Here is a 55,705-nt window from a genome sequence, read left to right as displayed (position 1 = left end):
CCTCGTGGGGGAGTTATGGATTCGGTTACAGTCATTCAACGTCATTGTAGTGGGCCGGGTTGACCTCGCTTTCAAAGGGTTACCTCGGGTTTTTCAGGAGTCAGCCATGTTTTTTCTGTTGTTGGGCATCGTCGGCATTGCCTTGAAGTACCTCGAGGTCGCGCCGGTGGCGGGTTGGCCCTGGTGGGTGGTGCTGGCGCCGTTCGGCTTGGCCGTGCTCTGGTGGTGGTGGGCGGACAAGTCCGGCCTCACCGAAAAGAACGCCATGGAAAAAATGGAAAAACGCAAGAAAGAGCGGATTGACCGGCAACGCGATGCCATGGGGATGCTCAAAAGAAGGAAATGACCCCCACGGTCGCTCACTGCGTGTAGCTTCCTGCCCCCAGAGGGGCCGCTGCGCCTGCGGACTGGCGGAGCCAGATCCGCGGCCCCTGCTTGAAGGGGAAAGGCCTTCGCAGCTAAAGCATCCAGCAAATAAAAAAAAGCCCCTGCAGCTGTTCTGCAGGGGCTTTTTTGATGGTCGGCGTGTTGCCGCGACCTCAATAGTCGTCGAGCACGGCGCCCTTGCTGGCGCTGGAAGCGTTGAAGGCAAACTTGGCCTGCACGCCGCGCATGTAACGCGGCAGCGGTGCTTTCCAGCCCTCCTTGCGTTTGGCCAGTTCGGCGTCGCTGATGTTCAGTTGCAGCAGCAACTGTTTGGCGTCGATGGTGATCGAGTCGCCTTCGTTGATGAAGGCAATGTTGCCGCCTGCCGCAGCTTCCGGCGCGACGTGGCCCACCACCATGCCCCAGGTACCGCCCGAGAAACGGCCGTCGGTGATCAGGCCCACGCTTTCGCCCAGGCCGGCGCCGATCAGTGCGCCGGTCGGTGCCAGCATTTCCGGCATGCCGGGGCCGCCCTTGGGGCCGAGGTAACGCAACACCATCACGTCGCCCGCGACGATCTTGCCGGCCAGAATGGCCTCGAGGGCCGACTGTTCATCGTCAAACACGCGGGCCGGCCCGGTCATCACCGGGTTTTTCAGGCCGGTGATCTTGGCGACGCAGCCTTCGGGCGAGAGATTGCCCTTGAGGATGGCCAGGTGGCCCTGCGCATACATGGGTTTGTCGATGGGGCGGATCACGTCCTGGTCGGCACGCGGCGCGTCCGGTACGTCCTTGAGCACCTCGGCAATCGTCTTTCCTTCAATGGTCAGGCAGTCGCCATGCAGCAGGCCCGCCTTGAGCAGCATCTTCATGACCTGCGGGATGCCGCCGGCCTGGTGCAGGTCCACGGCCAGGTATTTGCCCGAGGGCTTGAGGTCGCACAGCACCGGCGTCTTGACGCGCACGCGCTCGAAGTCGTCAATCGTCCAGTCCACGCCGGCCGCATGCGCGATCGCCAGGAAGTGCAGCACCGCGTTGGTCGAGCCGCCGGTGGCCATGATGACGGCCACGGCGTTTTCAATCGACTTCTTGGTCACGATGTCGCGCGGCTTGATGTTCTTGCGGATGGCTTCGACCAGCACCTTGGCCGACTCTTTCGCCGAGTTGACCTTCTCGTCGTGCGGATTCGCCATGGTCGAGGAGTAGGGCAGGGAGATGCCCAGCGCCTCGAAGGCCGAGGACATGGTGTTGGCGGTGTACATGCCGCCGCAGCTGCCGGTGCCCGGAATGGCGCGGCGCTCGATCTGCAACAGGTCCTCGTCGCTCATGCGGCCGGCCGCGTGTTCGCCCACAGCTTCGAAGACGCTGACGATGTTCAGGTCCTTGCCCTTGTAGTGCCCCGGAAGAATGGTGCCGCCATACACATAAATGGCCGGCACGTTGGCGCGCAGCATGCCCATCAGGCCGCCGGGCATGTTCTTGTCGCAGCCGCCGACCACCAGCACGCCGTCCATCCACTGGCCCTGCACGCAGGTCTCGATACAGTCGGAGATGACTTCGCGGCTGACCAGCGAATACTTCATGCCTTCGGTGCCCATGGCCATGCCGTCGGAGATCGTCGGTGTGCCGAAGACCTGCGCATTGCCGCCGGCTTCCTCGATGCCGGCAATCGCGGCATCGGCGAGTTTTTGCAGGCCGCTGTTGCAGGGCGTGATGGTGCTGTGGCCGTTGGCCACGCCGACCATGGGTTTCTTGAAGTCATCGGCCTCGTAGCCCATGGCGTAATACATCGAGCGGTTCGGGGCGCGCGAGGTGCCTTCGGTGATGTTCCTGCTGCGGCGGTTGATGGCGTCGCCGACGCTGTCTTTGTCCTGTTGTGTCATGGGATGTCTCTGGGGTGGGGAAGGTGGAGCAAAAGCCAGAGTATGCGCCGCCTCATCAAGCGCCTCCAATATATTTTTAAGGCTGTATTAATATGCGTGGCATATGACTACTCCGACCGTTGAACTACGGCTCTGGCGCCAGTTTGTGGCTGTGGCCGAAGAGCTGCATTTCGGCCGTGCCGCGGCACGCCTGCACATGACGCAACCGCCGCTGACCCAGGCGATTGCCCATCTGGAAAAGCTGCTGGGCGTGCGGCTGTTCGAGCGCACCAAACGCAGCGTGCACATGACGGCGGTGGCCACGGCGCTGCTGCCGCAGGTGCTGGACCTGCTGGCGCGTGCGCAGGCCCTGCCCGGGCAGGCGAGGGCGGCGGCGGCCGGTGAAGTCGGCCGCCTGCGGCTGGCGTTTGTTTCCACCGCGGGGTTCTCGCTGCTGCCCGCCTGGGTGCGGACTTTCCGCGACCATGCGCCGCAGGTCCAGCTGGAACTGCTCGAGGCCACCGGCGACATGCAGTTGCAGGCGTTTGAACGCCATGACATCGACGCCGGGATCATGCTGCATTCCCCTGGTTTTGCGCCGCCGGGCCTGACGCGCCGGCTGATCGCCCGGGAGCCGCTGGTGCTGGCGCTGGCCGAACAGCACCCGCTGGCCGCCAGGGCGTCCCTGGCGCTCGACGAAGTGCTGGCACAGCCGCTGGTGATTTTTCCGCGCCGCATCCTGCCCTCGCTGTACGACGCGATCTTCGGCATGTACCATGCCGCCGCGCAGCCACCGCAGGTAGCGCAGGAGGCCATCCAGATGCAGACCATCGTGAACCTGGTGTCGGCCGGCTTGGGCGTGGCCTGGGTGCCCGACAGTGTGCGGCAGTTCCAGCGGCCTGGCGTGGTGTACCGCAGCGTGGCGGGCAAAAAAGGTCGACATGTTCCACCGCACAGGCCCGCGAGGCATGGATTGCGGGTCAAGCCCGCAATGACAACTTCAGGCGTCATCCACGTTTCCGTTTGTCATCCCGGCTCAACGCCGGGGACAGGTTTCTCGGTATTCGCGCCTTAAGTAAGTGCCATTCCGCCATAGCCCGAGCTATGGCTGTGCTTTGCGCCTCGATTGGGTACGTTTTGACGCGCTACGCGGACACGACCAAAAAACTCTCAGCCTCTGAGGGCCCGCGCATCCCTTACCGCGGGCGCACGCTGGCACAATAAGCCGCATGCTGATTCACCCCACCATCGATCCTGTCGCCCTGCAGCTGGGGCCGCTGGCCATCCACTGGTATGGCCTGACCTACCTGGCGGCCTTCGGCCTGTTCCTGTTTCTTGGGCTGCGCCGCCTGCGGCATGAACCCTATGCGTCGATGACCGGGGCGGCCGCCTGGGGCCGCAAGGACATCGAGGACATCCTCTTCCTGGGGGTGATGGGCGTGGTGGTGGGCGGGCGCATCGGCTACTGCCTGTTTTACAAACCCGGTTATTACCTGGCGCATCCGCTCGAAATTCTTTACGTCTGGCAGGGTGGCATGAGTTTTCATGGCGGTCTGATTGGCGTGTTGCTCTCGCAGGTCTGGTTCGCCCGCACGCGGCAAAAACCCTGGCTGCAGGTGATGGACCTGGTTGCACCTTGCGTGCCTACCGGGCTGGCGGCGGGGCGGGTTGGCAACTTCATCAACGGCGAGTTGTGGGGCCGTTTCAGCAGCCCCGATCTGCCCTGGGGCATGGTGTTCAAACACAGCGGCTCCATGCTGCCGCGCCATCCCTCGCAGGTTTACCAGTTCCTGCTGGAAGGGCTGCTGCTTTTCGTGCTGCTGTGGCTGTATGCACGCAAGCCGCGCAAGACCGGCCAGGTGTCGGCGGCGTTTCTCGTCGGTTACGGCGTGTTCCGTTTCATCGCCGAATTTTTCCGTGAGCCGGACGACTTCCTCGGCGTGCTGGCGCTGGGCATGAGCATGGGCCAGTGGCTGTGCCTGCCGATGATCGCGGCCGGTGTCTGGCTTTGGCTGTGGGCTGAAAAAAGAGCCTGAAAACGGCATCATCCCTTGCTGGTCGGGCGCCAGCAGCTATCTTTTCAGTAGCTGACTTCAGGTCCGACCCACCTGCAGTAGCGGTCGCCTCCCTTTTCTGAAGCCCGGAAGTGCGGGTTTTCACCTGTTGGTTTGTCGCTGAAGCAGCTTGCGCTCGCCAAGCTTGCTCATCATAATTATGTGTAATTACAGGAAATTACAGGAAATTACAGAACAGATTGCCCATACGCGGGGACGGAGGGCCGGCAGAAGCGGGGCTCCCGCCAACCGCCAGACCCGACCGGCCACTTTGCCGCCACACGACGACCAACGGATACCCACCATGCGACTCGTCCAAAACTCATTGCACCAGGAAGTGGCTGCCACCCTGCGTGAGCAGATTTTTGCCGGCACCTACGCCCCTGGCAGCTTTCTCGACGAGCTGGTCCTGTGCGAACGGCTGCAGATTTCCCGCACGCCGCTGCGCGAGGCGCTCAAGGTATTGACGGCGGAGGGGCTGCTCCGCCACGAGCCGCGGCGCGGCTGCTTCATCAGCGAAGTCACCGAGAAGGATCTGGACGATATTTTTCCGGTGATTGCCCTGCTGGAAGGGCGCTGCGCCTATGAGGCTGCGCGCAATGCGAGCGACGCCGACCTGGCGGCGCTGAGCACGCTGCACGAGCGGCTGGCCGGCCACGCCAGGGCCGGCCGCATCAATGAGTATTACGACACCAATTTTGCGATCCACGAGGCCATCATCGCGCTGGCCGACAACCGCTGGCTGGCCACGGCGATCGCCGATCTGCGCAAGATCCTCAAGCTGGCGCGTGCGCAGCAACTGCACGCCCCCGGGCGGCTGGTGCAAAGCCTGTCGGAGCACATGGCGGTGTTTGCCGCGCTCATGGCCCGCGACAGCGAGGGCGCCGACGCGGCCATGCGCACCCACCTGACGCGGCAACGCGAGGCCCTGCGCGAACTGGCCCGCCATCAGCGCACGCGGGTGGCCTCATGACCGCCGCCGACTGGCTCAACCGCAGCGTGTCGCGCTTTTCCGGCGACAAAAAGGCAGCCTCAAAACCGGCCGAAACTCCCGTGGTGGTGACGCCCGATGCTCCCAAAAAAGGAGCGTCCGGCGCTTCCGCGGAGGTGCCGACGCCGGCCCGCTCGACCCGTGAACGCCTGAAGGCCACCTTGCGGCAAAAGGAGGAGGCGCTGTCGCCGCGCGTGCTGCGGCGCACGCTGGAGGAGCTCAAGGCCATTGTGGACCCGCAGGTCAGCGAGGTCGAAGGCGGCCGCCGCGCCAAGGGCGTGGCCGGCTGGTATGCCGGCGCCGCACTGAATGAGCGGCGCGACATGTGGCTGTTGATGAGCGAGCAGTTTGTTGCCGATGCGCAGAAGGTCAAGCTGGCGCAAGCGCAGTTTGCCGCCGCGGTGGGCACGCCCGACGAGGCTGTGGCCGAGGTGCGGTACCGCCGCGCCACGGTGTCGCCGCGCAGGCGTTTGTTGCAGCGCTTCAGCGCGTTTCCGGAAGGCATCCGGTTTCTGGTCGACATGCGCGCGGACATGCTGCCTTACCTCAAGGCGGACAGGCGGCTGCAGGCGCTCGATGTCGAGATGGAGTACATGTTCTCGACCTGGTTTGACGTAGGTTTTCTCGACCTGCGCCGCATCAGCTGGGACTCACCGGCATCGCTGATCGAAAAACTGATCAAGTACGAAGCCGTGCACGACATCAAGAGCTGGGCCGATGTGAAAAACCGGCTCGACAGCGACCGGCGTTGTTATGGGTTTTTCCACCCACGCATGCCCGACGAGCCGCTGATTTTTGTCGAAGTGGCCCTGATGGACGAGATGGCCGCCGGCATCACGCCGTTGCTGGACGAGTCGGCCGCGCCGGCGGATCTGGCGAAGGCCACCACGGCGATTTTCTACTCCATCAGCAACACGCAGGCCGGCCTGCGCGGCGTGAGTTTCGGCGACTCGCTGATCAAGCGTGTGGTGGAAACACTGCATGCCGAATTTCCGCGGCTCAAACACTTTGCGACGCTCTCGCCGATTCCCGGTTTTCGCCAGTGGCTGGGAAAAAATGCCGGCGCGATGCTGGCGCTGCTCGACGACAAGGAACGCAGCGCTCTGGGCAGGGCGATCGGGTTTGAACCCCCCACCGCGCAGCATTTCCTCACCGCGGCCGACAATGCGCCGGCCCTGGACGACAAGTCGCCGGTGCGCCGCATGCTGCTGCGCTGCGCTGCGCATTACCTGGGGCGCGAGCTCGACGACGGCAAGCCGCTCGATGCCGTGGCGCGTTTTCACCTGGGCAACGGCGCGCGCATCGAGCGGCTCAACTGGATGGGCGATCCGTCGGCCAAGGGACTCAAGCAGTCCTGCGGCCTGATGGTCAACTACCTCTATGATCTCAAACGCCTGGACAAGCACCGGGCGCTGCTGTCGCAGGGGAAAATCCCCGTATCCGGTGACATCGAAGATTTGTATATTTCGTAAGCGTACCAACCAACCCCTATTTCAACAACGACAGGAGACAGACATGACATCGAGCTTTGACATCAACGCGTCCCGACGCGATGTGCTGCGTGCAGCGGCCGCCGGCGTTGCCGCGTTTTCACTGGGCAGCCATGCGCAATCGGGCTGGCCAGCCAAGCCGGTGACCATGATTGTTCCCTTTCCTGCGGGCGGTGGGACGGACGCCTTTGCGCGTCCCATGTCGGCGCAGTTTGCGCGCCTGACCGGCAAGCAGATGATCATTGACAACCGCGGCGGCGCCGGCGGTACCCTGGGTGCCAGTATTGCCGCCAAGGCCGCTCCGGATGGTTACACGCTGTTCATGGGCGCGGTCCACCACACCATCGCGCCCAGCATGTACCCCAAGCTCGACTACGACATCGAGAAAGACCTGGTGCCGCTGATCCTGGTGGCCAGCGTGCCGCAGGTCGTTGTGGTCAACCCGCAAAAACTTCCGGCGGCCAATTTCAAGGAGTTCCTCGAGTACGCCCGCAAAAATCCGGCCAAACTCAACTACGGCTCGGCCGGCGCCGGCACCTCCCATCACCTGGCCGGCGAGCTGTTCAAGCAGCAGACCAAAACCTTCATCACCCACATTCCCTACCGCGGTGCCGGGCCAGCCCTGCAGGGCCTGATCGCCGGCGACGTCGAAATGATGTTCGACGGTTTGGGCTCATCGGCCAGCCACATTGCCGGCGGCCGCATCAAGGCGCTGATGGTGTCGGGCAACAAACGCAACCCGGCGATACCGGACGTGCCGAGCGCCGCCGAGGTGGGTCTGCCCGACTACAACGTGACGACCTGGTACGGCGTCTGGGGCCCCAAGGGCATGCCGGCCGATGCCCAGGCCCGCGCGATCGAGGAAATTCGCAAGGCCTGCACCACCGACGAAGCCAAGGCCGTCTGGGCACGCCAGGGCGCCGAGTTCACCGGCCTGGCGGGACCGCAGTTCGGCAGCTTCATCAGCGCCGAGGTCAAGAAGTGGGCGCAGGTGGTGAAGGCGTCCGGCGCCAAGCTGGACTGACCTTTCCAAGGTGTACATGACAGGACAGGTGCTGCTGGCCACGGACGGCCCCATCGCCATGGTCACCCTGTCCCATCCGGGCAAGCTCAACGCCATGTCGCGGGCCATGTGGCAGCAGCTGCGCGAGGTGTTCACCGGCCTGCAGCAGCGCAGCGATGTGCGCTGCGTGCTGCTGCGCGGGGAGGGCGCCAGTTTCTGCGCGGGCGGCGACATCGCCGAGTACCCGGACTGCCGTTTTGACGAAACCGCGTTGCGCGGCTTCCACGAAAACGAGGTCTGGGGCGGCCTGCAGGCCATGCTGGACTGCGACCTGCCCATCGTGGCGCAGATCGAGGGCGCTTGCATGGGCGCGGGCATGGAGATCGCCAGTTGTTGCGACATGCGGCTGGCCGGCGTGTCGGCCACCTTCGGCGCACCGATTGGCAAGCTCGGTTTTCCGATGGCGCCGCGCGAGGCCGCGCTCGTGATGCGCGCCGCCGGCGAGTTGACGGCGCGCGAGATGCTGCTGGCAGCGGCGGTGCTCGACGCGGCCACCTTGCTGCAGCGCGGCTTTCTGAACCGCGTGCTGCCGGACGGCGAGGTGGGGGCGCAGGCCCTGGCGACGGCCGGCCGCGTGGCCCGGCTGGCACCCGCCGCGGCACGCCTGAACAAACAGACTTTTCGGGCTCTGGCCCAGGACGGGCGGATGCAGCCTGCTACTGAACTGATAGCAATAGCGTATGCCTACGCTGACTCCGCCGAACACCGCGAAGGTGTGTCGGCCTTTGTAGAAAAACGTCCGCCGCATTTCCCGGTGGGCGGCGACCTCTGACTTTTTCGATTTCCAGGTAACCACGCGATGAAAAACAACAACCTGTTTGCCGCCCTGCGCGCAGCCTTTCCGAAAGACCTTGATGCGGTGGCGGTGGAAACCGACACCGGCCTGAACTACTCCTGGCGCGACCTCGAGCGGGCGACCGCCATGATGGCCAACCTGCTGCAGTCGCTGGACCTGCCGCAAGGCGCACGCGTAGCCGTGCAGGTTGAAAAATCGGTCGAGGCGCTGATGCTCTACCTGGCCACGCTGCGGGCCGGCTATGTGTTCCTGCCGCTCAACACCGCCTACCAGAGCGCCGAGATCGAGTATTTCATCGGCAACGCCGAGCCCTCGGTGGTGGTGTGCAGCCGCAAGAACTTCGGCTGGGTCAGCAAGATCGCCTTCAAGGCCGGCACGCAAAACGTCTTCACGCTCGACGACGACCGCACCGGCTCGCTCTTGGACCGCGCCGCCCATTGCAGCGACCGGCACGAGGTGGTGCAGCGCAGCGCGGACGACCTGGCGGCCATTTTGTACACCAGCGGCACCACGGGCCGCAGCAAGGGCGCCATGCTCTCGCACGGCAACATGCTGAGCAATGCGCTGGTGCTCAAGGACTACTGGGCCTGGCAACCCGGCGACGTGCTGATCCATGCGCTGCCGATCTTCCACGTGCATGGCCTGTTCGTGGCCATCCACGGCGCGCTGATCAACGGCAGCAAAATGATCTGGCTGGCCAGGTTCGACCCCAAGCTGGTGGTGCAGAAGCTGCCGGAAGCCACGGTGTTCATGGGTGTGCCCACGCTGTATGTGCGCCTGCTGGCCGAGCCGGGGCTCACGCGCGAAGCCTGCCGCCACATGCGCCTGTTCGTCGCCGGCTCGGCGCCGCTCCTGATTGAAACCTTCACCGAATGGCAGGAGCGCACCGGCCACACCATCCTTGAGCGTTACGGCATGAGTGAGACCGCCATGCTGACCTCCAACCCCTACGACGGCGAGCGGCGCGGCGGCACCGTCGGTTTTGCCCTGCCCGGCGTTAGCCTGCGTGTGCAGGACGATGCCGGCCAGCCGGTGCCCACGGGCGAGATCGGCAGCATCCAGGTCAAGGGGCCGAACGTCTTCAGGGGCTACTGGCGCATGCCCGAGAAAACGAAGGAAGAGTTCACCGCTGATGGCTACTTCAAGACCGGCGATGTCGGCAAGATCGACGAACGCGGCTACATCACCATCGTCGGGCGCAGCAAGGACCTGATCATCAGCGGCGGCTACAACGTCTACCCGGCCGAGATCGAGGGTTACATCAACGACATGCCCGGCGTGGCCGAAAGCGCGGTGGTCGGCGTGCCGCATCCGGACTTCGGCGAGGTCGGCGTCGCCATCATGATCGCCAAGCCCGGCGCGAAGCTGGACGGCGAGCAGATCATTGCCCGGCTCAAGGCGCAGCTTGCCAACTTCAAGATTCCCAAGCGTTGCTTCATCGTTGGTGAGCTGCCGCGCAACACCATGGGCAAGGTCCAGAAAAACGTGCTGCGCGAGCAGCACAAGGCCCTGTTTGCCTGACGCCTGAGGCCTGACGCTTCTCCGGGTTGCGCTCAGGGGCGCGTTTTCTCCGGCAGCGTGGCCAGTGCCACGCCTGCCAGCGCCAGGGCAAAAGCGGCCAGTTGCGCCGCGCCCACGGACTCCCCGAGCACACCCACGCCGACCAGCGCTGCACTGACCGGCAGCATCACGGTGAAGACACCGGCCTGGCTGGCGGGCACACCTTTGAGGCCCGTCATCCACAGCCACACGGTCCAGACGCTGGCGGCCAGCGCATAAAACAGCAGCAGCAGCCAGTTGCCGGGCGCCACGGCGGCAAAGTCAAAACCCCAGGCCATCCACAGGCCCAGCGGTGTCACCAGCGCAAACCCCCAGAGGTTGATCAGCGCGGTGATGCGTTTGGGGCCGAGCGCGCCGGTGAGTTTCTTGCCGATCACCGCATAAGCGGCTTCGCAGAGCACGGCGCCGACCAGCAGCAGGTTGCCCAGCCAGGCGCGGCTGGATGCCAAATCGGCCTCCAGCCCTTTACTTGCATACGCAGGCAGCTCTGTTTTTGATAGCGACACCAGCATGATGCCGAAGACGGCGCAGGCGATGGCCAGCGCGACCCGGGGGCGGATGCGCTCGCCGAGAAAGAGCCGGCTCAGCACCGCCACCGCGGCCGGGATGGCGGCCATGATGACGCCGGCGGCCACCGCGCTGCTCAGGCTCACGCCGAACAGCATGCAGATCGAAAACAGGAAATTGCCGAGAAAGGACTCCAGGAACACCAGTTGCCGGGTCTGCCGCGTCATCGGTGCCTCCCCGGCCGGTTTCCTGAGCCAGTGCAGCATGGCCGCCCCGCCTATGCCAAAACGCAGCCAGGCCAGCAGAAAGACCGGGAAAACCGCAACCAGCGGTTTGGACAGCGCGACATAACTGCCGACCAGGGACATGCTGAGCGCCAGGCAGGCGTAGGCCACAATGCGGTTCATTCCAGTGGGTTTTCCGTTGAGGGTTGCGTGGCCCCGCGGCTGCCAGCAGCGCTTGTGGCGGCTGTGCGCTGCAGAGTCCGGGATGCTTTTTCTTCTTGCCCGAAATCATGCCTTACTTTCATGCCTGAACCGATGCCGCCTTCCGCCAGCCGCCATGTCTTTGTCTACGGCACGCTGCGCCGCGGCGATGTGCGTGACATCACGCGGCTGCGTCCGGCGCCGCAGTTTGTCGGCATGGCCAGCGTCGCCGGCGTGCTCTACGACCTGGGGCCTTATCCGGGCGTGGTGCTGGGTGGCCCGGCGCGCGTGACCGGCGAGGTCTACACCATCAGCGCCGAGCTCGAGCGCCAGCTCGACGTCATCGAGGAGGTCTGGCCGCAGCAGACGGGCGAGTACCGCAAGCAGGTGGTGAGGGTGCGGCTGGGCCAGGCGCCGGCGTCATCGGGCGCGGTGGCGCTGGACTGCCTTGTCTATGAAATCAACCCGGCCCGCACGGCGGGCCAACCGGTGATCGGCGGTGGCGACTGGCTCGAACACCTTCAGCAGCGTCCCTGAGGCCGTGGGTGACGGGCGAGGGGAAGGCGCGAGACGGAGGCCGTCTGCGGGTGGTTCTGCTGACCTGACCGGAGATTTCGCCACAGCGAAAAATGGCTGGCATGCCCGAATCCACAATTTCATAATCCGGTAAAAACCTTCCGTATTGTGAAATTCTAAAATGCTGCAGCGCAGTAATATTTCTCAATACAAGAAAATACTTTTCTTATTGTGAAATTTCAAAAAAAAGCCATTGATTTCAATGGAAATAAATTTTATCTTATATAAGACATAAGAGCTTCACAAAGTCTTGTAGAAGACTTAAAGTTGATCCCAGCGCAAACGGCAAAGGCATGGGTAGTGCAGTGCTGTTTGCCCCCCCCATTTTTCAACCTCCGGAGTGACCTCATGCCACAGACCCTCACCGAACAACTGAGCCGCGAACAGCAGATTGCCGCCCTCGAAAAAGACTGGGCGACCAACCCCCGCTGGAAGGGCATCAAGCGCGGTTACAGCGCTGCCGACGTGATCCGCCTGCGCGGCTCCTTCCCGATCGAGTACACACTGGCCCGCCGCGGTGCCGAAAAGCTCTGGGACCTGGTCAACAACGAGCCCTATGTCAACTGCCTGGGCGCGCTGACGGGTGGCCAGGCCATGCAGCAGGTGAAAGCCGGCGTGAAAGCGATTTACCTGTCGGGCTGGCAAGTCGCCGCCGACAACAACAGCTACTCGTCTATGTACCCCGACCAGTCGCTGTACCCGGTCGACTCCGTGCCGCAGGTGGTTGAGCGCATCAACAACACCTTCCGCCGTGCCGACGAAATCCAGCACGCCAAGGGCATTGATGCCGGCGACAAGGGCTACATCGACAACTTCGCGCCCATCGTGGCCGATGCAGAAGCCGGTTTCGGCGGTGTGCTCAACGCCTTCGAGCTGATGAAGGCCATGATCAAGTCCGGTGCGGCAGGCGTGCACTGGGAAGACCAGCTGGCTTCCGTCAAGAAATGCGGCCACATGGGCGGCAAGGTGCTGGTGCCGACGGTGGAAGCCAACCAAAAGCTGATCGCTGCGCGCATGGCCGCCGACGTCTGCGGCGTGCCCACCCTGGTGATTGCCCGCACCGATGCGGAAGCCGCCGACCTGCTGACCAGCGACTACGACGAGAACGACAAGCCTTTCCTGACCGGCGAGCGCACGTCCGAAGGTTTCTACAAGACCAAAAAAGGCATCGACCAGGCGATCAGCCGCGCGATTGCCTACGCTCACTACGCCGACCTGGTGTGGTGCGAAACCGGCACGCCTGACCTGGCGTTTGCCAAGAAGTTTGCCGATGCCGTGCACAAGGTGCACCCCGGCAAGATGTTGGCCTACAACTGCTCGCCGTCGTTCAACTGGAAGAAAAACCTCGACGATGCGACCATCGCCAAGTTCCAGAAAGAGCTGGGCGCCATGGGTTACAAGTACCAGTTCATCACGCTCGCCGGCATCCACTCCATGTGGTACAACATGTTCGATCTGGCCCAGGACTACGTCAAGCGCGGCATGTCGGCCTATGTCGAGAAGGTGCAGGAGCCCGAGTTCGCCGCACGCGAGCGTGGCTACACCTTTGTGTCGCACCAGCAGGAAGTGGGCACCGGTTACTTCGACGAAGTCACCACGGTGATCCAGGGCGGCAAGTCCAGCGTGACCGCGCTGACCGGCTCCACCGAAGAAGAGCAGTTTCACTGAGCTGATCGTTGAAATAACGGGTGCCTCCTGAGGCGGCCCGCGGCCCGGCCGAAGCGATGCGCTTTGTCCGGGCTTTTTCTTTTGGCCGGTGCCGGTTTTTCGCGTAGAGTGCGGCTGATTCAGGCCAACTCTGCGGGAGCTCCTCATGTCCGACGCCACCCTGGGATTCAAACGTACGCCTTGCCCCGACTGCAACGGAACGGGCGAACTCCGCATTGACAGTGAAAACATCACCGAGGATTTCGAGGTCGAAAAACAGACGGTCATCACCGAGTGCCCGCGCTGCCTGGGGCTGGCTTTTTTCCCGCCGGGCGTGCCGGGCGGGGCCTGAGCCCGAAGCTGCCGTAAAATAGCGCAATGCAATCAATCAAACTGGAAACAGGAAGGATCGCGCGGGTTATGACACCGCGAACTACGATCACGCCTCCAGTTTGGAGTCACCCCGGGCGCTAGCCGCATCCCCTGGTGATTTATAGCTACTCAATAGATAGCAACCCTCCATCCCCATCCTTTACCAAGCGCGGCAGTTTCCGCGCTTTTTTGTTTTCCAGAGCCTGCCCACCATGATCAAAATTACGCTGCCAGACGCTTCGATCCGCGAATTTCCCCAGCCCGTGACGGTGGCCGAGGTCGCCGCCTCCATTGGCGCCGGCCTGGCCAAGGCCGCGCTGGGCGGCAAGGTGGGCGGCAAGGTGGTGGACACCAGCCACCTGATTTCTGCCGACAGCGCGCTGTCCATCATCACCGCCAAGGACCCGGAAGGCCTGGAGGTGATTCGCCACTCCACCGCCCACCTGCTGGCCTACGCGGTCAAGGAACTGTTTCCTGATGCCCAGGTCACCATCGGCCCGGTGATCGAGAACGGGTTTTTCTACGACTTCTCCTACAAGCGGCCTTTCACGCCGGAAGACCTGACGGCCATCGAAAAGAAGATGACCGAGCTGGCGGCCAAAGACGAGCCGGTGACCCGCCGCGTGCTGCCGCGCGACGAGGCCGTGGCCTATTTCAAGGAGCAGGGCGAGCACTACAAGGCCGAGATCATTGCGAGCATCCCGGCCAACGAAGACGTGTCGCTCTACCGCGAAGGCAAGTTTGAGGACCTGTGCCGCGGCCCGCACGTGCCCAGCACTGGCAAGCTGAAGTTCTTCAAGCTCATGAAGCTGGCCGGCGCCTACTGGCGCGGCGACCACCACAACGAGATGCTGCAGCGCGTCTACGGCACGGCCTGGGCGACCAAGGACGAGCTGCAGCAGTACCTGCTGATGCTGGAGGAAGCGGAAAAACGCGACCACCGCAAGCTGGGCCGTGAGCTCGACCTGTTCCACATCGACGACCATGCGCCTGGCCTGGTGTTCTGGCATCCCAAGGGCTGGACGGTGTGGCAGGGCGTCGAGCAGTACATGCGCAAGGTCTACCAGGACAACGGCTACCAGGAGGTCAAGGGGCCGCAGGTCATCGACAAGACGCTCTGGGAAAAAACCGGCCACTGGGACAAGTACCGCGACAACATGTTCACGACGGAGAGCGAAAAGCGCGAGTACGCACTCAAGCCCATGAACTGTCCCGGCCACATCCTGATCTTCAAGCAGGGCATCAAAAGCTACCGCGACCTGCCGCTGCGGTACGGCGAGTTCGGCCAGTGCCACCGCAACGAACCCTCGGGCGGCCTGCACGGCATCATGCGCGTGCGCGGCTTCACGCAGGACGACGGCCACATTTTCTGCACCGAAGAGCAGATCCTCAAGGAATGTGTCGACTACACGACCCTGCTGCAGAAGGTCTACACCGATTTCGGTTTCAAGAACATCATCTACAAGGTGGCCACCCGGCCAGAAGCGCGCATTGGCTCCGACGAAAGCTGGGACAAGGCCGAACAGGCGCTGATGGAAAGCCTGCGCGCCTCCGGTTGCGAGTTCGAAATCGCGCCCGGCGACGGGGCGTTTTACGGCCCCAAGATCGAATACACGCTGAAAGACGCGATTGGCCGGCAATGGCAGTGCGGCACCATGCAGGTCGATTTCTCGATGCCGGAGCGCCTCGATGCTGAATACGTGGGCGAAGACGGCGCCCGGCACCGGCCCGTGATGCTGCACCGGGCCATCGTCGGCAGCCTGGAGCGATTCATCGGGATTCTGATCGAGGAACATGCCGGCGCACTGCCCACCTGGCTGGCGCCGGTGCAGGTTTCTGTGCTCAATATCACCGACGCCCAGGCTGATTACTGTCGCGAAATAGCTAAAACGCTTCAAAATCAAGGGCTTAGGGTCAATCTTGACCTGCGCAACGAGAAAATTACGTATAAAATACGGGAGCACTCGATGCAAAAGCTGCCTTTCATCCTTGTTGTAGGTGACAAGGAGAAGGAAGCCGGCGCAGTTGCCGTGCGCGCCCGGGGTAACAAAGACCTTGGCGTCATGTCACTCGAAGCCTTTGCCCAAACAATTGCTTCTGACATTACCCAAAAAGCCTGATTTTTGACTTGTTTGTTGATGATTTTGGCTATTCGTCCTTGCTGGACGGGCGCGAGCAGCTATAGCTTTTATAGCTAACGTTAAAGGATTTGAACCATCGCTACTGAATTTCGTGACCGCCGTCACCGTGAAGAACGCAAGCATCGCTTGAACCGTGAAATCATGGCCCCTGAAGTACGCCTGACAGGGCCGGACAATGAGCCTTTGGGCGTTGTCAGCATCATGGAGGCTTTGCGCCTCGCTGGTGAGGCGGACGTTGACCTTGTCGAGATCTCTCCCACGGCGGTGCCGCCGGTGTGCAGACTCATGGACTATGGCAAGTTCAAATATGCCGAGCAGAAGAAGGCGGCGGAAGCGAAGTCCAAGCAAAAAGTGATCGAGGTCAAGGAAATCAAGTTCCGACCCGGCACTGACGATGGGGACTACAACATCAAATTGCGCAATATCAAGCGCTTTTTGGAAGAGGGCGACAAGTGCAAGATTACCCTGCGCTTTCGCGGTCGCGAGATCACGCACCAGGAACTGGGCTTGGCCCTGCTGGCGCGCATCCGTGACGAGTTGGCCGATTTGATTTTGGTGGAGCAGTTTCCCAAGCTCGAAGGCCGGCAGATGGTCATGATGATCGCGCCGGGCAAGAAGAAGGTTGCTGCCAAGCCCGCAGCGGCGCCCGTAGAAGCGACACCGGCTGCACCGACAGGCGCCTGAGGGCGGCTGTCGCCGACAAGGATTTCAACCTGCGGGTGTTTTCACCAGCAGGTTTTTCGGGGATGCGAAAGCATGTCCGGTAAAGGCAGGGAAATCCTGCCTTTGCAAAGGTGGCAGGTATCAAAGCCCGCCACCAAGCAGTGGTGAACTTAAAACTCGCCATTGACAAGTGGTGAATTAAACACTCGCCACTACAAGTGGCTCGGGGCCATCAAGTCTGCGTCAGGTTCGCAGCGCCTCACGAGCACAAATGAAAAGGAGCATTTTTATGCCCAAAATGAAGACCAAGAGCAGTGCGAAGAAACGTTTTCGCGTTCGTCCAGGTGGTACCGTCAAGCGCGGCCAAGCCTTCAAACGTCACATCCTGACCAAGAAGACCACCAAGAACAAACGCCACCTGCGTGGTGCAGTTGCTGTCCATGAGACCAATATGGGTCACATGGCACAGATGCTGCCCGGCATGGGCATTTAATTAACGACGAACAAGGAGTACTCACATGCCTCGCGTCAAACGTGGTGTAACGGCTCGCGCCCGCCACAAAAAAGTTCTCGCCCTTGCAAAAGGTTTCCGCGGCCGCCGCGGCAATGTCTATCGCATCGCCAAAGAAGCGGTGATGAAGGCCGGGCAATATGCCTACCGTGACCGCCGCAACAAAAAGCGTGTGTTCCGCCAGTTGTGGATTGCGCGTATCAACGCTGCCAGCCGTTCATTCGGCATGACCTACAGCCAGTTCGCCAACGGCCTGAAAAAAGCCGGCATCGAGATCGACCGCAAGGTTCTTTCCGACATGGCGATTCACGACAGCGCTGCTTTTGGCGCCATCGTGGAGCAGGTCAAGGCCAAGCTTGCTGCTTGATTTTTGAGGGGCACTCAGCTATTGAATTGATAGCTGGTTGCGCACAAAAGACGGGGGCCAGAGCTTGAAAAGGCTCTGGCCCTTTTTCTTTGTCCGGGCGGCAGACGAAGGCGGCGTCCGGACTGGTTTGTTAATGACAAGAAATATATGAACGAACTCGATGTTCTGGTGGATTCGGCCAAAACCAGCTTTGCGCAGGCCCTCACGCCTGCCGACCTGGAAAATGCCAAGGCGCAGTTCCTCGGCAAGTCCGGCCGCGTCACGGAGCTGATGAAGGGCCTGGCCGCGCTGCCCGTGGAAGAGAAAAAATCCCGCGGCGCCGCCATCAACCTGGCCAAACAAGCCATCGAAGCCGCGCTGACCGCGCGCCGCCAGGCGCTGGCGGACGCCGAACTGCAGGTGCAGCTCAAGGCCGAGGCGCTGGACGTCTCACTGCCGGGCCGCCAGCGGCCGGCCGGCGGCGTGCATCCGGTGTCGCTCACGCTGGAGCGCATCGAGGCCATTTTCGGCTCCATGGGTTTCGATGTGGCCGAGGGCCCCGAGATCGAGACCGACTGGTTCAACTTCACCGCGCTGAACACGCCCGAAGACCATCCGGCGCGCTCCATGCACGACACGTTTTATGTGGAAGGCGGTACCGAAGCCGCGCCCAACCTGCTGCGCACGCACACCAGCCCGATGCAGATCCGTTATGCGGTACAGCATGTCAAGAAGCACCGCGCGCTGATCGACGCCGGCGGCGTGATGCCCGAGATCCGCGTGATCGCGCCGGGCCGCACCTACCGGGTGGACAGCGATGCCACGCACTCGCCGATGTTTCACCAGTGCGAGGGCCTGTGGATAGGCCAGAACGTCAGCTTCAAGGATTTGAAGGTCGTTTTCACCGACTTCTGTCGCACCTACTTTGAGTCCAACGATCTGGTGCTGCGCTTTCGCCCCAGCTTCTTCCCCTTCACCGAGCCGAGCGCCGAGATTGACATCCAGTTCCAGACCGGTCCGCTGGCGGGCCGCTGGCTGGAAGTGGCCGGTTCCGGCCAGGTGCATCCGAACGTGGTGCGCAACATGGGGCTGGACCCCGAGCACTACATCGGTTTTGCTTTCGGCATGGGGCCGGACCGGCTGACCATGCTGCGTTACGGCGTCAACGACTTGCGGCTGTTTTTCGACGGTGACCTGCGTTTTCTGTCGCAGTTCCAGTAACCCATCAGGTTTTATAAAAAATGCAATTTCCCGAATCCTGGTTGCGCGAATTCTGCAATCCGCCCCTGAGCACCGAACAGCTGGCCGAGACCCTGACCATGGCCGGTCTGGAAGTGGAAGACCTCAAGCCGGTCGCACCGCCTTTCAGCAAGATCGTCGTCGGCGAAATCAGGGAAGCGGTGCAGCATCCCGACGCCGACCGCCTGCGTGTCTGCCAGGTCGATGTGGGGCAGGGCTCCCTGCTCAACATCGTCTGCGGCGCGCCCAATGCCCGTGTCGGCATCAAGGTGCCGTGTGCGCTGGTCGGTGCCGAGCTGCCGCCTGGCGACGACGGCAAGCCGTTTTTGATCAAGGTCGGCAAGCTGCGCGGCGTGGAGAGCCAGGGCATGTTGTGCTCGGCCCGCGAACTCAAGCTGTCCGACGACCATGGCGGACTGCTCGAGCTGGCGCCGGACGCGGCCGTGGGCCAGGACATCCGCGAACACCTGAAACTCGATGACACCCTGTTCACCCTCAAGCTGACGCCCAATCTCGCGCATTGCCTGAGCGTGTACGGCATTGCCCGTGAAGTGGCAGCGCTGACCGGCGCGCCCCTGGTGACCCCATCCTTTCCGGTGGCCGCTGTGGCCGGCGCGGACAAGCTGCCGGTCAGGATCAGCGCGCCTGACCTGTGCGGCCGTTTTTCCGGCCGCATCGTGCGCAACGTCAACACACAAGCGGCCACACCGCCCTGGATGGTGGACCGGCTCGCGCGCTGCGGTCAGCGCAGCGTGACGGCGCTGGTGGATATTTCGAACTACGTGATGTTCGAGCTGGGTCGCCCCTCGCATATTTTCGACCTCGACAAAATCCATGGCGGACTCGATGTGCGCTGGGGCCAGGCCGGCGAGACGCTCAAGCTGCTCAATGGCAGCACGGTGGCGGTGGACGGCAAAGTCGGCGTGATTGCCGACGACAGCCAGGTGGAGTCGCTGGCCGGCATCATGGGGGGCGATGCGACCGCCGTGTCCGACGAGACAAAACATGTTTATGTTGAGGCCGCCTTCTGGTGGCCCAAGGCGATTGCCGGGCGTTCGCGCCGCTACAACTTTTCGACCGATGCCGGCCACCGTTTTGAGCGTGGCGTGGACCCCGGCCAGACGGTGGAACACATCGAACGCATCACCGGGCTGATTCTCGATATCTGCGGCACGCCGGACACGGCATGCGGCCCGGTGGACGACATCCAGGCCCAGTTGCCGGTTGCCACGCCGGTGACGCTGCGCGTGGCGCGGGCCGCCAAGGTCATCGGCATGCCTTTGACGCAGGCGCAATGCGCCGACGCGCTCAGGCGCCTGGGCTTGCCCGTGGTGGAAGGCGAGGGCACGCTGACGGTGACACCGCCCAGCTACCGCTTTGACCTGCAGATCGAGGAGGACCTGATCGAGGAGGTGGTGCGCATGGTGGGCTACCAGCAGCTGCCGGCCACACCACCGCTGGCACCGATCACCGCGCGTATCCGTCCGGAGGCGCGGCGCAGTGCCTTTGCCGTGCGCCGCGCGCTGGCGGCCCTGGGCTACCAGGAAACCATCAACTTCAGCTTTGTCGAAGAGCGCTGGGAGCATGAACTCGCCGGCAACCCCAACCCCATCAAGCTGCTGAACCCGATTGCCAGCCAGATGAGCGTGATGCGCTCGTCGCTGATCGGCTCCCTGTTGCAGGTGCTCAAGTTCAACCTCGACCGCAAAGCTGGTCGCGTCAACGTGTTTGAACTCGGACGGGTCTTCCTGCGCGACGCGCGCAGCCAGAATACCGACACCACCGTTGCCGGTTTTGACCAGCCCATGCGGGTGGCCGGCCTGGCCTACGGGCCGCGCGAGACCCTGCAATGGGGCGCGTCCGACAAGGGTGTGGATTTCTTCGACGTCAAGGGAGACGTGCAGGCCCTGCTGGCGCCGTTGCAGGCGGTGTTTGCACCCGCGGCCCACCCGGCCATGCATCCGGGCCGTTGCGCCAGCGTGGTCATCGACGGCGTGGCGGTCGGCTTTGTCGGGGAGCTGCATCCGCAGTGGCGTCAGGGTTACGAGCTGGCGCAGGCGCCCATTGTTTTCGAACTGGCGCTCGATGCCGTGCTGCAACGTCCCGTGCCCGGCTTCCAGCCGGTGAGCAAGCGCCAGCCGGTCGAGCGTGACGTCGCGGTGATTGTTGCCGAAGCGGTGACCCATTCGGCGCTGATGGCGGCCATCCACGGCGCGGACACACGCGGCCTGCTCAAGTCGGCGACCCTGTTCGACATCTACCGGCCGCAACAGGCCAATGCCGCGATGCAGCTCGGCGAAAAAAGCCTGGCCGTGCGCTTGGTGCTTGGCAGCGACGACGCTACACTGACCGACGAGCAGATTGATGCGGCCATCAAGGCCGTGCTCGACAATCTCGGCAGCAGCCTGCAGGCGCGTTTGCGTGCCTAGGCCCCGGGAACACAATAACAATGAACAGCGAGGAGCGCGTCGTGGAATTTTCCGTTGAAAGTCTTGAGAGCCCGGCGCTGACCAAAGCCCATCTCGCGGAGTTGCTGTTTGAGCAGATCGGTCTGAACAAGCGTGAATCCAAGGACATGATTGACGCGTTTTTCGACCTGGTGTCCGACAGCCTGGTCGATGGCAACGATGTGAAGATTTCCGGCTTCGGCAATTTCCAGATCCGCACCAAGGCGCCGCGCCCTGGCCGCAACCCGCGTACCGGCGAATCCATTCCCATCCAGGCACGCCGGGTGGTGACTTTTCACGCCAGCCACAAACTCAAAGAGCAGATCCAGGGCCAGACTGGACCCGGTTGAAGGGCGGCAGCGCCGCCAGCTTAGGCGCCAGCCGATCCCCCGAGCCAGGCCTGTTCGCCCGCGTTCCCGGCAAGGGGCGCCTTGCTGTGCCTGGAGTTCCAGGGGGGCTGATTTTCCGATCTGGCTGACGCGCAAACGTGTTCTCTGGACGCTTGATCCCACCACTTTTCCGGCTGGAGCCGTCGCAGTACCGCTTGTGGCTTAAACAACACATCCGATTTTGTTGTTTGTAACTATTTGCACTAAGTTTCCTGTTAGAGTAGATTTGTAGCTTCATCTCATAGCGTATTGATTTAATTGGAGAAACCGCTCCCCCCCATTCCCGCCAAACGCTACTTCACGATCGGTGAAGTCAGCGATTTATGCGGCGTCAAACCTCATGTGCTCCGTTATTGGGAGCAAGAGTTTACTCAGTTGCGTCCGATGAAAAGGCGCGGCAACCGCCGCTACTACCAGCACCACGAAGTGCTGATGATCCGGCGGATACGTGATCTGCTGTACGACCAGGGTTTCACCATCAGCGGCGCGCGCAACAAGCTGCAGGAGATCGTGCAGACGGAACGCGACAAGCGCCGCAACGGCGAAGTCATGCTCGAGGGTGTGGATGTGGTGGAAGCCGGCGACTCGATTCTTGATGACTTTGGCGACTCGATGGACTTTGAAGACAGTGCGTCTGAGATGGCGCCGTTGCCTGATGGCAGTGCTGCGCAGCAAAGGCTGCAACTGCTACGCCGCGAATTGTTCGAAATTCGCGATCTGCTCAGTGCCACTTACTGAAACAGCCTGGACAAGCACGCTATAATTTGAAGCTTGACGGTGTGTGGCGCAGCCTGGTAGCGCACTTGCATGGGGTGCAAGGGGTCGAAGGTTCGAATCCTTTCACACCGACCATTGGTTCTGATGAAGGCCTCCAAGTAGCGATATTTGGAGGCCTTTTTCATGGGCAAATCCATCGCTCGCGCTGGACAGGCGCACACAGTCTGACAGCGGCAGCCAGGCCCGGGCTCGGAAATCTGGACAAGGTTCTGTAAAACGTCGGGCGTTGGCAGGCCAGGCGCTAAACTGATCGAAAGCGTAGCGTTGAACCTGAGTGCCCGACCGTACCGGGACGGTGTCCGGCTTGCATCGAGATGTTCTTCGCAACGCAGAAGGCGACCATGAAAGAGCTGGCTTATGAAGGCGACCCATCAGAGAATTTCACAGGCTGAATCCGGAGCGACCATGGTTGATGCCACGGGCCGGCCGGTCACCGTGGTCATTCGACGGGCCAGTGTCCGGATGAGGTTCAGCGCGTGAGCGAAACACAATTTCGCCTGCTGACTGACGCGATGTCCCAGATCGTCTGGGTGATGCGGGCGGATGGCACCTACACCTGGTTCAATCAACGCTGGCTGGACTACACCGGCTTGTCCATGGAGGAGAGCCTCGGCCGCGGCCTGACCGGTTTGGTTCATCCCGATGACGACCTGCGCGGATCCCGGCTTCTGGAGCAGGCTCTCGCCAGCGGCGAACCCTGCGAGATCGAATACCGGCTGCGCCGTGCCGACGGTGTTTACCGCTGGATGTTGTGCCGTGCACTCCCGCAGCGAGATGCCACGGGCCAGACGGCCCAATGGCTGGGCACCCTGACCGACATCGACGAGCTGAAACAGGCGGCGGAACTTCTGGAGAAGGATATCTTCATGACCCGCATCGCCGGCCGGGTCGCGCGCCTGGGCGGATGGACGATTGACCTGCCGGAGCGCGTGCTGACCTGGTCGGTGGAAAACTGCCTGATCCACGACGTGCCACCGGGTTACACGCCGACGCTGGAAGAGGGGATTGGCTACTTTCTTCCGGAGCACCGGCCCATCGTCATCCAGCATGTGGAGGCTTGCGTGCAGCACGGCACGCCTTATGAATTTGTGCTTCCCAAGATGACCGCCAAGGGCCGGCGCATCTGGGTACGTTCGCTCGGTGAAGCCGTGCGGGATGCTTCCGGAAAAATTGTCCGCATTCAGGGGGCGTTCCAGGATATCTCGGAGCAGAAGGCGGCTGAAGCCCATACACGCGCGCTGGAGACACAGCTCGCCACCACGCTGGAGAGCATCACAGACGGGTTTTGCCTGATCGACAAGGACTGGAAATTCACCTTCCTCAATGGACAGGCGGAGCGCATGCTCCAGCGTCGCCGGGCAGACCTCCTGGGCAAGCTCCTCTGGCAGGAGTTTCCCAAGACCCTGGGGGGCGCGATAGAGCGTGAATCCCGACTGGCCGTTGAACAGCAGCGCACGATCCGCTTTGAAACTTTTTACCAACCGCTGGGAACCTGGTTCGACATCCACGTCTATCCCACGGACGCGGGCATCGCCGTCTACTTTCAGGACATCACGCAAAGACGCCTGGAGCATGCGCAGTTGCGGCTGCTTGAAACGGCGGTATCCCGTCTGAACGACATGGTGGTCATCACGGAGGCCGAGGCTTTCGACGATGCGGGGCCGCGCATTGTTTTTGTCAACGACGCCTTTGAGCGCCACACCGGCTACAGCCGGCGCGAAGTGATCGGAAATACCTCCAGGCTTCTATGGGGACCCAAGACCCAGCATGCCGAGCTGGACCGGATTCGCACCGCCATGGAAAAGTGGGCGCATGTGCGTTCCGAAGTTGTCGTCTACACCAAGGCCGGCAGGGAGCTCTGGCTGGAAATCGATATCACGCCCATCACCGACGAGACGGGAAGGTACACCCATTGGGTGGCCGTGGAGCGCGACGTCACCGAGCGCAGGCGGCAACAGCAGGAAATTCTCAGTCTCAACCGCGACCTCGAGGACCGCGTGCTGCTGCGCACAGCCCAGCTGGCAACAGCGAACAAGGAACTGGAGTCCTTTGCCTATTCCGTCTCCCATGACCTGCGCTCGCCCCTCAATACCATCCACGGGTTCAGCCAACTGCTGGCGAAAATAGACGCAGAACACATCAGCGAAAAGGGCAAACACTACCTGAACCGGATCGGCGTCGGGGTCATGCAGATGGGCGAGTTGATCGAGGGCCTGCTGACCCTCGCCCACCTGTCGCGCGAGCAGCTGAAGTTGGAAGGGGTCGACCTGTCGGCCCTCGCGCGGCGGATCGAAAACGAGTGCCGCGAGCGGGAGCCCGGGCGCCAGGTCGAGATGACTGTTCAGGACGGTCTGATCGCGCAGGGCGATCCCCGCCTGCTGTCAGCCGTGCTGCAAAACCTGCTGGCCAACGCCTGGAAATTCAGCTCCAAGCAACTGCAGGCGCGCATCGAGGTGGGCAGCGAGCTGGGCGCCGAGGATGACACCATCTTTTTTGTGCGGGACAACGGTGCGGGGTTTGACATGGCGTTCACCCACAAGCTTTTCGGCACCTTCGAACGCCTTCATTCGCCCGGCGACTTTCCCGGCACCGGCATCGGGCTGGCCACGGTGAAGCGGGTCATTGAGCGTCATGGCGGCCGCGTCTGGGCCGAAGGCAAACCGAACGCAGGCGCCACTTTCTTTTTCACGCTGGGCCGACCGAACTGACTCCCGCCCGTCGCAGGGTCCGAGGCGGGCGTGGGCTGGCCCATCCCGGCGGGAATCTTCAGGCGATGGCGGGATCGGGCGCTGGTTGCGCGGCCTGCGCGGCGCCCGGTGGGGCGGCGGCCGCGTCGTGATCCAGCTCACCGCCCAGCGCTTCCAGCAGGTCGGGAATCAGGGCTGACAGCTCACCCGTCACGATGGCAGCATCGGCATCGAAACCATCGTCGTCCTTGCCCTTGTCCTGCATGCCCTCCAGCACCACGTCGAGCAGCTTGAGTTTTCTGATCTGGGCCATGTCGGTGAGCACGAAGGACACGCGGTCGTTCCAGGTCATGGCGAGCTGCGTTGGCACCTTGCCCGCGGCGATGTGTTCGGCGACTTCGTCGATTTCCAGCGTGTGGCGCGAATAACGGACCGTTGATTTCTGGTCGTCCGGCATCTTGAGTTCGCAGTCCCGGTCGATGGTGAAGCCGACGGGAGCCTCCCGGCTGGCAAGCCAGTGCGCCATGGCGATCGCGGCCGCCATCGTGGTCTGCACCGGTCTTGCCATGAGGCCTGCGCCGGACCCCGGTATCCCGCTGAGCGCCTCCAGCAGCTGGCTCACCACCTTGTCGGCGCCGGTGAGGCTGCCGGAGTCCACCACCAGGAATTTGTTGACCGGGTCCACCCACAGGGTGGTCGACGAGCGTTTGGTGAAGGCGCGCGGCAGCAGGTCAAGAATGGCTTCTTCCTTGAACTCCTTCTTGATCCTGGCGCCGACGCGCTCATGACCGGTTTCCTGCTTGTATTTTTCAATGCGCTGCTCGACGGCGTCCTTGACGGCCGAGGCGGGCAGCGGCCGGCGCTCGGTGCACAGGCGCAGGATGAGCTGCGGACCGACGCTTTCGGCCAGCACCGTGCTCTTGTTGCCGCGCGGGGGCACCCAGCCGCTGGACTCGGCCTGGGTGGTGCCGCAGGGCATGAACCGGGCTGCCTGAAGCGCTTCTTCCAGCGCCTCAAGAGGGGGCAGGGCGAAGTCGTCGGCAATGCGAAAAAAAGAAGCGGCTTTGAACATGAAATTCCGGAGGTGGGGTGTCAGGGAAGGGCGGCCAGCGAGCCGGTCAAGAAGTGCTGCGGTGAAAGCGCCAAGCTGCGGAAATTCTAAGTCACACCCAGACCGAATGAGGCACTTGCTTACCTTGAGGGCGGGAACCGGATGATCGCGGGCGGCAACTCATGTGATATCGATCACGTGGATGCCGTAGACGCCCTTGCGCCGGTCCGCAAAATAGCAGGCCAGCGTTTCTTTCACGGTTTCGAAGGCCAGCTCGTCCCACGGAATTTCAGCTTCTGTGAACAGCCTGGCTTCAATCGTTTCGTGTCCGGGATGGAACTGCTCGCTGAGCAGCCGCGCGCGGTAGTAGAGATGGACCTGGCCAACACGTTCCACATTCATCACGCTGAAAAGGTCTTCCATTTCAAACTGTGCGCCGGCTTCCTCGTCGGTTTCGCGCGCAGCGCCCTGCGACGTGGTTTCGTTGAGCTCCATGAAGCCCGCAGGAAGTGTCCACTTGCCCCAGCGCGGTTCGATGTTGCGTTTGCACAGCAGCACCCTGTCTCCCCAGTGCGGCACGGTGCCGACAACATTGAGCGGATTCTCGTAGTGGATGGTGCCGCAGGCGGGGCAGACGGCCCGCTCCCGGGTGTCACCGTCATCCGGTACGCGGTAAGTCACCGCGGCGCCGCAGTTTCTGCAATGTTTGATGGGGCTGCGGTACATGTCAGTCAGTTTAGTTTGAAATCAAAAAAGGGCTCCCGAGGGAGCCCTTTGTTCCACCTGCCTGAGGTCAGGCTTTGGTGGTTTTGGTGTGCTTCTCGATCAGGCTGCGGGCCGTGTCCAGCAGTTTCTTGCCGTCGAAGCCGCGCTTGTTCATGTCCTCGACCCACTCGACTTCCACGGTGCGTGACTTGCGGCGGAATTCCTGGGCTTCTGCCGGACTGACGGTGTAGATCGTGTTGCCACGGTCGCTGGCGGTCTTGCGGCCCGGGACGTCGTTGCCCTGCTGGACCTTGCCCAGCCAGGCGGAGGTGGCCATGCCGGAGTTGTTGTCGATGACTTTTTTCAGGTCCGGAGCCAGCGAGTTGTACTTGGCCTTGTTCATGGCCATCACGAAGGTGGTGGTGTACAGGCTGCCTCCGGCCGGATCGAACTCGGCATGGAATTTGGTGAGTTCGTTGACCTTGACCGAGGGCACGACTTCCCACGGAATCACGCAGCCATTGATGGTGCCTTTGCTCAGCGCATCGGTGATGGCTGGCAGGGGCATGCCGACCGGGATGGCGCCCAGCATGCCCATCAGCTTGGTGACCTGGCGGGTCGGCGCGCGCATTTTGAGGCCGCGCATGTCGGCGATGGACCGGACGGGTTTGTCGACGGTGTGAATCACCCCCGGGCCGTGCACGTGCAGTGCCAGGACCTGGGTGTCCTTGAACTCATCCGGGGCCATGGTCTGCACGTATTCCCAATAGGCCTTGGACGTGGCTTCGGCATTGGACATCATGAACGGAAGCTCGAAAGCTTCGATGCGGGGGAAGCGGCCGGCGGTGTTGCCTGGCAGGGTCCACACCACGTCCACGACGCCGTCCTTGGCCTGGTCGTAAAGCTGCACCGGCGTGCCGCCCAGTTGCATGGCGGGGTAGGCCTCGAACTTGATGCGGCCACCCGATTCCTTCTCGACCTTCGCCATCCAGGGCTTGTGCATGCCCAGCCAGACATTGGAGGCTGGGGACATGAAGGTGTGAAACTTCAGGGTGACCACCTGCTGGGCCAGGCCCGACAGGGCGGGTGCTCCCAGCGCGGCGGCTGCGCCGGTTTTGAGAAGAGTGCGTCGCTGAATCATGTGTTGTCTCCGGTAAGGGTGGTTGTAAATTAATGCAGGAAGAATCGTTTGTGAACCCGTGATTGCCCTGATGGGGCGGCTAGCTGATGTACTTTACAAGCCACAGCGAGATGCCGGGGAAGAACAGCAGCAGCGCGGTCCGCAGGGCATCGCTGATCAGGAAGGGCACGACGCCGCGATAACTCTCGCTGATGGGTACGTCCTTGGCCATGCTGTTGACGACGTAGACGTTCAGGCCCACCGGCGGCGCCAGCAGTCCAAAACCGACGGTCATCAGCACCATGATGCCGAACCAGATGGCAACGGATTCCTTGGGCATGCCGAAATCGAGCGCCATGACCATCGGAAAGAAGATCGGAATGGTCAGCAGCAGCATGGACAGCTCGTCCATGACCGCGCCCAGCACCACGTAAAACAGCAGGATGGCCGTGACCACCATCAGCGGCTGCAGGCCCCAGCTGCCGACCACTTCAGCCAGCTGGTTGGGCACCTGGGTCAGCGCGAGCGCCGAGTTCATGAGGTCGGCGCCGATGAAAATCAGGAAAATCATGGCCGAACTTTCCGCCGTTGCATAAAAGCAGCGGAGGAGTTTGGACCAGGTCAGTTCCCGCTTGAACAATGCCGCGACGAAGGTGGCCGCCGCGCCGACCGCTGCACCCTCGGTCGGTGTGAAATAGCCGCCATAAATGCCGCCGAACACCAGCAGGAAAATGATGATGATGGGCATGACGGCAAACGCAGCGCGCAGCGTGACCCCTTCGCTGTCGGTATCCACCTCCGGCGCTTGGCCCGGGACCAGGCGCACATAGATGGCGATGGCGGTGATGTAGCCCAGCATGGCGATCAGGCCCGGCACCATGGCCGCGGCGAACAGCTTGGCAATGTTCTGCTCCGTCAAGATGGCATAGATCACCAGCGGAACCGAGGGGGGGATCAGGATGCCCAGCGTCCCGCCGGCGGCCAGCGTTGCCGTGGACAGGCGCCCGGAGTAGCCGTGGCGTTTCATCTCGGGCAGAGCCACGCTGGTGATGGTGGCCGCGGTGGCCACCGAGGAGCCGCAGATCGCGCCAAAGGCCGCGCTCGCCAGCACCGAGGCCATGGCCAGCCCGCCCTTGAAGTGGCGCATGATGCTGGCAGCGAACTGGAACAGCGCCTTGCTGATGCCGCCCTGGGTCGCAAAATGCCCCATCAGGATAAACAGCGGAATCACCGACAGGTCGTAACTGGCAAAGCGCGCGAAAGCCTGGGTATTGATAAAGCTGGAGAAGGGCGCCCAGCCGGTTTGCATCACGTAGCCGATGCCGCCTGCGGCAAACATGGCGATCGAAATCGGCACTCGCAACGCCATCAGGCCCAGCATGATGCCAAAGATGAGCAGGGTCAGTGTGATGGCGTTCATGCGTGCGCTCCTACATCACCACCCAGGCCGAAGAGGCTCTGGTAGAGCCCGATCACCGAGGTCAGGACAAAAGCCGGCACCATGGCGCCATAAACGGTCCACTCGGGAAAACCCAGGATCTGCGTCTCGGAATGGGTGGCGTAGGAGTTCAGGCCGCCGAGTGTGGTGCGCCAGGCGAGCAGCGCGAACACCAAGGCCAGCAGCAAGGCCCCGAAACGGTCCAGCTTGGCATTGGTTTCGTGGCTGAGCCCGTTGGTGAAGAAGTCCACGATGATGTTGCCGCGCTGAATCTGGCAATAAGGCATGAACAGGGCAATGGCCGCCCCAGTGGCGACGCCGGTCAGCTCGAAATCACCGACCAGGGTGGCGCCGGTGGTGTTGCGGCCTACGAGGCTGATGCAGGTCATCACGGTGATGCCAGTCAGCAACAGGCCCGCCAGGATGGCGCAAAGCTTTGCAAGGTTCTGCAGGATTTTCAAACGGGGTCTCCAGGGATCGGGCGGGTGGGGACAGAAGGCGCACCGGAAGGCCCGGCGCCGCAATGGTGGAGATTATCCGGGGCACCGGATCGACGGGTCAGGCGGGATACCCGCAGGGCGTCGGGTATTTGCGCGATGATCGGAGCGCTTGCGCGAAAAGCGCGCAAGCGCCTGGAACGGTATCAGGCCACCTTGACGGTCAATGTGCCCAGTCCCTTGACTTCGCCGACCATGGTGTCGCCCGACACCACGGCCGCCACACCCTCGGGCGTTCCGGTGTAGATCAGGTCACCGGGCTGCAGCTCCCAGGCGGCGGACAGGTGTTCAATGGTCTCGGCTATGTTCCAGATGAGCTTGGACACATTGCTGCGCTGGCGGTCCTTGCCGTCCACCTGCACGTACAGCTCGGCATGGGCGACGTCGCCGGCCTGGGCGACCGGTGTGATCGGGCCGATCGGTGCGGAATGGTCATAGGCCTTGCCGATGCACCAGGGGCGCCCCTGCTTCTTCATTTCGCCCTGCAGGTCGCGGCGTGTCATGTCCAGGCCCACGGCATAACCGAAGATGTGTTTGTGGGCGTCGGCAGCCTTGATGTTCTTGCCGCCGGTGCCGATGGCCACCACGAGTTCGATTTCATGGTGCAGGTTCTTGGTCAGGCTGGGGTAGGGGATGGTGCCGGTCTGGCCGGCTTCCACCACCACCACCGCGTCGGCAGGCTTCATGAAGAAAAACGGCGGCTCGCGGCCGGTAAAACCCATCTCCTTGGCATGCTCTTCGTAGTTGCGGCCCACGCAATAGATGCGGTGCACCGGAAAGCGCTCGGTGGTGCCGACAACGGGGACGGATACCACCGGCGGCGGGGTAAAAACAAAGCTCATGACAACCTCTCTTCTCTGTGTATGCCCAGTGCCTGATGCACCGGGCGATCTGAAAAACTGAACAACACACAGCCCTGCGCCGAGCGCAGCCGGGCGGTGTGCCACGACGGGATCACAAAATGGTCGCGCGGACCGAATTCAAAGGCCTGCTCCTGGCCGGCCGGGCCGATCAGCACCGAGCCGTGGCCTTCGACTACGCTGAACACCGCGCCGTCTGTTTGCCGCCAGGGCAGGCCGGAAAAACCGGCCGGCAGGCGCTGCATGAAGGTGCCCATGGTCGGCATCGGCGAGCCGCCGGTCGCCGGGTTCACGTAGCGCAGCTTCACGCCGTCCCAGGCGTCGAGCGGTGCCTGCTGCTCCAGCGTATGCAGTGCCTCGCGCGTACGCGCATAAGGATAGCTGAAGATCGGCGAAGTCTGGCCGAATGGGGCGTCGTAACGGACCGGCAGCATGTTGGCGCCGTAACGCTGGTAGCTGGTACCTTCGGCCCGGGTGACCGTCTGCACGCGCTCGGTGTGGTTCTCGGCAAAGCCGGCGTCGAAAAAACGCAGCATGGGAATGTCCAGGCCGTCGAGCCAGACCACCGGCTCGCCGCCTTCCAGCGCGCCCTGGTTGCCATGGTCATGCCAGGTCCAGCTGGGCGTGATGATGAAGTCGCCGGGCGCCATGGTGGTGCGTTCGCCGTCCACCGCGGTGTAGGCACCGCGCCCTTCGACGACAAAACGCAGCGCACTCTGGGTATGGCGGTGGCTGGGCGCGATTTCGCCGGGCAGGATCAGCTGCAAGCCGGCATACAGCGACTGCGTGATGCATGACTGGCCCGGCAGCGCGGGGTTTTCCAGGATCAGTACGCGGCGCACGGCTTCTTCGGCGGTGATCAGTTCGCCGGACTGCATCAGGTAGGGGCGGATCTTGTCCCAGGCCCAGAAGGCCGGCACGCAGGGCGTGGCCGGCTGCTGGGGCACCAGCGCATGCAGCACCTCCCACAGGGGCGTCATGTTCTGTGCGCGGATTGCTTCATAAAAGGTCTGGCGTGTAGTGCCGGCGGAGGGCGTCATGTCCATGGTCGGGTTCCGTTTCGCGGTTTCAGCGGTCAAAATAAACACCGTCGTCCAGCAGTACCTGCTGCAGGCGGGCGACATCGGTGGCGGCAAAGGCCGCGCCCTCTTCGAGCCGTGCGGCGGCGGTGCCGGCCGCCTGGCCCATCACAAAACAGCCGCCGCTGGCGCGCGCTGCCGACTGGCCTTCGTGGGCCATGGAGGCACAGCGGCCGGCGACCAGCAGGTTGTCCACCTCGCGCGTGACCAGCATGCGCCAGGGCAGGTCGTTGTAGGCCCGGTTTTCATCGCGCGGAAAGCCCCAGCTGATGGCGCCGTCCACATGCATTTCCATGGGCCAGGCATTGATGCCGATCACGTCGGCAAAACGCGCCGAGGACAGGATGTCCTCGCCGGTGAGCATGTACGCCCCGCAGATGCGGCGCGTCTCGCGGATGCCGACCTGGGGCGCGATGTCGATGATGGCCGAGTCTGCAAACCCGGGCACCTCGTTTTTGAGAAAGCGGAAATATTCGGTGATCTGCCGCCGTCCCTCGAGTTCGCCCTCGCTGAGCTGGCGCGCATCGGTGGCGTCCATCGCGCAGCCGGCCGCGTTGCGGATCTGCGTGACATTGGCGCGCCACTCGGCGGGATTTTTCTGCGGACGCAGGATCGCACCCTTGCGCGGGAACTGGTAGCGCCCCGGCTGGCGGGCTTCGCTTTGCGCCATCAGGTCGTTGATGGCCTTGAACTCACCGACGGCCGCCAGCGCCGGCCCGGCATCGACATGGCCGACACGAAACATGGTGGAGGGAAACAGGGCGCTGCCGTGGCCGTCGCCGAGCTCGAAAGGCACGCCGGCAAAATGCGCCACGTCGGCGTCGCCGGAGCAGTCGATGAAGCGGCGCGCCCGGATTGCCTGGCGGCCGGATTTGGTTTCGACCACCAGGGCCGTGATGGCCTGGCCGTCCATCAGGACGGCGGCCGCCCACGCGTGAAACAGTAGCTGCACACCGCTGGCCACCAGCATCTGGTCAGCCGCGCACTTGTAGGCCGAGACATCGTAGGAGCGCACGCGGATGCGGCCGGCCATGCCGTCCTGCGGCTGGTTCAGGCCGCCCAGCGCGTCCAGCCGCGCCAGCAGGTCGTCCACCACGCCATGCACCAGTTGCTGCATCTCGCCGTTTTTGCGGCCATACAGCCCCGCGAAATTGGTGACACCGCCGGCCGTGCCCATGCCGCCCAGAAAGCCGTAACGCTCGACCAGCAGGGTGCGCGCGCCATGTTTCGCGGCACTGACGCTGGCCGCCAGGCCGGCTGGTCCGCCGCCGATCACGACCACATCGAACTCGCCATAAACCGGCAAGGTGCGGGCGGGTTCGGTCACAAAGGAGGGGGAGGGCATGGCCGCGTTATCCAGCGCCGACGCCGGCCGTGCCGCCGGGGTGGCCGCAGGACTGAAGATGTTTTTGGACTGTGGTCGGCATGGACAATGCGGCGTCAGCTATCAAAAAAAGAGCAATTTCAGGGGCCTTCACAGGTTCACGCATGGTCGGACAAATGCTATTGGAACAGTTTTGACGGCTCGATACCGTCGTACATCCACTTCAGTCCGGCAAATCCCGCGCTTTCCTGGCCGCCCTGAAACAGCTGGTTGCGCAGTTCGCGCTGCACGCCGGCGGCGTGGTAAATGTCGCCATAAAAACGCGCGGTCAACTGCACCCTGCCGGTGCGCAGGTAGCGGGCCTGCTGGTATTTCTGGAAAGCCAGTGGCACATCGTTGCGTGCAAAGCGCAGGGCTTCGCGCAACACCACGGCGTCTTCGATCGCCTGCCCCGCGCCCTGGGCCAGGTACTGCAGCATGGGGTGGGCCGCATCGCCGAGCAGCGTCACGCGCCGGTCGGTCCAGTTCTTGACCGGCTCGCGGTCGCACAGCACCCACATTTTCCAGGTCTCGATCTTGCCGAGCAGTTCCCGGACCTGCGGACAGGCGTCGCGGAAACGCTCCGTGAGCTCCGCCGTGTCACCGAAGGTGTTCCAGCCTTCGTCGTACTTGCTGCTGTGGAATACCGCGACCAGGTTGAACAGCTCACCGCGGCGCAGCGGGTAGTGCACCAAGTGGGTTTTCTCGCCGCCCCAGAGCAGCACGTCGTCGCTCCACAGGTGGGCGGGGACGTCCTCACGCTTGAGCACCGCGCGGTAGGCAATGTGGCCGGATACCCGGGGTTTGCCGTCGCCGACCACCGCTTCGCGCACCTTGCTCCACAGGCCGTCAGCCCCGATCAGCGCCGCGCCCGGCAGGGTTTCTCCGCCGGCGAGGTGGACGCGCACGCTGTCCGCGCTCTGCTCGAAGGACTCGAGTTTGGCGTCGGTGCGCAGCGTGATGTTGGGCAGTTCCCGGCAGGCATCGAGAAACACCTGGTGCAGGTCGGCGCGGTAAATCACGCCATAGGGAAAACCGTAGGTGGCGCGGGACACGTCGCCCAGCGGCACACGCACCACTTTCTCTCCGGTGCGCACATCGTTCATGCCCAGGCCGGGCGGGAAAAACGAGACCTTGCTGACCACATCGGTCAGGCCGAGCCAGGCAAACATCTTGAAAATATTCGGACCGAGCTGGATGCCGGCACCGATTTCGCCGAAGCTGGCGGCCTGTTCCAGAACCGTCACGGCGTGGCCGTCGCGCGCCAGGACCAGGGCCGTCGCCAGGCCGCCTATGCCGCCGCCGGCGATGAGGATGGGGTGGGGAGATGTCACGGTGAATCCAGTGTCTGTAGGGAAGGGTTGGATAGATGATAAGTATACTTATCATTAATCCGTACAGTGATTACCCTGAGCCTGGGGAGCGCTGAACAGGCCCACTGCGGCGCGCGATCAGCCGGGTGCTAGCGGTCTGCTGCGTTGAATGTCTTGCCCATAGCCAGCTATGGGCTGCAACATCCGCCTTGCATCCCATCCCGATCCGGCTGCCGCACATCCGCAAGGACCTGTTCAGCGCTCCCTTAAACTCCGGTCATGTCAAAAAGCTTTAACTTCGGCGAAGCCCCGGGGCACCAGATCCGCCGCGCCCACCAGCTGTCGATCGCCCTGTTCATGGACGAAACGGCCGGCTTTGACGTGACGCCGGTGCAGTTCGCAATCCTCAATGCCTTAATGGACGACCCCGGCGAAGACCAGGTCACACTGGCGGGGCGGGTGGCTTTTGATGCCGCCACCTCGGGTTCGGTGATAGGCCGGCTCGAGGCCAAGGGCTGGGTGCGGCGCGAAGCCGATCCGTCGGACAAGCGGCGCAAGCTGCTCTGGGTCACGCCGGAAGGCGAAAAAGTCGCGCTGCAGATGAAGCGGGCCGTCAGCCGGGTTCAGTCGCGCCTGCTGGGGCCCCTGAGCGCTGCCGAGCGCAAGCAGTTCGGCGCGCTGCTCGGCAAGCTGATCGCCGGCCACGAGGACATGGCCTGAGCCTGGCCTGTCCCGGGGCCTGGGCCTTCAGGCCGATTTGGCCAGCAGCGTGAAGTGCTCGACCACCGGCGGGCCGGCAAAAAACGGCCCGACGATGGCGCGCCACTGGGCAAAAGCCGGGGATTCGCGGAAACCGACGGTGTGGTCTTCCAGTGTGTCCCAGAAAATCTGCAACACATAACGCTCGGGGCTTTCAATGCCCTTGTTGATCTTAAAGCCCTGGAAGCCTTTGGCACCGGCGATGACGGTGCGCAGGCCGCGTTGGATGGCTTCGTCAAAAGAGGCTTGCTGGCCGGGCTGGATGCGGATGTCGGCGAGTTCGAGAATCATGGAGGGTCCTGTGTGGGTTTCAGTACTGGCTGGCAGGCAACTCTACCGTCAAACCGTCGAGTGCGGGGTTCAGGCGGATCTGGCAACTGAGCCGGCTGGCGGGCGTTGCCGCTACCGCTGTGAAAGCCAGCATGGCGCGCTCCTCGCCGTCGGCCGGCGGCAACTGGCTGGCAAACGGTTCGCGCACCAGCACATGGCAGGTCGCGCAGGTCAGGGTGCCGCCGCAGTCGGCCGCGATGCCGGTGATGCCGCCGGCCACGGCTGCTTCCATCAGGCTTTGGCCGATTTTGGCCCGGACCGTTGTGGATCGTGCGTCAGTAGCTATGAAATTGATAGTTATCATGGGTGATTTGAACATCAGATGCGGCTGAAATATTCGCGCCGCTGCCAGTCGTCCTTGTCCTGGGCCTGTTCGTGGCGCGCGATTTCCGACTGCTTGATGCGCGTGAAGTAGTGGATGAAGCTCTCGCCAAAGGCCTGCACCAGTAGCGGGTCGGCCTGCAGCGCGTCCAGTGCCTCGCCCAGGCTGGTCGGGATGCGGGTACCGGCGTCGCCATAGGGTGCGTTGGTGGCCACCGGCGCCCGGAGTTCGCGCCGGATGCCGTCCAGCCCGGCGTGAATCTGCGACGCCAGGTAGAGGTAGGGGTTGGCGGCCGGCTCGCCGATGCGGTTTTCGATGCGTGTGGCCTTGTCCTGGCACTGGCCCACCACGCGCAGCATGGCGCCGCGGTTGTCGCGGCCCCACAGCACCGACTGCGGTGCCAGTGCGTTGGGCCTGAAGCGGCCAAAACCGTTGATGGTCGGTGTGCAGAACACCGTCATGCCGCGGGCGTGCTCCAGCAGGCCGGCCAGGTAGTGCTCCCCGAGTTGTGAGAGCGTGTACTGCGCGTCGGTCGGCTGGGTGCCTGCTGCGGGTGCCTCGCGCTGGAACAGGTTGGCACCGGTTTGCAGGTCCACCAGCGACTGGTGCAAATGCCAGCCGCTGGACATGATGTTCGGAAACGGCGGGCGGCACATGAAGGTGGCGTGGTAACCGGCGCGGCGTAGCGCCTGCTTCACGGCGCTGCGAAACAGCACCATGTTGTCTGCCGCGGTCAAGGCGTCGGTGGCCTCGAACACCGCTTCGACCTGGCTGGGGCCCAGCTCGATTTCCAGCGAATGCAGGGGCAGGCCCAGCGCCTGCGCCGTGTGCTGCACGATGCGCAGCGGCTCATCGGCCATGTCAACGCAGTTCTCGGCCAGCAGGTTGTAGCCGGGGTGGATCATGGCGACCCGGGGCGGCAGGCCCGGCCAGGCCGCCTGTTCGGGGTCCAGCTGATCCCTGGCCCCGTCGTCGGTGATGCGGTAGATGTGAAACTCGATTTCCAGCCCGCATTTCATGCCGTAACCGGCTTCTGCCAGCTGCGCCAGGGCACGCTGCAAAATGCGCCGCGTGTCCAGCTCGACGGCCGTGCCGTCCTGCATCCAGGGCTGGGCCTGGACCCAGCCGGTGGCCGGCGCCCAGGGCAGTTGCTGGAAGCTTGCGGGGTCGGCCAGCAGCAGCAGGTTGCTTGCGAACTCGAAGCCCGGCAGTCCGGCCGTGCCGCCGGCCTCGAAGACCTTGAAGGCGGTGCGGTCCGACGTGTCCTTGAGCAGCAGGGTGCTGACCATGCCCACGCCGTCCTGCATGGCTTGGGCGCCGGCGCCGGCGACCAGGGTCTTGCCGCGCAGCATGCCGTGCAGGTCGCACCAGGCAAAACGCACCAGCTCGACACCGCTGGCGTCAATCAGCTGCGCGGTGTGGGCCAGCGCGCGTTGCCGCGCGGCATCGTGGATGCCGCATTGCTCGGCAAAACTGCTCATTGGGCGGCGTCGACAGGCTCAGCCCGAACGGAAGATGTCCAGGGTGCATTGGCCTGCTTGGCCCGGGCCTGTTCCTGCCACCAAGTCGGCCATTCGCCGGCCGGCGCAATGCCGTCCACCGTGTCGGGCCCGCGCATCTGTGCGGCCTGCGCGGCGTCGGCGATGCCCGGTGCGACGCCGCCTTCCTGCACGGTGGCAATCGCCTTGAGCAGGGCACGGCGGTTCGCCATGATCACCTTGTCCGAGGTGCCCAGGTGCTCGCGCGTGCGGTCCTGAATGGCGCCCATGCTTTCCACCGCCCACTGGTCATGCACATTGATGTCTTCCTCGCCCATGCCCAGGTAGGTCTGGGTGCGCTGCTCCTCGGCGTTGAAGCCCCAGTTGTTGTGGCGCCCCGCATTCGGGATGTAGTCTGGCAGCGCGATGAACTGCTGGCGCTGCGCGCGCATGCTCTCCTTGTCCAGCGGGCCGGCAAAACTCGTGAAGAAGGAGTACCAGTAGGTGTGGGTGTCATCCACCGGCACATGCATCTGCGTGATGGTCATGGTTTCCGACAGCGGAATCACGAAGGTGGCCGGGAAAACCGCATTGGTCACGCGCACATGCGTGAGCTTGTCGTTCATGGGCCGCAGGGCTGTCAGCTGCATGCCCCAGGGTTTGTTCTCCACACTGATCTCGGGCTGGGCAAACTCGCGCATGATGCGCGTCATCGGCCATTGCTCGCCGTCGATGGCACCGGCGCTGGCGCTGCGGAACTGCTTGCCCGCCGCGTTCTGGCCAATGTCCTCCAGCGCCTCGTCCTGCAGGAAGCGGTGCAGGAAGGAGGGATGCGCCGGGTCGATGCCGACTTCGAAAGCCTGCAGCCAGTTGGCATTCCACAGGCCCTTGAAGGCAAAGCTGTGGGTGGACGGGGCGGTGAAGCAGTCGAAGGCCGGCAGCGGTGGCGGGGTGGAGCCTTCCGGTCCCATCCAGGCAAACAGCACACCGCTTTGTTCGCGCACCGGGTAGCTGCGCTGCTTCACGCGCTCACACAGCTTGCTGCCGGCCGGTTCGGCCGGGGCCTCCAGGCACTGGCCCCGCACGTCGAACTTCCAGCCGTGGAAAGGGCAGCGCAGACCGTCGCCCTCGGCCCGGCCGAAGGACAGGTCGGCGCCGCGGTGCGGGCAATCGCGGTCCAGCAGGCCGTAGTCACCTTTGTCGTCGCGGAACAGCACCAGGTCCTGCCCCATCAGGCGCACCGCCTTGACCGGGCGTTTTTCCATGCGCGGGTCCAGCGCCGGGTTGAACTCGTCGACCAGCGCCGCCGGTTGCCAGTAGCTGCGCAGCAGCGCGCCGCAAGGCGTGCCGGGGCCGACGCGGGTGATCAAATCGTTCTGTTCTGTGTTCATGGACAGCCTTTGCTTGAAACGGTATACCGAAATTTAAATTCAGTGTACATTCCGGTTCATGAACTTGCAAGAGACCGTGTTGATCCAGTTGCGCGACCTGATTTTGCGCGGCGAATTCGGGCCCGGCCAGCGCCTGGCCGAGCAGCAGCTCGCCGAGCGCCTGGGCGCCTCGCGCACGCCCGTTCGCGCCGCGCTGGTGACGCTGGAGCAGGAGGGGCTGGTCGAAGCCAACGAGACGGGCAAGTTCCTGGTGCGCCAGTTCACGCCGCGCGAGGTGGCCGACGCGATTGCCGTGCGCGGGCACCTCGAAGGCATGGCGGCCCGCCTGGTGGCCGAACACGGCGTGTCGCGCCAGCTGCAGCTGGACTTGCAGGCCTGCCTGGACGACGGGGACAGCGCGCTGGCGGCCAATCCGCTGACGTACGAGAGTTATGCCGATTACGCGGCCATGAACGACCGCTTCCATGCGCTGATTCTGCAGGCCTGCGGCAACCGGGCGCTGCAGCGCGCGGTGGCGCTCAACGACAAGCTGCCGTTTGCGCCGGCCTCGGCCATGCTGCCCATGCAGGGCACGGTCACGCTGGACCGCGACTGGATGCTGTACGCGCATCGCCAGCACCACATGCTGTTCGCCGCGCTCAAGGCGGGCGAGGGCGCACGTGCGCAGGCGCTGGCGATCGAACACACGGAAGTGGCGCAGATGAATTTGCGCATGGCGCTGGAGCGCCGGGCCGAGACCGAGCAGGTGTTGCCGGCCATCCGCCTGGTGGTGGGGCGTTGACGGCGCCAGCGGCTCCGGTCAGTTTCACCGCGGCCGGTGTGCGACGCGGCTTCTTCGCCGCCCAGGTGCTGGCGCCGGGCGTGACGCTGTACGCCATGGTCTTCGGTGTGCTGGCCAGCGAGCGCGGCATGTCCTGGCTGCAGGCCATGCTGATGAGCGCGGCCGTCTATTCAGGCAGCGCGCAACTGGCGGCGCTGCAGGGCTGGACGGCGACGGCTGCGGTCACGCCGGTCATCGTCACCATCCTCGTCATGAACGCGCGCTATGTGCTCTACGGTGCGGCCATCCAGCCCTGGCTGGCCGGGCTGCCGCGCCACCAGAGCTGGGGCTCGCTGTTTTTCCTTGGCGACGGCAACTGGGCCATGGCCATGCGCGAGTACGAAACCGGCTACCGCGACGCGGGTTATGTGTTTGGCTCCGGTGTGGCGATGTTTGTGCCCTGGCTGGGTGGCACGCTGGTCGGCCACCTGCTGGCCGGCAATGTGCCGAATCCGGCGGCCTTCGGACTGGACTTCATGCTGGTGGCTTTTGCCGCGGCCATCGGCATGGTGCTGTGGCGCGGCAGCTCCGACCTGTGGCCGGTGGCTGCGGCAGGGCTGGTGGCGCTGGTGCTACACCGGCTGCTGCCGGGCGCGTGGTACATCGTCGGCGCAGGTGTCGCGGGCGGCCTGATGGGAGCGTGGCGCCATGGCCGTTGAATCGACCTTTCTGCTGGCGCTGGTGGGCATGGCGCTCGCGTCCTTCGCCTGCCGCATCAGCGGCTTCCTGCTCATGGGTTACGTGAGCATCACGCCGCGTGTGGAGGCTGCGCTCAAGGCGATTCCGCTGTCGGTGATGGTGGGCATCGTGACGCCGGCCGCGACATCGGGCAAGCTGCCCGAACTGCTGGCGCTGCTGGCGGTGGGGCTGGTGATGAAGCTGGTGCGCAACGACCTGGCGGCGGCCGTGGCCGGCGCGGCGACGGTGGCAATCGCGCGCTGGGCCATGGGTTGAACCGGATTATTCCTTCGCGACCTGCAGCACCAGCTTGCCGAAGTTCTCACCGTTGAAGAGCTTGAGCAGGGTCTCGGGGAAGTTCTCCAGCCCGTCCACCACGTCCTCCTTGCTCTTCATCTTGCCTTCCTGGAGGTAGGCCGCCATCTCGGCAATCGCCAGCGGGTAGCGGTCGGCGTAGTCGAACACCACGATGCCTTCCATGCGCGCGCGGTTGACCAGCAGCGACAGGTAGTTGGCCGGTCCCTTGACCGGTGTCGTGTTGTTGTACTGGCTGATGGCGCCGCAGATGATGATGCGGGCGCCGCGCGTGATGCGCGTCAGCACCGCGTCCAGAATGTCGCCGCCGACGTTGTCGAAATAGATGTCCACGCCTTTGGGGCAGTGTTCCTTGAGCCCGGCCTTGACGTCGCCGGCCTTGTAGTCGATGCAGGCGTCAAAGCCGAGCTCCTTGACGACCCAGTCGCACTTGGCCTTGCCGCCGGCAATGCCGACCACGCGGCAGCCCTTGAGCTTGGCAATCTGGCCGACGGTCTGGCCGACGGCACCGGCCGCGCCGGACACCACCACGGTGTCGCCGGCCTTGGGCTGGCCCACGTCCATCAGGCCGAAGTAGCCGGTCATGCCGGGCATGCCCAGCACGTTGAGCCAGGAGGTCAGGCCCATGCGCGGATCGATCTTGAACATGCCGCTGCGCTTGATCTGCGCTTCGGGAATCAGGCAGTACTCCTGCACGTCCAGCCCGGCGTTGACATAGTCGCCCACGGCAAAGGCCGGGTTGTTCGAGGCGATCACCTTGCCGACGCCGCCGGCGCGCATGACCGCGCCGATTTCCACCGGCGGGATGTAGCTTTTGCCCTCGTTCATCCAGCCGCGCATGGCCGGGTCCAGGGAGAGGTACAGGGTTTTCACCAGCACGCCGCCGGGGCTGGGCTCGGCGACGGGCTCGGTGGTGAAACTCCAGTTGTCGCGGGTCGGCAGGCCGACCGGGCGGCTGGCCAGGCGGACCTGGTGGTTGGTCAGGGTGGTGAGGGTGCTCATGGGTGTCTCCGGGGAAGTGGCGGGCAGGCAAAAGGCAATGGTAGTGGCGGCCTGACCGCGCGTCAGTCGCGCAGGCGATTGCGAACCCTGCGCCCAACCAGCCCAGTTGGAGTAACACCAAGTGCGCGACCGTGGGGGCCATGGTTTATGCTTTCAGCCATGAAACTCCACAATTACTTCCGCTCTTCCGCGTCCTTTCGCGTGCGTATTGCGCTTGAACTCAAGGATTTGCGCTACGAGTACATTCCTGTCCACATCGCCAGGGGCGACCACAAAAAAGAGGCTTACGCCGCGCTATCGGCCGACACCCTGGTGCCGCTGCTCGAAGTCGATGGCGAAAAACTCTCGCAGTCCATGGCCATCATTGAATACCTCGATGAAAAACACCCGACCCCCGCGCTGCTGCCGGCCGATGCGCTGGGCCGCGCCAGGGTGCGCGCGCTGGCGCAGTCGATTGCCTGCGAGATCCACCCGATCAACAACCTGCGTGTGCTCAAGTACCTGGTGCGTGAGCTCAAGGTCGATGAAGAGGCCAAGAACGCCTGGTACCGCCACTGGTGCCGCGAAGGGCTGGAAGCCTTCGAACGCCAGCTGGCCCAGTTGCCGCCGTCCACCTACTGTTATGGCGAGACGCCCACCCTGGCCGACTGCTGCCTGGTGCCGCAGATCTTCAACGCGAAACGGTTCAACGTGAACCTGGAGGGCCTGGGCCGCACGATGGCCGCGTTTGACGCCTGCATGGCGCTGCCGGCCTTCCAGAAGGCCCAGCCGTCGGCCTGTCCGGACAACGAGCCCTGAAGCATGTTGCCCCCACGTTCCCCACTGCGTGTGGTTCACTGCCCCCCAAGGGGACTAATTTTCCTAGGGGCGGCCCGTCGGAAAATTGGCCTTCTGGCAGCGCGGCCGTGAACCCGGACTGGCTGATCCCCGACTGGCCCGCCCCGCCGGGCGTGCATGCACTGTTCACCACCCGCGCCGGCGGAAGCTCGGCCGTGCCGCATGACAGCATGAACCTCGGCGACCACGTCGGCGATGTACCCGAGCGGGTGGCCGCCAACCGGGCACGGCTCGGCGAGGCCATGGCGGCCAGGCCGGTATTCCTGCAGCAGGTGCACGGCACCGGCGTGCTGACCCTCGATGCCGGCACGGCGCAGGGCCAGCCGGCCGACGCCGCCGTCACCACGCAGCCTGGCGTGGCATGCACCATCATGGTGGCCGACTGCCTGCCGGTGTTGCTGAGCACGCGGGACGGGACGGTGGTGGCCGCCGCCCATGCCGGCTGGCGCGGGCTGGCGGGCACGCAGGGGCGCGGCATCCTGGAGTCGGTTTGTGAGTCTTTCAGTGCCCTGGCCCTTGTGGATAAAGCGCAGGCAGCTACAAATACGATAGCGTGGCTGGGCCCCTGCATTGGCCCGACCGCGTTCGAGGTGGGTGCGGAGGTGAGGGCGGCGTTTGTCGAAGGTGATCCGCTGGCCGCCGCCTGCTTCACGGCCCTGGCATCGGGCAAATACCTCGCCGATCTGGCCGGCCTGGCCCGCCTGCGTCTGCAGGCCCTGGGCGTCACGCAGGTTGACGGCAATGACGGCACACCACCCTGGTGCACGGTGGGCAATGCCTCAAGGTTCTTTTCGCACCGGCGCGACGCCAGCATCCAGGGCAATGGCTTCGGCACCACTGGCCGCATGGCTGCCTGCATCTGGCGTGACTGAATCCGTTGCGGACGAATCGGTCGCCATCGCGCCGGCTTCGGCCGCTTCGCGCGCCTTGATGGCCTTGCGCCTGGCCGGCGCGCGCATCAGGTAAACCACCAATGCCACAGGCCCCACACCGTAGAGTACAAAGGTGACGAGGGCGCCCAGCAGCGTGCCGGTGGAATGGGTGGCTTCGGCGACGCTCATCATGAGCACCACGTACATCCAGGCGATGACGATTAAATACATAAAACTTTGTGACGCGTCATGAGCAGGAAAAGGTTTTCCACGATACTAGAGACGACCCGCCGTGGGCCCAACAGCTCGGTAAAGAGCGCACAACAAGAGCCGGTCGGCAGATCGGTGAGACAAGCATGAATTCTGACGCAAACCTCGCGCAAGCAGCCCGGCAAATGCAAGAGACCTTTGCCCAGGGACTGCAGCAGGTCATGGGCGCCATGGCCGGCGCCGGCCTGGGGACTGCGCCCGGCTTTGTTCCCCTGGGCATGACGGACATGCCGGCGGCGCCGCCGCCCTTGCAGTTTGATCCGGCCAAACTGCAGGAACTGCAGCAGACCTACCTCAACGACATCAGCGCCCTGTGGAACAGCGGCCTGCAATCGGACGCCGATGCCGGCACGCTGGCCGACCGGCGCTTCGCAGCTGAAGCCTGGCGCAGCAACCCCGTGGCCCGGTTTTCTGCGTCTGCCTACCTGCTCAATGCCCGCACCCTGATGGGACTGGCCGAAGCGGTGGAGGGCGACGAAAAAACCAGGGCCCGTGTGCGTTTTGCGGTCGAGCAGGCGATGGCGGCATCGGCCCCCAGCAATTTTCTGGCACTCAATGCCGACGCGCAGAAGAAGGCCATCGAAACGCAAGGTGCCAGCATTGCCCAGGGGCTGCAGAACCTGCTGAGCGACATGCAGCAGGGCCATGTGTCCATGACCGACGAAAGCGTGTTCGAGGTCGGCAAAAACGTCGCCACCACCGAGGGTGCGGTAGTCTTTGAAAACGAATTTTTCCAGCTGCTCGAATACAAGCCGCTGACCGCCACGGTGCACGAGCGGCCCTTCCTGCTGGTGCCGCCCTGCATCAACAAGTTCTACATCCTCGACCTGCAGCCCGAGAACTCGCTGATCCGTTATGCCATGGCCCAGGGCCACCGCACGTTTGTCGTCAGCTGGCGCAACCCCGACGAGTCCATGGCCGAAAAAACCTGGGACGACTACATCGAGAACGCGGCCATCCAGGCGATCGAGGTGGTGCAGGACATCACCGGCGCCAAAACCATCAATGCGCTGGGCTTTTGTGTCGGCGGCACGATTCTGGGAACGGCGTTGGCGGTGCTCGCTGCGCGTGGCCAGAAGCCGGTGGCCAGCGCCACCTTCCTGACCTCGCTGCTGGACTTCAGCGACACCGGCATCCTCGACATCTTCATCGACGAGCAGTCGGTCAAGTACCGCGAGATGCAGATGGGCAAGGGCGGGCTGCTCAAGGGTCAGGACCTGGCCTCGACCTTCAGCTTCCTGCGCCCGAACGACCTGGTGTGGAACTACGTGGTCGGCAACTACCTCAAGGGCGAAACGCCGCCGCCGTTTGACCTGCTCTACTGGAACAGCGACTCGACCAACCTGCCGGGGCCGTTTTACGCCTGGTACCTGCGCAATACCTATCACGAGAACAAACTCGTCCAGCCCGGCGCGCTGACGGTGTGTGGCGAAAAAATCAACCTGCGCGCACTTGACCTGCCGGTCTACATCTACGGCTCGCGCGAAGATCACATCGTGCCCATCGGCGGGGCCTACGCCTCGACGCAGGTGTTGCCGGGCAAGAAACGTTTTGTCATGGGGGCCTCGGGCCACATTGCCGGCGTGATCAACCCGCCCGCCAAGAAAAAACGCAGCTACTGGACCAACAACAAACTGCCGCAAGGCAAATTTCCGGTGCGCCAGGCCGACTGGCTCCAGGGTGCGACGGAACATCCCGGCAGCTGGTGGACCGACTGGTCGGACTGGCTCAAGGGCCACGCCGGCAAGCAGATCGCCGCACCCAAAAGTTATGGCAGCCGCAAGTACAAGGCCATCGAACCGGCGCCGGGCCGTTATGTCAAGGTCAAGGCCTGACGCGCCACACGTGTTGAAACCCATTCACTGGAGAAAGTACATCATGGAAGACATCGTCATCGTTTCAGCAGCCCGCACCGCCGTCGGCAAGTTCGGCGGCAGCCTGGCCAAAATCCCCGCGACCGAACTCGGTGCGGCCGTCATCAAGGCGGTCGCCGAGCGCGCCGGCCTGTCGGCAGACCTTGTCGGCGAAGTCATCCTGGGCCAGGTGCTGGCGGCCGGCGTGGGCCAGAACCCGGCGCGCCAGAGCGTGGTGAAAGCGGGCTTTCCGCACGCCATCCCCGGCCTGACCATCAACGCCGTCTGCGGCTCGGGCCTGAAGGCTGTGATGCTGGCCGCGCAGTCGGTCGCGACCGGCGACAGCGAGATCGTGATTGCCGGCGGCCAGGAGAACATGAGCGCCGCCCCGCACGTGCTCAATGGCTCGCGCGAAGGCCAGCGCATGGGCGACTGGAAAATGATCGACTCCATGATCGTCGACGGCCTGTGGGATGTCTACAACCAGTACCACATGGGCATCACCGCCGAGAACGTCGCCAAAAAATACAGCATTAGCCGCGAGATGCAGGACGAACTCGCGCTGGCCAGCCAGACCAAGGCCATGGCCGCGCAGGACGCCGGCAAGTTCAAGGATGAAATCGTGCCGTTTTCCATCCCGCAGAAAAAAGGCGACGCCGTCGTGTTTGCGGCCGATGAGTTCATCAACCGCAAGAGCAGCGCCGAAGGCCTGGCCGGCCTGCGCCCCGCGTTCGACAAGGCCGGCGGCGTGACGGCCGGCAATGCCTCGGGCATCAACGACGGCGCGGCCGCTGTCATGGTGATGACGGCCAAAAAGGCCGCGGCGCTGGGCCTCAAGCCGCTGGCCCGCATTGCCAGCTACGCGACCAGCGGGCTCGACCCGGCTTTCATGGGCATGGGCCCGGTACCGGCCTCGACCAAGGCCTTGCAGCGTGCCGGCTGGAAGGCGCAGGACCTGGACCTGCTGGAGATCAACGAAGCCTTCGCGGCGCAGGCCTGCGCCGTCAACAAGGAAATGGGCTGGGACACCAGCAAGGTCAATGTCAACGGCGGCGCCATTGCCATTGGTCACCCGATTGGTGCATCCGGTTGCCGCATCCTGGTGACGCTGATCCACGAGATGGTCCGGCGTGATGCCAAAAAAGGCATTGCCAGCCTGTGTATCGGTGGCGGCATGGGGGTTGCCCTCACACTGGAACGGTAAATATGAGGTAAAAGGGCTTGTGGCCCTTGCAGTGTGCGCGCGACCAGCTATTTATTTGATAGCAAGTCCCGCCCACCGGCAAGGCCACCAAAGCTTCTTTTCAACGACGTTCAGAACCAATAAATCAAGGAGCAAGACATGGCAAAACGAATTGCATACGTGACAGGCGGCATGGGTGGCATCGGAACCGCCATTTGCCAACGCCTGCACAAGGACGGCTTCACCGTGGTGGCCGGTTGCGGCCCGACGCGTGACTTCACCAAGTGGATAGACGAGCAGAAGGCGCTGGGCTATACCTTCTACACCTCGGTCGGCAACGTCGGCGACTGGGAATCCACCGTCGCGGCTTTCGACAAGGTCAAGGCAGACCATGGACCGGTCAGCGTGCTGGTCAACAACGCTGGCATCACGCGAGACGGCCAGTTCCGCAAGATGAGCAAGGCCGACTGGGACGCGGTGATTTCCACCAACCTCGACAGCATGTTCAACGTCACCAAGCAGGTGATCGAAGGCATGATCGAGTCGGGCTTTGGCCGCATCATCAACATCTCGTCGGTCAACGGCCAGAAGGGCCAGTTCGGCCAGGTCAACTACTCAACGGCCAAGGCCGGCCTGCACGGCTTCACCATGGCGCTGGCGCAAGAGGTGGCCAGCAAGGGTGTGACCGTCAACACCGTGAGCCCGGGCTACATCGGCACCGACATGGTCAAGGCCATCCGCCCCGAGGTGCTGGAGAAAATCGTCGCCGGCGTGCCCGCCAAACGGCTGGGCACCCCGGAAGAAATCGCCTCCATCATTTCGTGGATCGCCTCGGACGAAGGCGGTTACGCCACCGGTGCCGACTTCTCGCTCAATGGTGGTTTGCACATGGGCTGAGGCTTCCGGCCCGTAACCCTCCAAAGGAAAACCCGCTTCGGCGGGTTTTTTGTTTTCTGTTTTTATAATGAAAACGGGCTGGAAGCCTTTAATCCCCATTCGTTCTGCGGCAGGCGCCTGTCCTTGGCAAGTGCTCACGCAGGGCCCCCTCCACTGTCTCTGTCTGAAGGAGCCCCTCTCGCATGCCGCACAGCGTCTCCCTCATCAGCACCATTGCCGCCGGTCTCGGTCTGGCCCTGATCTTCGGTTTTATCGCCGCGCGCATGAAGCTGCCCTCGCTGGTGGACGAGGCCGAGGCGAAATTGCTGGAGAGCGAAAATGCCGGCAAGATTTTTCTTGGCGAGGAAGAACTGGCGCAATCGATGATGCGGTATGTGCTGGAGCGATCGACCTTCGCGCAACGTCACACGTGACCCCGCCCTGGATCATCTACTCCGACGGCAGTGCCGTGCCCAACCCCGGCCGCATGGGCCTGGGTGCGGTCGTTGTAGCGCCTGACGGTGCCCGGCACGTGCTCTCGATGGCAACGGATGCGCGGGGCTGCAACAACGAGGCGGAAGCGAGGGCGCTGATGGCGGCACTGCGCGACGTGCAGGCGCGCGGGGCGACGGCGCTGCAGATTTACAGCGACAGCAGCTTGCTGGTGGCGCAACTGGGCGTTGTGGACGTGCCGCCTGTGCTGCGGCTGGCCGCGTTGTATGAGGAGGTGGGGGCCTTGCTGGCGACCTTCACCCACACCTCGCTGCACTGGATACCGCGGCACCGCAACGGCGAGGCGGATGCGCTGGCCCGCGCTGCCCTGGGTCTCCTGCCAAAGACGCCTGTGAAGTCACCGAAGAAGGGGCGACGATAGGTCCCGGCATCCAGGCCGGGCGGCCCCATGCCCTGGTGTCAGAGCACCTCGCTGGCGAAATCAGCCAGGCGTGAACGTTCGCCGCGTGCCAGCGTGATGTGCCCGCCGTGCGGCCAGCCCTTGAAGCGGTCCACGGCGTAGGTCATGCCGGACGAACCTTCGGTCAGGTAGGGCGTGTCGATCTGTGCGAGGTTGCCCATGCAGATGATCTTGGTGCCCGGGCCGGCGCGGGTGATCAGCGTTTTCATCTGCTTGGGCGTCAGGTTTTGCGCCTCGTCGATGATCACGTACTTGTTCAGGAAGGTGCGGCCGCGCATGAAGTTCATGCTTTTGACCTTGATGCGTGAGCGGATCAGTTCGTTGGTGGCCGCGCGGCCCCATTCGCCCGAGCCGCTGTCGTTTTTGCCCAGCACCTCGAGGTTGTCGTCGAGTGCGCCCATCCACGGGCCCATTTTTTCTTCTTCGGTTCCCGGCAGGAAACCGATGTCTTCACCGACGCTGACGGTGGCGCGGGTCATGATGATCTCGGTGTAGCGGCGGTCGTCCAGCACCTGGGTCAGGCCGCTGGCCAGGGCCATCAGCGTCTTGCCGGTGCCGGCCGTGCCGGCCAGCGTGACGAAGTCGACCTCCGGATCCATCAGCAGGTTCATGGCGAAGTTCTGCTCGCGATTGCGCGTGGTGATGCCCCACACTGCATTTTTGAGGTGGGTGTAGTCCTTCAGTGTTTTCAGCACCGCGGTCTTGGCGCGGATTTCGGTGACGCGGGCGTACAGCGGCGGCTCGCCGGGGGCCTCGAAAAACACGAACTGGTTGATCAGCAGGCTGCCGACGATCGGGCCGGTGATGCGGTAGAAGGTGTGGCTGCCTTGCTGCCAGCTTTCGATGGTCTTGCTCTGGCGGGTCCAGAAGTCGGCCGGCAGGGCCAGCGAGCCGGCGTACAGCATGTCGCCGTCTTCCAGCGTCTTGTCGTTCTGGTAGTCGTCGGTGGCCAGGCCCAGGGCCCTGGCCTTGACGCGCATGTTGATGTCCTTGGACACCAGCACCACCTCGCGCGGCGCGTATTCCTTGCGCAGTGCCTCGACCACACCGAGGATCTGGTTGTCGGCCTTGCCCTGCGGCAGGCTCATAGGCAGCGAGTAGTCCAGCGGCTTGGTCTGGAAAAACAGGCAGCCACCGGCTTCGCGGTGGCCGGTGGTGTCGAGTTTGAGGCCCTTGGCAATGTCGGCACCGCTGGTGCCGGCCAGCGCGTCCAGCGTGCGGCTGGTCTGACGGGCATTGCGCGCCACTTCGGTCATGCCCTTTTTGTGGCCGTCGAGCTCTTCAAGCACGATCATGGGCAAAAAGATGTCGTGTTCCTCGAAGCGGAACAGGCACATCGGGTCGTGCATCAGCACATTGGTGTCGAGTACAAACAGTTTGGACGGGCCCGTATGCCGTGGCTTTTTCGCCTTGGCAACAGGCTCCGGACGGACGGCCGCCTGCGGTTCCTTGTGGTAACTGTCGGTGTCTTTCGCCTGGCGCGCAGGCTCCTTGGGCAGATAGGCAGCCGGGTGCTTGACCTCGCCACCGCCGGAACGGCTGTCAAAAAGGTCCAGTGCCGCCGTTTTGTGCGCCGGTCCGGCCTGCTCCGTCTTTCGCGTCGTCCTGGCGTGCGAACGGACCGGCGTTTCCAGAGCGTCGGCAGAGAGCAAGGCGGCACGTTTGGTCGGGGCGGGTGGCAAGGGCATGGTGCTTGAAGCTCACAAAGTAAAGGAAACCTCTGTCAATCCGATCCTCGGACGCATGGCAGCGTTGCGCGGTGCTCGGAATCCTCATGCACCCAAGTGCATGCCGGTTCCTGCGCTCCGTGCGCCTTGCCCTGCATTCCGACCATCGAATTTCAAGAGGCCCCCAAGGTTCAAAAAGCGAAAAAGCCGCCTGGAGGCCAGGGCGGCTTTTTCGGTGGGCGCAGTCGCTAAGGTCAACAGCATGAAGTCATTATGCACGACTCGCGTGACACGGCTGACGGCTTTTGGCGACGTGTCGAAAGGGGCTTTTCAGGCCGCTTTTTTCAGTGCCTTGACGGCCTTGAGCACGTCGTCCACATGGCCGGGCACTTTCAGCCCGCGCCACTCTTCCTTGAGCATGCCGTCGGCGCCCACGAGGAAAGTGCTGCGCTCGATGCCCTTGACCTTTTTGCCGTACATGATCTTGTTCTTGACCACGCCGAACATGTGGCACATTTTTTCTTCGGTATCGGCAATCAGCTCGAAGGGCAACTCCAGCTTGGCCTTGAATTCGTCGTGCGACTTCATGTTGTCGCGCGAAACGCCGAACACGGTGGCGCCGGCCTTGACGAAATCCTTGTAGCGATCGCGGAACTGCATGGCCTCGGTGGTGCAGCCGGGGGTATTGTCCTTGGGGTAAAAATACAGGACCACCACGTGACCCAGGTGGGTTTGGTTGGAGACTTTGACGCCGCTTGTGGCGTTGGCTTCAAATTCCGGAAGTGGTTTGTTGACGACGACTGCCATACTGCGTGGACCCCTGACAAAAGTAATTGTGATAAGTCGTTGGCTTTGGCTGCAAAATTTGGGCCAAACCCCCGACGTTGCACCAAATGCAACCCTAGATTTTACCCTGAAAGCAGGTCGCTCACCCGTGGGCGCGATCCGGCGGCTCAATCAGCAGGGCGGTCAGTACGATCCGGCCTTCGCCAGCGAGGATGTTGTAGGTGCGGCAGGCTGCCAGCGTGTCCATGGTTTCGATGCCGATGCGCGCGGCCATCAGGCTGCGTAAAAAGGCCGGCGGCGCAAAACGCAGGCGGGTGCCGCTGCCGAAAATCACCAGTTCGGGCCGGGTGTCGGCCAGGCGCTCGAAGTGCGCTGGCGTGAGGTCTTCGAAACGGGCGCAGTCCCAGGCGAACTTTTCGCCGCGTGAGCCGATCACGATGCTCTGCTCTATTTTTTCGGCCACCCCCTGGTTGCCCAGGCCTATCCATCCGGGACCGTAGCCAAGAATGGATTGAACGTCGAGGCGGTCGGGCTGTAATTTCATGCGGTGTTCAGAAGGAGGGGTGGGGGCTGCCGGCCGGCGAAATCGCGGTTTTATGTGGTCAAATTATAGATTCCGTCCCAATTTCCGCCTACCCCTGCGTCCATTGCGCCTTTGCAGGCTTTGCGTTTGCTGAAGAACGACCACAGACCATGAAATTGATCACCAAATCGGCCAAACTGGCCAATGTGCTTTACGACATCCGCGGTCCCATCATGGATGCCGCCAAGCAGATGGAGGAAGAAGGGCAAAAGCTCATCAAGCTCAACCTCGGCAATCTCGCGGTGTTCGGTTTTGACGCGCCTGAAGAAGTCCAGCAGGACATGATCCGCAACCTGCCGGCCTCGGCGGGTTATTCGGACAGCAAAGGCATTTTTGCGGCGCGCAAGGCCGTGATGCACGAAACGCAGCGGCAGGGCATCAAGGGCGTGACGCTGGACGACATCTATCTGGGCAATGGCGCGAGCGAGCTGATTTCCATGGCGACCAACGCCTTGCTGGACAACGGCGACGAGCTGCTGTTGCCATCCCCCGACTACCCCCTGTGGACGGCCTCCACCAGCCTGGCGGGCGGCAAGCCGGTGCATTACCTGTGCGACGAGAGCAAGGGCTGGATGCCCAACCTCGACGACATTCGCGCCAAGATCACGCCCCGGACCAAGGGCATCGTGGTCATCAACCCGAACAACCCGACCGGCGTGCTGTATTCCGATGAGCTGTTGCGCGGCATCGTCGGCATCGCGCGCGAACACGGCCTGGTGATCCTGGCCGACGAGGTGTACGACAAGGTGCTGTACGACGGCGTCAAACACACGGCGATCGCCAGCCTGTCCACCGATGTGCTGACGCTGACCTTCAACTCGCTGTCCAAGAGTTACCGCTCCTGCGGCTACCGCGCCGGCTGGCTGGTGGTGTCCGGGCCGAAAAAGCAGGCGCAGGACTACATCGAGGGCCTGAACATGCTGGCCAACATGAAGCTGTGCTCCAACGTGCCGGGCCAGTGGGCCATCCAGACGGCGCTGGGCGGTTACCAGAGCATCAACGACCTCACCGGCGAGGGCGGCCGCCTGCGTCGCCAGCGCGACCTGGCCTACGAGCTGATCACCGCGATTCCCGGCGTGAGCTGCGTCAAGCCGAGTGCGGCACTCTACATGTTCCCCCGGCTGGACCCCAAGGTGTACCCGATCACCGACGACCGCCAGTTTTTCCTGGAACTGCTCAAGGAAACCAAGGTGATGCTGGTGCAGGGCACCGGTTTCAACTGGGCCGCGCCGGACCACTTCCGCATCGTCTTTTTGCCGCATGAGGAAGACCTGCGCGAGGCCATCGGCCGCATTGCCAAATTCCTGGAAAGCCGCAGAAAAAGCATGCAGCCGGCCAGCGTGCCGGTAGCCGAACCCATTCTCAAATGACCCGACACATGACATCAATGAATCTGAAACCGATCAAGGTAGGCCTGCTGGGCATGGGCACCGTGGGCAGCGGTGTCTTCACCGTTTTGAAGCGCAACCAGGAGGAGATTTTCCGCCGCGCCGGCCGCAGCATAGAGATTGCCATGGTGGCCGACCTCGACACCGCACGCGCGCAGGCGGCCGCCGGTGTTGGCGTGACGGTGGTGGCCGATGCCAGAGCCGTGATCGCCAATCCCGAGATCGACATCATCATCGAGCTGATCGGCGGCTACGGCATTGCCCGGCAACTGGTGCTGGAAGCGATCGCGGCGGGCAAACACGTGGTCACGGCCAACAAGGCCCTGCTGGCCGTGCACGGCACCGAGATTTTCGCGGCCGCACACAAACACGGCGTGATGGTGGCGTTTGAAGCCGCCGTCGCCGGCGGCATTCCCATCATCAAGGCGCTGCGCGAGGGTCTGACGGCCAACCGCATCGAGTGGATTGCCGGCATCATCAACGGCACGACCAACTTCATCCTCAGCGAGATGCGCGACAAGGGCCTGGACTTCGACGTGGTGCTGAAGGAAGCGCAGCGCCTCGGGTACGCCGAAGCCGATCCGACCTTCGACATCGAAGGCGTGGACGCCGCGCACAAGGCCACGCTGATGTCGGCGATCGCCTTTGGCATCCCGGTGCAGTTCGACAAGGCCTACGTCGAGGGCATCACCAAGCTGGGCGCGCAGGACATCAAATATGCCGAGCAGCTGGGTTACCGCATCAAGCTGCTGGGCATCACCAAGCGCACGGCCAAAGGGATCGAGCTGCGGGTGCACCCCAGCCTGGTGCCGGCCAAGCGCCTGATCGCCAATGTCGAGGGCGCCATGAACGCGGTGATGGTGCAGGGTGATGCCGTTGGCACCACGCTGTATTACGGCAAGGGCGCCGGCAGCGAGCCGACTGCCAGCGCGGTGATTGCCGACCTGGTGGACATCGCGCGCCTGCACGGCGCCGAGGCCGCGCAGCGCGTGCCGCATCTGGCCTTCCAGCCGCAGTCCATGAGCGACATGCCGGTGCTGTCCATGAGTGAGGTGGTCACGAGTTATTACCTGCGCCTGAACGTGGCCGACGAAGCCGGCGTGCTGGCCAGGGTCACCGGCATCCTGGCCGAAGCCGGCATCAGCATTGACGCGATGCTGCAGCGCGAAGCCGACGAGGTCGGCGGCGAGGGATCGACCCAGACCGACCTGATCATCCTGACGCACGACTGTGTCGAGGCGAAGATGAACGGCGCGCTCGCGCAGATGCAGGCGCTGACCACCGTGCTCTCGCCCATCACGCGCATCCGCAAGGAAGAACTCGCCTGAATATGTACAGCCCCCACGTTCACTCCGTTCTCTGCCCCCCGAGGGGGCGTTCATTGCCCTTCGGGCGGCCGGGCGGGCTATGAAATACCTCTCGACCCGCGGCCACGCGGACCGCAAGCAGTTCTGCGAGATCCTGCTCGAGGGCCTGGCGCCCGACGGCGGCCTCTACCTGCCCGAAACCTACCCGCAGGTCGACGCCGCCACGCTGGAGAAGTGGCGCGCCGTCTACCGCGACGCGGGGTATGCCGACCTGGCTTTTGAAGTGCTGTCGCTCTACATCGACGACATTCCTGCCGCCGACCTGAAAGCCCTCTGCCGCAAGACCTACACCGAAGCGGTGTTCGGCACGCCCGAGATCGTGCCCCTGCGCCAGCTCGAGCCCGGCCTGTATCTGGAGGCCTTGTCCAACGGCCCGACCCTGGCCTTCAAGGACATGGCCATGCAACTGCTGGGCAACCTGTTCGAGTACGAACTGGCGCGCCGCGGCGAAGAGCTCAACATCCTGGGCGCGACCAGTGGCGACACCGGCAGCGCCGCCGAATACGCAATGCGCGGCAAGAAGGGCGTGCGGGTCTTCATGACCTCGCCGCAGGGCCGCATGAGCCCCTTCCAGCAGGCCCAGATGTTCAGCCTGCAGGACGCCAACATCCACAACATTGCGATCGAGGGCGTGTTCGACGACTGTCAGGACATCGTCAAGGCCGTGTCCAACGACCTGGACTTCAAGCGCACCTACAAGATAGGCACCGTCAACTCGATCAACTGGGCGCGCTTGTTGGCGCAGGTCGTCTACTACTTTGCCGGTTATTTCCAGGCGACGCAGGCTTCGACAGGCTCAGCCCGAACGGAAGTCCAGAAGGTCCGCTTCACCGTGCCCTCGGGCAACTTCGGCAACGTCTGTGCCGGCCATGTGGCACGCATGATGGGCCTGCCCATCGACAAGCTGGTCGTCGCCACCAACGAAAACGACGTGCTTGACGAGTTCTTTCGTACCGGCGTGTACCGCGTGCGGGCCAGCGCCGACACGCACGAGACCTCCAGCCCGTCGATGGACATTTCCAAGGCCTCGAACTTCGAGCGTTTTGTGTTCGACCTGCTCGGGCGTGATGCGGCGCGTGTCGCCGACCTGTTCGGCGCGCAGCTGTCCACGCAGGGCCGCTTCGACCTGAGCGGCGACACGACCTTCCAGTCGGCCGCCCGGCACTACGGCTTTGCCAGCGGCAAAAGCACCCACGCCGACAGGCTGCAGACGATTCGCGACACCTTTGCGCGTTTCGGCACCATGATCGACACCCACACCGCGGACGGCCTGAAAGTCGCGCGCGAACACCTGCTGGCCGGCGTGCCCATGATCGTGCTGGAGACGGCCTTGCCGATCAAGTTTTCCGCCACCATCGAGGAGGCGCTGGGCCAGTTGCCGCCGCGGCCCGCCCGGTTTGAAGGCATCGAGGCCCTGCCCAAACGTGTGCAGCTGATGCCGGCCGATGCGGCCGCGGTGAAGGCCTACATCGCCAGTCATGTGGACTGAATTGGCCTCCAGCCCTTTAAGCGTGGGCGCAGGTAGCTATGGTATTGGTAGCAAATCAGGATCGGCCAAAGACAGTTTATGAACGTTGTTGCATTTGCCGGCTATTCCGGTTCGGGCAAGACCACCCTGGTGGAAAGCCTGATTCCTGCGCTCAAGCTGCGCGGCCTGCGGGTCTCGGTCGTCAAACATGC

The 55,705-nt window shown here is 63.5% G+C and carries 55 protein-coding genes and 1 tRNA gene (1 of these 56 cut by a window edge); 36 read left to right on the top strand and 20 right to left on the bottom strand.

Features of this window, described 5'->3' with window-relative positions:
- The first annotated feature begins 106 nt into the window (after positions 1–106).
- Positions 107–346, top strand: coding sequence for a TIGR04438 family Trp-rich protein (locus tag B7G52_RS04335; protein ID WP_096696419.1), 240 nt, complete (start codon positions 107–109; stop codon positions 344–346).
- 193 nt (positions 347–539) lie between these two features.
- Here the strand turns inward: B7G52_RS04335 and ilvD are convergent, their stop codons facing one another.
- A complete protein-coding gene (gene ilvD, locus B7G52_RS04330; RefSeq protein WP_096696418.1) occupies positions 540–2,249 on the bottom strand; it encodes a dihydroxy-acid dehydratase in 1,710 nt (569 codons plus the stop codon).
- Between the two features lie 103 nt (positions 2,250–2,352).
- On the opposite strand from ilvD, the gene B7G52_RS04325 reads away from it, so the two are divergent.
- The 7 genes from B7G52_RS04325 (at position 2,353) to B7G52_RS04295 (ending at position 10,143) form a co-directional block, all read left to right on the top strand.
- The gene (locus B7G52_RS04325) at positions 2,353–3,303 is read left to right on the top strand and encodes a LysR family transcriptional regulator (RefSeq protein WP_096696417.1); all 951 of its coding nucleotides are present in this window, start codon (positions 2,353–2,355) and stop codon (positions 3,301–3,303) included.
- A 154-nt stretch (positions 3,304–3,457) separates the two neighbouring features.
- The gene (lgt, locus tag B7G52_RS04320; RefSeq protein ID WP_096696416.1) at positions 3,458–4,264 is read left to right on the top strand and encodes a prolipoprotein diacylglyceryl transferase; all 807 of its coding nucleotides are present in this window, start codon (positions 3,458–3,460) and stop codon (positions 4,262–4,264) included.
- A 322-nt stretch (positions 4,265–4,586) separates the two neighbouring features.
- Positions 4,587–5,255, top strand: coding sequence for a GntR family transcriptional regulator (locus B7G52_RS04315; protein ID WP_096696415.1), 669 nt, complete (start codon positions 4,587–4,589; stop codon positions 5,253–5,255).
- Positions 5,252–6,745 (top strand): malonyl-CoA decarboxylase, encoded by a 1,494-nt coding sequence (locus B7G52_RS04310; protein WP_096696414.1) that lies wholly within the window; start codon positions 5,252–5,254, stop codon positions 6,743–6,745. The genes B7G52_RS04315 and B7G52_RS04310 overlap by 4 nt, the downstream gene beginning before the upstream one ends.
- Positions 6,746–6,788: 43 nt before the next feature.
- A complete protein-coding gene (locus B7G52_RS04305) occupies positions 6,789–7,787 on the top strand; it encodes a tripartite tricarboxylate transporter substrate binding protein (protein ID WP_096696413.1) in 999 nt (332 codons plus the stop codon).
- A 16-nt stretch (positions 7,788–7,803) separates the two neighbouring features.
- Entirely contained in the window at positions 7,804–8,598 is a 795-nt protein-coding gene (locus B7G52_RS04300; RefSeq protein WP_096696412.1) for an enoyl-CoA hydratase/isomerase family protein, read from the top strand.
- Positions 8,599–8,625: 27 nt separating this feature from the next.
- The gene (locus tag B7G52_RS04295) at positions 8,626–10,143 is read left to right on the top strand and encodes a malonyl-CoA synthase (protein ID WP_096696411.1); all 1,518 of its coding nucleotides are present in this window, start codon (positions 8,626–8,628) and stop codon (positions 10,141–10,143) included.
- Positions 10,144–10,175: 32 nt separating this feature from the next.
- Here B7G52_RS04295 and B7G52_RS04290 read toward each other — a convergent pair whose 3' ends face one another.
- On the bottom strand, positions 10,176–11,096 hold the full coding sequence (locus B7G52_RS04290; RefSeq protein WP_096696410.1) for a DMT family transporter: 921 nt from the start codon (positions 11,094–11,096) through the stop codon (positions 10,176–10,178).
- 120 nt (positions 11,097–11,216) lie between these two features.
- On the opposite strand from B7G52_RS04290, the gene B7G52_RS04285 reads away from it, so the two are divergent.
- The 13 genes from B7G52_RS04285 to B7G52_RS04225 all read left to right on the top strand — a co-directional run bounded on the left by B7G52_RS04285 (position 11,217) and on the right by B7G52_RS04225 (position 24,930).
- Positions 11,217–11,651, top strand: coding sequence for a gamma-glutamylcyclotransferase (locus tag B7G52_RS04285; RefSeq protein WP_096696409.1), 435 nt, complete (start codon positions 11,217–11,219; stop codon positions 11,649–11,651).
- 387 nt (positions 11,652–12,038) lie between these two features.
- The gene (gene aceA, locus B7G52_RS04280; protein WP_096696408.1) at positions 12,039–13,358 is read left to right on the top strand and encodes an isocitrate lyase; all 1,320 of its coding nucleotides are present in this window, start codon (positions 12,039–12,041) and stop codon (positions 13,356–13,358) included.
- Positions 13,359–13,503: 145 nt separating this feature from the next.
- The gene (locus B7G52_RS04275) at positions 13,504–13,689 is read left to right on the top strand and encodes a hypothetical protein (RefSeq protein WP_096696407.1); all 186 of its coding nucleotides are present in this window, start codon (positions 13,504–13,506) and stop codon (positions 13,687–13,689) included.
- 232 nt (positions 13,690–13,921) lie between these two features.
- Complete coding sequence (gene thrS / locus B7G52_RS04270) at positions 13,922–15,829, top strand: threonine--tRNA ligase (RefSeq protein ID WP_096696406.1); 1,908 nt, start codon at positions 13,922–13,924, stop codon at positions 15,827–15,829.
- 96 nt (positions 15,830–15,925) lie between these two features.
- Positions 15,926–16,534: a translation initiation factor IF-3 gene (gene infC / locus B7G52_RS04265; protein ID WP_096696405.1), complete on the top strand. Its 609-nt coding sequence runs from the start codon at positions 15,926–15,928 to the stop codon at positions 16,532–16,534.
- A gap of 268 nt (positions 16,535–16,802) precedes the next feature.
- Complete coding sequence (rpmI, locus tag B7G52_RS04260; RefSeq protein WP_077595745.1) at positions 16,803–17,006, top strand: 50S ribosomal protein L35; 204 nt, start codon at positions 16,803–16,805, stop codon at positions 17,004–17,006.
- 25 nt (positions 17,007–17,031) lie between these two features.
- A complete protein-coding gene (gene rplT / locus B7G52_RS04255) occupies positions 17,032–17,391 on the top strand; it encodes a 50S ribosomal protein L20 (RefSeq protein ID WP_096668383.1) in 360 nt (119 codons plus the stop codon).
- Between the two features lie 147 nt (positions 17,392–17,538).
- Positions 17,539–18,591 (top strand): phenylalanine--tRNA ligase subunit alpha, encoded by a 1,053-nt coding sequence (gene pheS, locus B7G52_RS04250; RefSeq protein WP_096696404.1) that lies wholly within the window; start codon positions 17,539–17,541, stop codon positions 18,589–18,591.
- Positions 18,592–18,611: 20 nt separating this feature from the next.
- Positions 18,612–21,038: a phenylalanine--tRNA ligase subunit beta gene (pheT, locus tag B7G52_RS04245; RefSeq protein ID WP_096696403.1), complete on the top strand. Its 2,427-nt coding sequence runs from the start codon at positions 18,612–18,614 to the stop codon at positions 21,036–21,038.
- Between the two features lie 20 nt (positions 21,039–21,058).
- Entirely contained in the window at positions 21,059–21,406 is a 348-nt protein-coding gene (locus B7G52_RS04240) for an integration host factor subunit alpha (RefSeq protein ID WP_096668377.1), read from the top strand.
- Positions 21,407–21,703: 297 nt separating this feature from the next.
- Positions 21,704–22,183 carry a MerR family transcriptional regulator gene (locus tag B7G52_RS04235; protein ID WP_096696402.1) on the top strand — a complete coding sequence of 160 codons (480 nt, stop codon included), beginning with the start codon at positions 21,704–21,706 and terminating at the stop codon, positions 22,181–22,183.
- Between the two features lie 37 nt (positions 22,184–22,220).
- Positions 22,221–22,297, top strand: a tRNA-Pro gene (locus tag B7G52_RS04230).
- A gap of 401 nt (positions 22,298–22,698) precedes the next feature.
- Positions 22,699–24,930, top strand: a complete 2,232-nt coding sequence (locus B7G52_RS04225) for a PAS domain S-box protein (protein ID WP_240523314.1) — start codon at positions 22,699–22,701, stop codon at positions 24,928–24,930.
- A 58-nt stretch (positions 24,931–24,988) separates the two neighbouring features.
- Here the strand turns inward: B7G52_RS04225 and B7G52_RS04220 are convergent, their stop codons facing one another.
- The 9 genes from B7G52_RS04220 to B7G52_RS04180 form a co-directional block, all read right to left on the bottom strand.
- The gene (locus B7G52_RS04220; protein WP_096696401.1) at positions 24,989–25,981 is read right to left on the bottom strand and encodes a recombination-associated protein RdgC; all 993 of its coding nucleotides are present in this window, start codon (positions 25,979–25,981) and stop codon (positions 24,989–24,991) included.
- Positions 25,982–26,140: 159 nt separating this feature from the next.
- The gene (locus tag B7G52_RS04215; protein ID WP_096696400.1) at positions 26,141–26,686 is read right to left on the bottom strand and encodes an NUDIX hydrolase; all 546 of its coding nucleotides are present in this window, start codon (positions 26,684–26,686) and stop codon (positions 26,141–26,143) included.
- Positions 26,687–26,753: 67 nt separating this feature from the next.
- The gene (locus tag B7G52_RS04210; RefSeq protein ID WP_096696399.1) at positions 26,754–27,806 is read right to left on the bottom strand and encodes a TRAP transporter substrate-binding protein; all 1,053 of its coding nucleotides are present in this window, start codon (positions 27,804–27,806) and stop codon (positions 26,754–26,756) included.
- 79 nt (positions 27,807–27,885) lie between these two features.
- Positions 27,886–29,205 (bottom strand): TRAP transporter large permease, encoded by a 1,320-nt coding sequence (locus B7G52_RS04205; RefSeq protein ID WP_096696398.1) that lies wholly within the window; start codon positions 29,203–29,205, stop codon positions 27,886–27,888.
- Positions 29,202–29,684 carry a TRAP transporter small permease gene (locus tag B7G52_RS04200; RefSeq protein ID WP_096696397.1) on the bottom strand — a complete coding sequence of 161 codons (483 nt, stop codon included), beginning with the start codon at positions 29,682–29,684 and terminating at the stop codon, positions 29,202–29,204. The genes B7G52_RS04205 and B7G52_RS04200 overlap by 4 nt, the downstream gene beginning before the upstream one ends.
- A 182-nt stretch (positions 29,685–29,866) precedes the next feature.
- Positions 29,867–30,562 carry a fumarylacetoacetate hydrolase family protein gene (locus B7G52_RS04195; RefSeq protein ID WP_096696396.1) on the bottom strand — a complete coding sequence of 232 codons (696 nt, stop codon included), beginning with the start codon at positions 30,560–30,562 and terminating at the stop codon, positions 29,867–29,869.
- Complete coding sequence (gtdA, locus tag B7G52_RS04190) at positions 30,559–31,620, bottom strand: gentisate 1,2-dioxygenase (RefSeq protein ID WP_240523315.1); 1,062 nt, start codon at positions 31,618–31,620, stop codon at positions 30,559–30,561. The genes B7G52_RS04195 and gtdA overlap by 4 nt, the downstream gene beginning before the upstream one ends.
- Before the next feature lie 28 nt (positions 31,621–31,648).
- Positions 31,649–33,004: an FAD-dependent oxidoreductase gene (locus tag B7G52_RS04185; RefSeq protein ID WP_096696394.1), complete on the bottom strand. Its 1,356-nt coding sequence runs from the start codon at positions 33,002–33,004 to the stop codon at positions 31,649–31,651.
- A 158-nt stretch (positions 33,005–33,162) separates the two neighbouring features.
- Positions 33,163–34,356, bottom strand: coding sequence for a 3-hydroxybenzoate 6-monooxygenase (locus B7G52_RS04180; RefSeq protein ID WP_096696393.1), 1,194 nt, complete (start codon positions 34,354–34,356; stop codon positions 33,163–33,165).
- Positions 34,357–34,614: 258 nt separating this feature from the next.
- Between B7G52_RS04180 and B7G52_RS04175 the strand changes: the two genes are divergently transcribed.
- Positions 34,615–35,055, top strand: a complete 441-nt coding sequence (locus B7G52_RS04175) for a MarR family winged helix-turn-helix transcriptional regulator (protein WP_096696392.1) — start codon at positions 34,615–34,617, stop codon at positions 35,053–35,055.
- Positions 35,056–35,082: 27 nt separating this feature from the next.
- On the opposite strand, the gene B7G52_RS04170 is transcribed toward B7G52_RS04175, so the two are convergent.
- From B7G52_RS04170 to B7G52_RS04155, 4 genes are read right to left on the bottom strand one after another with little or no spacing between them, the layout of a single operon-like run.
- Complete coding sequence (locus B7G52_RS04170) at positions 35,083–35,385, bottom strand: antibiotic biosynthesis monooxygenase (RefSeq protein WP_096696391.1); 303 nt, start codon at positions 35,383–35,385, stop codon at positions 35,083–35,085.
- A 19-nt stretch (positions 35,386–35,404) separates the two neighbouring features.
- Entirely contained in the window at positions 35,405–35,728 is a 324-nt protein-coding gene (locus B7G52_RS04165) for a 2Fe-2S iron-sulfur cluster-binding protein (RefSeq protein ID WP_096696439.1), read from the bottom strand.
- Between the two features lie 14 nt (positions 35,729–35,742).
- Positions 35,743–37,227, bottom strand: a complete 1,485-nt coding sequence (locus tag B7G52_RS04160) for a glutamine synthetase family protein (protein ID WP_096696390.1) — start codon at positions 37,225–37,227, stop codon at positions 35,743–35,745.
- Complete coding sequence (locus B7G52_RS04155; protein WP_096696389.1) at positions 37,224–38,615, bottom strand: Rieske 2Fe-2S domain-containing protein; 1,392 nt, start codon at positions 38,613–38,615, stop codon at positions 37,224–37,226. Before B7G52_RS04155 ends, B7G52_RS04160 begins: the two co-directional genes overlap by 4 nt.
- 58 nt (positions 38,616–38,673) lie before the next feature.
- Between B7G52_RS04155 and B7G52_RS04150 the strand changes: the two genes are divergently transcribed.
- Genes B7G52_RS04150 through B7G52_RS04140 form a run of 3 tightly spaced genes read left to right on the top strand, consistent with a single transcriptional unit; the run spans position 38,674 to position 40,389 of the window.
- Positions 38,674–39,396: a GntR family transcriptional regulator gene (locus B7G52_RS04150; RefSeq protein WP_096696388.1), complete on the top strand. Its 723-nt coding sequence runs from the start codon at positions 38,674–38,676 to the stop codon at positions 39,394–39,396.
- The gene (locus tag B7G52_RS04145; protein WP_240523313.1) at positions 39,393–40,094 is read left to right on the top strand and encodes an AzlC family ABC transporter permease; all 702 of its coding nucleotides are present in this window, start codon (positions 39,393–39,395) and stop codon (positions 40,092–40,094) included. The genes B7G52_RS04150 and B7G52_RS04145 overlap by 4 nt, the downstream gene beginning before the upstream one ends.
- The gene (locus tag B7G52_RS04140) at positions 40,084–40,389 is read left to right on the top strand and encodes an AzlD family protein (protein ID WP_096696387.1); all 306 of its coding nucleotides are present in this window, start codon (positions 40,084–40,086) and stop codon (positions 40,387–40,389) included. Before B7G52_RS04145 ends, B7G52_RS04140 begins: the two co-directional genes overlap by 11 nt.
- Positions 40,390–40,395: 6 nt before the next feature.
- Here B7G52_RS04140 and B7G52_RS04135 read toward each other — a convergent pair whose 3' ends face one another.
- A complete protein-coding gene (locus B7G52_RS04135) occupies positions 40,396–41,430 on the bottom strand; it encodes an NADP-dependent oxidoreductase (RefSeq protein ID WP_096696386.1) in 1,035 nt (344 codons plus the stop codon).
- Between the two features lie 159 nt (positions 41,431–41,589).
- Between B7G52_RS04135 and maiA the strand changes: the two genes are divergently transcribed.
- Both maiA and pgeF read left to right on the top strand, forming a co-directional pair.
- Positions 41,590–42,228, top strand: coding sequence for a maleylacetoacetate isomerase (maiA, locus tag B7G52_RS04130; protein ID WP_096696385.1), 639 nt, complete (start codon positions 41,590–41,592; stop codon positions 42,226–42,228).
- 107 nt (positions 42,229–42,335) lie between these two features.
- Positions 42,336–43,139, top strand: a complete 804-nt coding sequence (gene pgeF, locus B7G52_RS04125; RefSeq protein ID WP_096696384.1) for a peptidoglycan editing factor PgeF — start codon at positions 42,336–42,338, stop codon at positions 43,137–43,139.
- Here the strand turns inward: pgeF and B7G52_RS04120 are convergent.
- Entirely contained in the window at positions 43,047–43,370 is a 324-nt protein-coding gene (locus tag B7G52_RS04120; RefSeq protein WP_096696383.1) for a hypothetical protein, read from the bottom strand. The two genes, pgeF and B7G52_RS04120, sit on opposite strands and share 93 nt — an antisense overlap.
- A gap of 125 nt (positions 43,371–43,495) precedes the next feature.
- Between B7G52_RS04120 and phaC the strand changes: the two genes are divergently transcribed.
- From phaC to B7G52_RS04095, 5 genes are all read left to right on the top strand, one after another.
- Positions 43,496–45,244: a class I poly(R)-hydroxyalkanoic acid synthase gene (gene phaC / locus B7G52_RS04115; RefSeq protein WP_096696382.1), complete on the top strand. Its 1,749-nt coding sequence runs from the start codon at positions 43,496–43,498 to the stop codon at positions 45,242–45,244.
- A gap of 43 nt (positions 45,245–45,287) precedes the next feature.
- A complete protein-coding gene (locus tag B7G52_RS04110; RefSeq protein ID WP_096696381.1) occupies positions 45,288–46,466 on the top strand; it encodes an acetyl-CoA C-acetyltransferase in 1,179 nt (392 codons plus the stop codon).
- A 138-nt stretch (positions 46,467–46,604) separates the two neighbouring features.
- Positions 46,605–47,342: an acetoacetyl-CoA reductase gene (phbB, locus tag B7G52_RS04105; protein WP_096696380.1), complete on the top strand. Its 738-nt coding sequence runs from the start codon at positions 46,605–46,607 to the stop codon at positions 47,340–47,342.
- Between the two features lie 182 nt (positions 47,343–47,524).
- Complete coding sequence (locus tag B7G52_RS04100) at positions 47,525–47,755, top strand: hypothetical protein (RefSeq protein WP_096696379.1); 231 nt, start codon at positions 47,525–47,527, stop codon at positions 47,753–47,755.
- Complete coding sequence (locus B7G52_RS04095) at positions 47,752–48,195, top strand: ribonuclease HI family protein (RefSeq protein ID WP_256387712.1); 444 nt, start codon at positions 47,752–47,754, stop codon at positions 48,193–48,195. The genes B7G52_RS04100 and B7G52_RS04095 overlap by 4 nt, the downstream gene beginning before the upstream one ends.
- 38 nt (positions 48,196–48,233) lie before the next feature.
- Here the strand turns inward: B7G52_RS04095 and B7G52_RS04090 are convergent, their stop codons facing one another.
- From B7G52_RS04090 to B7G52_RS04080, 3 genes are all read right to left on the bottom strand, one after another.
- On the bottom strand, positions 48,234–49,922 hold the full coding sequence (locus B7G52_RS04090) for a PhoH family protein (protein ID WP_096696378.1): 1,689 nt from the start codon (positions 49,920–49,922) through the stop codon (positions 48,234–48,236).
- A gap of 309 nt (positions 49,923–50,231) precedes the next feature.
- Complete coding sequence (locus B7G52_RS04085) at positions 50,232–50,708, bottom strand: peroxiredoxin (protein ID WP_096668322.1); 477 nt, start codon at positions 50,706–50,708, stop codon at positions 50,232–50,234.
- A 121-nt stretch (positions 50,709–50,829) separates the two neighbouring features.
- On the bottom strand, positions 50,830–51,231 hold the full coding sequence (locus B7G52_RS04080) for an Mth938-like domain-containing protein (RefSeq protein WP_096696377.1): 402 nt from the start codon (positions 51,229–51,231) through the stop codon (positions 50,830–50,832).
- 149 nt (positions 51,232–51,380) lie between these two features.
- Between B7G52_RS04080 and B7G52_RS04075 the strand changes: the two genes are divergently transcribed.
- From B7G52_RS04075 to mobB, 4 genes are all read left to right on the top strand, one after another.
- The gene (locus tag B7G52_RS04075) at positions 51,381–52,640 is read left to right on the top strand and encodes a pyridoxal phosphate-dependent aminotransferase (RefSeq protein ID WP_096696376.1); all 1,260 of its coding nucleotides are present in this window, start codon (positions 51,381–51,383) and stop codon (positions 52,638–52,640) included.
- A 23-nt stretch (positions 52,641–52,663) separates the two neighbouring features.
- Positions 52,664–53,986 carry a homoserine dehydrogenase gene (locus B7G52_RS04070; RefSeq protein ID WP_096696436.1) on the top strand — a complete coding sequence of 441 codons (1,323 nt, stop codon included), beginning with the start codon at positions 52,664–52,666 and terminating at the stop codon, positions 53,984–53,986.
- Positions 53,987–54,065: 79 nt separating this feature from the next.
- Positions 54,066–55,514 (top strand): threonine synthase, encoded by a 1,449-nt coding sequence (gene thrC, locus B7G52_RS04065; RefSeq protein ID WP_096696375.1) that lies wholly within the window; start codon positions 54,066–54,068, stop codon positions 55,512–55,514.
- 78 nt (positions 55,515–55,592) lie between these two features.
- Positions 55,593–55,705, top strand: partial view of a molybdopterin-guanine dinucleotide biosynthesis protein B gene (gene mobB / locus B7G52_RS04060; RefSeq protein WP_096696374.1) — the start only. 421 nt of this gene lie beyond the right edge of the window; the window shows 113 of its 534 coding nt (coding positions 1–113); it begins with the start codon at positions 55,593–55,595; its stop codon lies beyond the right edge, outside the window.

The organism is Polaromonas sp. AER18D-145, from assembly GCF_002379095.1.
Taxonomy (GTDB): domain Bacteria; phylum Pseudomonadota; class Gammaproteobacteria; order Burkholderiales; family Burkholderiaceae_C; genus Polaromonas.
Note: the sequence above shows the minus strand (reverse complement) of the source record. Positions and strands in the feature narration are given on the sequence as shown.

Coding starts and splice junctions, on each gene's coding strand:
- B7G52_RS04335 (WP_096696419.1), top strand. CDS start 107: ATGTTTTTTCTGTTGTTGGGCATCGTCGGCATTGCCTTGAAGTACCTC.
- ilvD (WP_096696418.1), bottom strand. CDS start 2,249: ATGACACAACAGGACAAAGACAGCGTCGGCGACGCCATCAACCGCCGC.
- B7G52_RS04325 (WP_096696417.1), top strand. CDS start 2,353: ATGACTACTCCGACCGTTGAACTACGGCTCTGGCGCCAGTTTGTGGCT.
- lgt (WP_096696416.1), top strand. CDS start 3,458: ATGCTGATTCACCCCACCATCGATCCTGTCGCCCTGCAGCTGGGGCCG.
- B7G52_RS04315 (WP_096696415.1), top strand. CDS start 4,587: ATGCGACTCGTCCAAAACTCATTGCACCAGGAAGTGGCTGCCACCCTG.
- B7G52_RS04310 (WP_096696414.1), top strand. CDS start 5,252: ATGACCGCCGCCGACTGGCTCAACCGCAGCGTGTCGCGCTTTTCCGGC.
- B7G52_RS04305 (WP_096696413.1), top strand. CDS start 6,789: ATGACATCGAGCTTTGACATCAACGCGTCCCGACGCGATGTGCTGCGT.
- B7G52_RS04300 (WP_096696412.1), top strand. CDS start 7,804: ATGACAGGACAGGTGCTGCTGGCCACGGACGGCCCCATCGCCATGGTC.
- B7G52_RS04295 (WP_096696411.1), top strand. CDS start 8,626: ATGAAAAACAACAACCTGTTTGCCGCCCTGCGCGCAGCCTTTCCGAAA.
- B7G52_RS04290 (WP_096696410.1), bottom strand. CDS start 11,096: ATGAACCGCATTGTGGCCTACGCCTGCCTGGCGCTCAGCATGTCCCTG.
- B7G52_RS04285 (WP_096696409.1), top strand. CDS start 11,217: ATGCCTGAACCGATGCCGCCTTCCGCCAGCCGCCATGTCTTTGTCTAC.
- aceA (WP_096696408.1), top strand. CDS start 12,039: ATGCCACAGACCCTCACCGAACAACTGAGCCGCGAACAGCAGATTGCC.
- B7G52_RS04275 (WP_096696407.1), top strand. CDS start 13,504: ATGTCCGACGCCACCCTGGGATTCAAACGTACGCCTTGCCCCGACTGC.
- thrS (WP_096696406.1), top strand. CDS start 13,922: ATGATCAAAATTACGCTGCCAGACGCTTCGATCCGCGAATTTCCCCAG.
- rpmI (WP_077595745.1), top strand. CDS start 16,803: ATGCCCAAAATGAAGACCAAGAGCAGTGCGAAGAAACGTTTTCGCGTT.
- rplT (WP_096668383.1), top strand. CDS start 17,032: ATGCCTCGCGTCAAACGTGGTGTAACGGCTCGCGCCCGCCACAAAAAA.
- pheS (WP_096696404.1), top strand. CDS start 17,539: ATGAACGAACTCGATGTTCTGGTGGATTCGGCCAAAACCAGCTTTGCG.
- pheT (WP_096696403.1), top strand. CDS start 18,612: ATGCAATTTCCCGAATCCTGGTTGCGCGAATTCTGCAATCCGCCCCTG.
- B7G52_RS04240 (WP_096668377.1), top strand. CDS start 21,059: ATGAACAGCGAGGAGCGCGTCGTGGAATTTTCCGTTGAAAGTCTTGAG.
- B7G52_RS04220 (WP_096696401.1), bottom strand. CDS start 25,981: ATGTTCAAAGCCGCTTCTTTTTTTCGCATTGCCGACGACTTCGCCCTG.
- B7G52_RS04215 (WP_096696400.1), bottom strand. CDS start 26,686: ATGTACCGCAGCCCCATCAAACATTGCAGAAACTGCGGCGCCGCGGTG.
- B7G52_RS04210 (WP_096696399.1), bottom strand. CDS start 27,806: ATGATTCAGCGACGCACTCTTCTCAAAACCGGCGCAGCCGCCGCGCTG.
- B7G52_RS04205 (WP_096696398.1), bottom strand. CDS start 29,205: ATGAACGCCATCACACTGACCCTGCTCATCTTTGGCATCATGCTGGGC.
- B7G52_RS04195 (WP_096696396.1), bottom strand. CDS start 30,562: ATGAGCTTTGTTTTTACCCCGCCGCCGGTGGTATCCGTCCCCGTTGTC.
- gtdA (WP_240523315.1), bottom strand. CDS start 31,620: ATGACGCCCTCCGCCGGCACTACACGCCAGACCTTTTATGAAGCAATC.
- B7G52_RS04185 (WP_096696394.1), bottom strand. CDS start 33,004: ATGCCCTCCCCCTCCTTTGTGACCGAACCCGCCCGCACCTTGCCGGTT.
- B7G52_RS04175 (WP_096696392.1), top strand. CDS start 34,615: ATGTCAAAAAGCTTTAACTTCGGCGAAGCCCCGGGGCACCAGATCCGC.
- B7G52_RS04170 (WP_096696391.1), bottom strand. CDS start 35,385: ATGATTCTCGAACTCGCCGACATCCGCATCCAGCCCGGCCAGCAAGCC.
- B7G52_RS04165 (WP_096696439.1), bottom strand. CDS start 35,728: ATGATAACTATCAATTTCATAGCTACTGACGCACGATCCACAACGGTC.
- B7G52_RS04160 (WP_096696390.1), bottom strand. CDS start 37,227: ATGAGCAGTTTTGCCGAGCAATGCGGCATCCACGATGCCGCGCGGCAA.
- B7G52_RS04155 (WP_096696389.1), bottom strand. CDS start 38,615: ATGAACACAGAACAGAACGATTTGATCACCCGCGTCGGCCCCGGCACG.
- B7G52_RS04150 (WP_096696388.1), top strand. CDS start 38,674: ATGAACTTGCAAGAGACCGTGTTGATCCAGTTGCGCGACCTGATTTTG.
- B7G52_RS04140 (WP_096696387.1), top strand. CDS start 40,084: ATGGCCGTTGAATCGACCTTTCTGCTGGCGCTGGTGGGCATGGCGCTC.
- B7G52_RS04135 (WP_096696386.1), bottom strand. CDS start 41,430: ATGAGCACCCTCACCACCCTGACCAACCACCAGGTCCGCCTGGCCAGC.
- maiA (WP_096696385.1), top strand. CDS start 41,590: ATGAAACTCCACAATTACTTCCGCTCTTCCGCGTCCTTTCGCGTGCGT.
- B7G52_RS04120 (WP_096696383.1), bottom strand. CDS start 43,370: ATGTATTTAATCGTCATCGCCTGGATGTACGTGGTGCTCATGATGAGC.
- phaC (WP_096696382.1), top strand. CDS start 43,496: ATGAATTCTGACGCAAACCTCGCGCAAGCAGCCCGGCAAATGCAAGAG.
- B7G52_RS04110 (WP_096696381.1), top strand. CDS start 45,288: ATGGAAGACATCGTCATCGTTTCAGCAGCCCGCACCGCCGTCGGCAAG.
- phbB (WP_096696380.1), top strand. CDS start 46,605: ATGGCAAAACGAATTGCATACGTGACAGGCGGCATGGGTGGCATCGGA.
- B7G52_RS04100 (WP_096696379.1), top strand. CDS start 47,525: ATGCCGCACAGCGTCTCCCTCATCAGCACCATTGCCGCCGGTCTCGGT.
- B7G52_RS04090 (WP_096696378.1), bottom strand. CDS start 49,922: ATGCCCTTGCCACCCGCCCCGACCAAACGTGCCGCCTTGCTCTCTGCC.
- B7G52_RS04085 (WP_096668322.1), bottom strand. CDS start 50,708: ATGGCAGTCGTCGTCAACAAACCACTTCCGGAATTTGAAGCCAACGCC.
- B7G52_RS04080 (WP_096696377.1), bottom strand. CDS start 51,231: ATGAAATTACAGCCCGACCGCCTCGACGTTCAATCCATTCTTGGCTAC.
- B7G52_RS04075 (WP_096696376.1), top strand. CDS start 51,381: ATGAAATTGATCACCAAATCGGCCAAACTGGCCAATGTGCTTTACGAC.
- thrC (WP_096696375.1), top strand. CDS start 54,066: ATGAAATACCTCTCGACCCGCGGCCACGCGGACCGCAAGCAGTTCTGC.